General features: G+C 40.6%; 47 protein-coding genes and 4 pseudogenes (1 of these 51 running past the window's edge). 34 read left to right on the plus strand and 17 right to left on the minus strand.

Features of this window, described 5'->3' with window-relative positions; translation table 11 throughout:
• Positions 1-43 precede the first annotated feature (43 nt).
• A complete protein-coding gene (locus F8S12_RS14130) occupies positions 44-1063 on the minus strand; it encodes an ABC transporter ATP-binding protein (protein ID WP_196516892.1) in 1020 nt (339 codons plus the stop codon).
• 549 nt (positions 1064-1612) lie between these two features.
• Here F8S12_RS14130 and F8S12_RS14135 point away from each other — a divergent pair.
• Complete coding sequence (locus F8S12_RS14135) at positions 1613-3457, plus strand: tetratricopeptide repeat protein (protein ID WP_196516893.1); 1845 nt, start codon at positions 1613-1615, stop codon at positions 3455-3457.
• Positions 3458-3510: 53 nt separating this feature from the next.
• Here F8S12_RS14135 and F8S12_RS14140 read toward each other — a convergent pair whose 3' ends face one another.
• Together F8S12_RS14140 and F8S12_RS14145 are read right to left on the minus strand one after the other, a co-directional pair.
• On the minus strand, positions 3511-4065 hold the full coding sequence (locus F8S12_RS14140; protein WP_196516894.1) for a DUF2808 domain-containing protein: 555 nt from the start codon (positions 4063-4065) through the stop codon (positions 3511-3513).
• Positions 4066-4141: 76 nt separating this feature from the next.
• Entirely contained in the window at positions 4142-4564 is a 423-nt protein-coding gene (locus F8S12_RS14145; protein WP_196516895.1) for a DoxX family protein, read from the minus strand.
• 169 nt (positions 4565-4733) lie between these two features.
• Between F8S12_RS14145 and F8S12_RS14150 the strand changes: the two genes are divergently transcribed.
• The gene (locus F8S12_RS14150) at positions 4734-6596 is read left to right on the plus strand and encodes a DNA cytosine methyltransferase (RefSeq protein ID WP_196516896.1); all 1863 of its coding nucleotides are present in this window, start codon (positions 4734-4736) and stop codon (positions 6594-6596) included.
• Positions 6597-6737: 141 nt separating this feature from the next.
• On the opposite strand, the pseudogene F8S12_RS40590 reads toward F8S12_RS14150, so the two are convergent.
• The 3 genes and pseudogenes from F8S12_RS40590 to rplU all read right to left on the minus strand — a co-directional run.
• A pseudogene (locus F8S12_RS40590) lies at positions 6738-7047 on the minus strand (hypothetical protein); the annotation flags it as partial.
• A 62-nt stretch (positions 7048-7109) separates the two neighbouring features.
• Positions 7110-7391 (minus strand): 50S ribosomal protein L27, encoded by a 282-nt coding sequence (gene rpmA / locus F8S12_RS14155; protein ID WP_196516897.1) that lies wholly within the window; start codon positions 7389-7391, stop codon positions 7110-7112.
• Positions 7392-7425: 34 nt separating this feature from the next.
• Positions 7426-7833: a 50S ribosomal protein L21 gene (gene rplU, locus F8S12_RS14160; protein WP_196516898.1), complete on the minus strand. Its 408-nt coding sequence runs from the start codon at positions 7831-7833 to the stop codon at positions 7426-7428.
• A gap of 441 nt (positions 7834-8274) precedes the next feature.
• Between rplU and F8S12_RS14165 the strand changes: the two genes are divergently transcribed.
• Positions 8275-8508 carry a Nif11-like leader peptide family natural product precursor gene (locus F8S12_RS14165; RefSeq protein ID WP_196516899.1) on the plus strand — a complete coding sequence of 78 codons (234 nt, stop codon included), beginning with the start codon at positions 8275-8277 and terminating at the stop codon, positions 8506-8508.
• A gap of 178 nt (positions 8509-8686) precedes the next feature.
• Positions 8687-9775 (plus strand): nucleotidyltransferase domain-containing protein, encoded by a 1089-nt coding sequence (locus tag F8S12_RS14170; protein ID WP_196516900.1) that lies wholly within the window; start codon positions 8687-8689, stop codon positions 9773-9775.
• A gap of 82 nt (positions 9776-9857) precedes the next feature.
• Here F8S12_RS14170 and F8S12_RS14175 read toward each other — a convergent pair whose 3' ends face one another.
• Together F8S12_RS14175 and bchI are read right to left on the minus strand one after the other, a co-directional pair.
• Complete coding sequence (locus F8S12_RS14175; protein WP_196516901.1) at positions 9858-10157, minus strand: hypothetical protein; 300 nt, start codon at positions 10155-10157, stop codon at positions 9858-9860.
• Between the two features lie 92 nt (positions 10158-10249).
• Complete coding sequence (gene bchI, locus F8S12_RS14180) at positions 10250-11374, minus strand: magnesium chelatase ATPase subunit I (RefSeq protein ID WP_196516902.1); 1125 nt, start codon at positions 11372-11374, stop codon at positions 10250-10252.
• Between the two features lie 243 nt (positions 11375-11617).
• Here bchI and F8S12_RS14185 point away from each other — a divergent pair, with 243 nt between their 5' ends.
• The 3 genes from F8S12_RS14185 (at position 11618) to F8S12_RS14195 (ending at position 15818) form a co-directional block, all read left to right on the plus strand.
• Positions 11618-12652 carry a DNA cytosine methyltransferase gene (locus F8S12_RS14185; RefSeq protein ID WP_442946802.1) on the plus strand — a complete coding sequence of 345 codons (1035 nt, stop codon included), beginning with the start codon at positions 11618-11620 and terminating at the stop codon, positions 12650-12652.
• Positions 12653-13134: 482 nt separating this feature from the next.
• Positions 13135-14403 carry a glycoside hydrolase family 10 protein gene (locus tag F8S12_RS14190; RefSeq protein ID WP_196516903.1) on the plus strand — a complete coding sequence of 423 codons (1269 nt, stop codon included), beginning with the start codon at positions 13135-13137 and terminating at the stop codon, positions 14401-14403.
• 92 nt (positions 14404-14495) lie between these two features.
• Positions 14496-15818: a hypothetical protein gene (locus tag F8S12_RS14195; protein WP_196516904.1), complete on the plus strand. Its 1323-nt coding sequence runs from the start codon at positions 14496-14498 to the stop codon at positions 15816-15818.
• Between the two features lie 638 nt (positions 15819-16456).
• Here F8S12_RS14195 and F8S12_RS14200 read toward each other — a convergent pair.
• Positions 16457-16666 carry a DUF433 domain-containing protein gene (locus tag F8S12_RS14200; protein ID WP_196516905.1) on the minus strand — a complete coding sequence of 70 codons (210 nt, stop codon included), beginning with the start codon at positions 16664-16666 and terminating at the stop codon, positions 16457-16459.
• A gap of 57 nt (positions 16667-16723) precedes the next feature.
• Between F8S12_RS14200 and F8S12_RS14205 the strand changes: the two genes are divergently transcribed.
• Positions 16724-18403: an RluA family pseudouridine synthase gene (locus F8S12_RS14205; protein WP_196516906.1), complete on the plus strand. Its 1680-nt coding sequence runs from the start codon at positions 16724-16726 to the stop codon at positions 18401-18403.
• A 162-nt stretch (positions 18404-18565) separates the two neighbouring features.
• Here F8S12_RS14205 and tnpA read toward each other — a convergent pair whose 3' ends face one another.
• On the minus strand, positions 18566-18973 hold the full coding sequence (gene tnpA / locus F8S12_RS14210) for an IS200/IS605 family transposase (RefSeq protein WP_196516907.1): 408 nt from the start codon (positions 18971-18973) through the stop codon (positions 18566-18568).
• 102 nt (positions 18974-19075) lie between these two features.
• Between tnpA and F8S12_RS14215 the strand changes: the two genes are divergently transcribed.
• From F8S12_RS14215 to F8S12_RS14240, 6 genes are all read left to right on the plus strand, one after another.
• Complete coding sequence (locus tag F8S12_RS14215) at positions 19076-20377, plus strand: RNA-guided endonuclease InsQ/TnpB family protein (RefSeq protein ID WP_196516955.1); 1302 nt, start codon at positions 19076-19078, stop codon at positions 20375-20377.
• Positions 20378-20443: 66 nt separating this feature from the next.
• A complete protein-coding gene (aroA, locus tag F8S12_RS14220) occupies positions 20444-21724 on the plus strand; it encodes a 3-phosphoshikimate 1-carboxyvinyltransferase (RefSeq protein WP_196516908.1) in 1281 nt (426 codons plus the stop codon).
• A 13-nt stretch (positions 21725-21737) separates the two neighbouring features.
• Positions 21738-22187, plus strand: a complete 450-nt coding sequence (locus F8S12_RS14225) for a DUF3598 family protein (protein WP_196516909.1) — start codon at positions 21738-21740, stop codon at positions 22185-22187.
• Positions 22188-22268: 81 nt separating this feature from the next.
• Positions 22269-23657: a histidine--tRNA ligase gene (hisS, locus tag F8S12_RS14230; RefSeq protein WP_196516910.1), complete on the plus strand. Its 1389-nt coding sequence runs from the start codon at positions 22269-22271 to the stop codon at positions 23655-23657.
• Positions 23658-23797: 140 nt separating this feature from the next.
• Positions 23798-24451, plus strand: a complete 654-nt coding sequence (locus tag F8S12_RS14235; protein ID WP_196516911.1) for a glutathione S-transferase family protein — start codon at positions 23798-23800, stop codon at positions 24449-24451.
• 18 nt (positions 24452-24469) lie between these two features.
• The gene (locus F8S12_RS14240) at positions 24470-24757 is read left to right on the plus strand and encodes a hypothetical protein (protein ID WP_230968012.1); all 288 of its coding nucleotides are present in this window, start codon (positions 24470-24472) and stop codon (positions 24755-24757) included.
• A gap of 219 nt (positions 24758-24976) precedes the next feature.
• Here the strand turns inward: F8S12_RS14240 and F8S12_RS14245 are convergent, their stop codons facing one another.
• From F8S12_RS14245 to F8S12_RS14265, 5 genes are all read right to left on the minus strand, one after another.
• Positions 24977-25486: a GNAT family N-acetyltransferase gene (locus tag F8S12_RS14245; protein WP_196516912.1), complete on the minus strand. Its 510-nt coding sequence runs from the start codon at positions 25484-25486 to the stop codon at positions 24977-24979.
• A gap of 36 nt (positions 25487-25522) precedes the next feature.
• Complete coding sequence (locus F8S12_RS14250) at positions 25523-26077, minus strand: pyridoxamine 5'-phosphate oxidase family protein (protein WP_196516913.1); 555 nt, start codon at positions 26075-26077, stop codon at positions 25523-25525.
• A 129-nt stretch (positions 26078-26206) separates the two neighbouring features.
• Complete coding sequence (locus tag F8S12_RS14255) at positions 26207-26731, minus strand: DUF937 domain-containing protein (protein ID WP_196516914.1); 525 nt, start codon at positions 26729-26731, stop codon at positions 26207-26209.
• Between the two features lie 153 nt (positions 26732-26884).
• Entirely contained in the window at positions 26885-28585 is a 1701-nt protein-coding gene (locus tag F8S12_RS14260) for a sensor histidine kinase (RefSeq protein WP_196516915.1), read from the minus strand.
• A gap of 190 nt (positions 28586-28775) precedes the next feature.
• Positions 28776-28997, minus strand: a complete 222-nt coding sequence (locus F8S12_RS14265; protein WP_196516916.1) for a hypothetical protein — start codon at positions 28995-28997, stop codon at positions 28776-28778.
• Positions 28998-29122: 125 nt separating this feature from the next.
• On the opposite strand from F8S12_RS14265, the gene F8S12_RS14270 reads away from it, so the two are divergent.
• Positions 29123-30682 carry a YcjF family protein gene (locus tag F8S12_RS14270; protein ID WP_196516917.1) on the plus strand — a complete coding sequence of 520 codons (1560 nt, stop codon included), beginning with the start codon at positions 29123-29125 and terminating at the stop codon, positions 30680-30682.
• Positions 30683-31092: 410 nt separating this feature from the next.
• On the opposite strand, the gene F8S12_RS14275 is transcribed toward F8S12_RS14270, so the two are convergent.
• A complete protein-coding gene (locus tag F8S12_RS14275) occupies positions 31093-31794 on the minus strand; it encodes a PEP-CTERM sorting domain-containing protein (RefSeq protein ID WP_196516918.1) in 702 nt (233 codons plus the stop codon).
• 540 nt (positions 31795-32334) lie between these two features.
• Here F8S12_RS14275 and F8S12_RS14280 point away from each other — a divergent pair.
• From F8S12_RS14280 to F8S12_RS14310, 7 genes and pseudogenes are all read left to right on the plus strand, one after another.
• The gene (locus F8S12_RS14280) at positions 32335-34068 is read left to right on the plus strand and encodes a serine/threonine-protein kinase (protein ID WP_196516919.1); all 1734 of its coding nucleotides are present in this window, start codon (positions 32335-32337) and stop codon (positions 34066-34068) included.
• Between the two features lie 106 nt (positions 34069-34174).
• Positions 34175-35686, plus strand: coding sequence for an acyl-CoA synthetase (locus F8S12_RS14285; RefSeq protein WP_196516920.1), 1512 nt, complete (start codon positions 34175-34177; stop codon positions 35684-35686).
• 116 nt (positions 35687-35802) lie between these two features.
• Positions 35803-35940 (plus strand): hypothetical protein, encoded by a 138-nt coding sequence (locus F8S12_RS14290; RefSeq protein ID WP_196516921.1) that lies wholly within the window; start codon positions 35803-35805, stop codon positions 35938-35940.
• A pseudogene (locus F8S12_RS14295) lies at positions 35888-36106 on the plus strand (amidase family protein); the annotation flags it as partial. The gene F8S12_RS14290 and the pseudogene F8S12_RS14295, both read left to right, overlap by 53 nt.
• 317 nt (positions 36107-36423) lie before the next feature.
• Positions 36424-40224 carry a sacsin N-terminal ATP-binding-like domain-containing protein gene (locus F8S12_RS14300; protein WP_196516923.1) on the plus strand — a complete coding sequence of 1267 codons (3801 nt, stop codon included), beginning with the start codon at positions 36424-36426 and terminating at the stop codon, positions 40222-40224.
• Positions 40225-40336: 112 nt separating this feature from the next.
• Positions 40337-40711, plus strand: a complete 375-nt coding sequence (locus tag F8S12_RS14305) for a DUF433 domain-containing protein (RefSeq protein WP_196516924.1) — start codon at positions 40337-40339, stop codon at positions 40709-40711.
• A complete protein-coding gene (locus F8S12_RS14310) occupies positions 40708-41103 on the plus strand; it encodes a DUF5615 family PIN-like protein (RefSeq protein WP_196516925.1) in 396 nt (131 codons plus the stop codon). Before F8S12_RS14305 ends, F8S12_RS14310 begins: the two co-directional genes overlap by 4 nt.
• Before the next feature lie 84 nt (positions 41104-41187).
• Here the strand turns inward: F8S12_RS14310 and F8S12_RS14315 are convergent, their stop codons facing one another.
• The gene (locus F8S12_RS14315) at positions 41188-43467 is read right to left on the minus strand and encodes a DUF1796 family putative cysteine peptidase (protein WP_196516926.1); all 2280 of its coding nucleotides are present in this window, start codon (positions 43465-43467) and stop codon (positions 41188-41190) included.
• Positions 43468-43583: 116 nt separating this feature from the next.
• Between F8S12_RS14315 and F8S12_RS14320 the strand changes: the two are divergent.
• The 12 genes and pseudogenes from F8S12_RS14320 to F8S12_RS14370 all read left to right on the plus strand — a co-directional run.
• Positions 43584-43802 (plus strand): annotated as a pseudogene (locus F8S12_RS14320) (hypothetical protein); the annotation flags it as partial.
• Between the two features lie 297 nt (positions 43803-44099).
• Positions 44100-44192 (plus strand): annotated as a pseudogene (locus F8S12_RS40595) (IS630 family transposase); the annotation flags it as partial.
• A gap of 353 nt (positions 44193-44545) precedes the next feature.
• The gene (gene ppsA / locus F8S12_RS14325; protein WP_196516927.1) at positions 44546-47047 is read left to right on the plus strand and encodes a phosphoenolpyruvate synthase; all 2502 of its coding nucleotides are present in this window, start codon (positions 44546-44548) and stop codon (positions 47045-47047) included.
• A gap of 12 nt (positions 47048-47059) precedes the next feature.
• Positions 47060-47497, plus strand: a complete 438-nt coding sequence (locus tag F8S12_RS14330; RefSeq protein ID WP_196516928.1) for an element excision factor XisH family protein — start codon at positions 47060-47062, stop codon at positions 47495-47497.
• Positions 47467-47826 (plus strand): XisI protein, encoded by a 360-nt coding sequence (locus tag F8S12_RS14335; protein WP_196516929.1) that lies wholly within the window; start codon positions 47467-47469, stop codon positions 47824-47826. The genes F8S12_RS14330 and F8S12_RS14335 overlap by 31 nt, the downstream gene beginning before the upstream one ends.
• Positions 47827-47973: 147 nt before the next feature.
• On the plus strand, positions 47974-48540 hold the full coding sequence (locus F8S12_RS14340) for a GNAT family N-acetyltransferase (protein WP_196516930.1): 567 nt from the start codon (positions 47974-47976) through the stop codon (positions 48538-48540).
• A gap of 79 nt (positions 48541-48619) precedes the next feature.
• Positions 48620-50107, plus strand: coding sequence for a dolichyl-phosphate-mannose--protein mannosyltransferase (locus F8S12_RS14345; RefSeq protein WP_196516931.1), 1488 nt, complete (start codon positions 48620-48622; stop codon positions 50105-50107).
• A 348-nt stretch (positions 50108-50455) separates the two neighbouring features.
• Positions 50456-52747: a sensor histidine kinase gene (locus F8S12_RS14350; RefSeq protein WP_230968015.1), complete on the plus strand. Its 2292-nt coding sequence runs from the start codon at positions 50456-50458 to the stop codon at positions 52745-52747.
• Positions 52701-53147 (plus strand): response regulator, encoded by a 447-nt coding sequence (locus F8S12_RS14355; protein ID WP_196516932.1) that lies wholly within the window; start codon positions 52701-52703, stop codon positions 53145-53147. Before F8S12_RS14350 ends, F8S12_RS14355 begins: the two co-directional genes overlap by 47 nt.
• A gap of 246 nt (positions 53148-53393) precedes the next feature.
• On the plus strand, positions 53394-54557 hold the full coding sequence (locus F8S12_RS14360) for a hybrid sensor histidine kinase/response regulator (protein ID WP_196516933.1): 1164 nt from the start codon (positions 53394-53396) through the stop codon (positions 54555-54557).
• A gap of 566 nt (positions 54558-55123) precedes the next feature.
• On the plus strand, positions 55124-55849 hold the full coding sequence (locus tag F8S12_RS14365) for a helix-turn-helix domain-containing protein (protein WP_196516934.1): 726 nt from the start codon (positions 55124-55126) through the stop codon (positions 55847-55849).
• On the plus strand, positions 55743-57671 hold the 5' portion of the coding sequence (locus tag F8S12_RS14370; RefSeq protein WP_196516935.1) for a peptidase domain-containing ABC transporter. The gene runs 792 nt beyond the window's last position; 1929 of the gene's 2721 nt are visible here — the first part of the coding sequence; the start codon lies at positions 55743-55745; the stop codon falls past the right edge of the window. The genes F8S12_RS14365 and F8S12_RS14370 overlap by 107 nt, the downstream gene beginning before the upstream one ends.

Here is a 57671-nt window from a genome sequence, read left to right on the forward strand (position 1 = left end):
ATTTTTTACTACTCCCTACTCCCTACTCCCTACTCCCTACTCCCTATCTCATATTCTGCTTTTTCTCAGCTTTGGAATCGCGAGTTGCAACGGCTGCTAGTTCTGCATCCATCAGTGTGCGTCCTGTAGCGGCGAGGTAAACGTCATCGAGACTAGGGCGAGATTGGGCAATGCCAAATATTGGCAAGTCAGCAGCATTTAAAGCTTGCTGTACGTTAATCAGAACATCATTCTGAGGTGTTACCACTAAGTTGAGAGAATTACCTTGAGCGCTGTTGATGATTACTTCTTGCACAAATGGCAAAGGTTGCAACACGTTCTTAGCTTTTTCGGCTTCCTCAATGGGGGAAAACTCGCGGATTCGCAAGGTAATGCGATCGCCCCCTACTTGATCTTTCAATTGTGAAGGTGTACCCTTTGCAATCACGATGCCACGATCTATAATTGCCACGCGATCGGCTAGTGCGTCAATTTCTTCTAAGTAATGGCTGGTAATTACTACCGTCGTTCCAGAGGCGCGTAATTTTCGCAGGAAATCCCAAACTACAAACCGGGTTTCTATGTCAAGTCCTACGGTTGGCTCATCCAATACCAAAACATCCGGTGAATGGAGCAACCCAGCAGCCAAGTCTAGACGCTTGCGTAAACCGCCAGAGTAGGTGCCTGTTTTTTTATTCGCGTATTCTTGCAAACCGAGTAAATCTAATACCGTTTCAATCCGCTGTTTGGCGATCGCGCCTGGGAGGTGATAAAGTGCTGCTTGTAATTGCAGCAGTTCTTTTCCAGTCAGCACCTTATCTATAGCAACTTCCTGAGCTACATAGCCTAGTCGTTGTCTTGCTAGTTTGGGATTATCCAACACAGAAATACCAGATACTTCGATTTTGCCAGCATCCGGTGTGGTCAGTGTACACAAGGCACGCAAAGTGGTAGTTTTACCAGCACCATTGGGGCCTAGTAAACCAAAGATTTCTCCTGATTCTACCTCAAAGGAAACATCCTGGACGGCAACCACCGTGCCGTAGCGTTTTTGCAGATTTTGAATTAAAACGGCGGGAGCCATGACAGCTTATCCCCAACTATATAAATCTCAATAAAGTCTATCTTTATTGTATTAGGTGCAGAGCAAGGAAAGATTAAGCAATTCAAAATTCAAAAGGAACCAAGTCATGCCGGGTGCAAATTTTACTCAAATTTAACTCTTCAGCCCCCTTCCCTACAAAGAAATCTACCGTGTACACACAAATCTTTTAAAGTTACTGCGTAATGTAGTGGCGTGGCAAGGCTAAAATGTTGCAAAAAAATTGTAGTTGCAAAAAAATTGTAGGTTGGGTGGAGGCTTTGATCCAAGTATCACACACAGGTAAATATAAGTTGATTAGGTTGCTGCGTCCGCGTTCGTAGCGACGGCGAATAGTCTCTTCAGGGATGTTGTGACCGCCACTTTCTACACGTCTGCGTACCCGTGCGATCGCTAATTCGGCGGGTTATTCGCTGGCGTCTTGAGGGATCAAGTTTTCAGTGCATAAGTCCTGATTCTCAAATAATCTTTCTTGCTGCCCCCCTGCGAGGACTAGAATTAGAATTGATGTGACGTTCTCTAATAGCCAAAGTGTCAGAATCTCTGCCATTGCGCGATCGCTATCTTGCCTTAATCGATGAAATTGTCGAAACCACCCTCAAGGGCAAAATTAGCTCTGTTGATATGGTGTATCAAATGCTGCTTAAAGGAATCACTTCCGGTACAGGGGAAGTGTTTGAGCTAGTTTTGAGCGATCGCTTGAATGCCCTCCAAAGCCAAGTAGATAGCGAAAAAGACGAATTCAAAACAGCTAAAGCGACTCGAAGTTTGAGAGCCATTAAGACTATCCAAAGTCAATGGCAACGTTGGCAAGAGCAAAACAAAGCCACAGAAGCGATCGCGGGAGCAGTTACAGAAATTACCACAGCCTCGGCAGATGAGCGTCTGGCGGCATTTTTACGGGTTACTGACCCCAATCAGAAGTATCCGCTAAATTCACAACAGCTACAGCAATTGTCAAAAGCATTACAGCAATTTGCTCAGGTAGATTCTGATTTACAACAATTTTCCGAAGGTATTACCCGTGGTTTAGCTTCTTGGCAGCGATTGCAAGACAACTTGCTCAGTTGGATGTACGAGCAAAAAGAATCTTTGGGATTTGGTGGCGTACCGGGAGAACGTGGCCCTTGGGCAAGTTGGGCGAAGCAACTCAATAGTGAGTTACCCAAAGCATTGCTTCGCACCTTGGCTATGGAAGAATCGGCAATTGATTTTGCCCAGCGACAACGGGGTATCACCCTGAGAGACTGGGTAGAAATGGCATTGATTTTACAGTATTTGCAACGGGGGCTAATTAACTGGTTTGACCAACAAGCTTACGATGTTAAGGCGGGGCCAAAGTTGTCCATTTCCACTTTCTTGACCTTTGCAGTGATTTGGAGTCAGTTAGCAAGTGGTTTTCAGAGTATTGGAGTAAGGTACAGTGATGCCTGTTCTCAAATTATGCTTCAGATTTTGCGAACCTTTGCCCAGCGGCCATATTTTCCCTTTTACGGCGGGATTTTTGCCTCTTTTACCGGCACTTATTTACGAGATGCCCTAGATTATCTGGATGAACCACTACAAAGAGGCGAAGGAACCCAGGAAAAGGCCCGAATTTTAACACTTTTGGGCTATTCTCAACGTGCTTTAGGACAATATCAGCGATCGCTTGATTTTCATCAGCAAGCGTTAGAGATAGCTAGGAGGGCAGGCGATCGCCCCTGTGAAATTGCCAATCTCAACCACCTCAGCCGCACCTACGTCCAACAGCAAAATTATGCTGAGGCGATTAACTACAGTCAACGAGCATTAATATTGAGTCGGCAAGCAGGCGATCAGACAGGAGAGGCAAACGCGCTGGTAAATTTAGGTTACAGCGAAGTTATGCAAGCTCAGGAACTAGAACAAATAGAACCAGAAACCTATGAAGCCGCAATTAACTATTTAGAACAAGGTTTAAAATTATCCGAAAAATTAGGCGATATTCAAAGTAAAGCCTTATGTGTCAGCAGCTTAGGAATTGCCTATTTAGTAATTGGACAACACCAAACGGCAATTAAATATCTCGAAGATGGTTTTAAAACAGCACAAGTTTCCGGTGATTTGTATCTCCAAGGGCGAAACTTAGCTTATTTGGCAGAAGCTTATTATCATCTACAAAATTCTGAAAAAACTATTTACACTGGCTGCTTGGGAATGTATCTTTTAGAGCAAATTGCTTCTCGTGAATGGCGACAACCAGCAGGGTTACTGACAATTTTACAGGGACAAATAGGGGCAGAAGCTTTTCATAACTTATTACAGCAACATCGCTCTAAAATGATTGCAGTTATCGGTATGGATGGGTATGATCACATCCCGCAATTGTTAGAAGAATACAAGCAAGATATGTAACAAGCTCTAATCAGATGATTACGAATTACGAATTAGTAATGCTCCTATGGAAATCACCAGCTGCTATTGCTGTAGAACTGCAACCGTCCAAAGCCAAGAAATTGCCCGTGGGATTTCTCACCCACCGGGAACGCTGTGACACCTAGTAAGTAAACACCAGAAATGCTGGGATTACTCAGGGGACGGAGGGCAATTGTAACTGTCTGTCCTGGAGTTAAAGGCGGTTCAAAGTTTACAGTAACCGTCTGTGTTTTGCGATCGCTTGTGACTGCGCCTAGTGTCAGCCGGAATTCTTGGCGATCGCGTGTTCCCACAAAAGCGCGGGTATCATTAAGATCGTAGCGGATGTTTTCTGCTCCCTCTTTCTGAGTAATTGTTACCTTCTGGAGGGATTCTCCAGCATTTTCCGGCACGTTGATAGTGAAATAGTAAATTGCGCCCCAAACATTCACATTTTCGTAAGTAGTCGTCGCGCTGACGAGTTTCGGCGGTTGAACAAAGTAGACTGTGCCATCTCTAAGTTGCACTGCTTGAGTCACCGGAATGGCAACTCCGCCAATGCCTATTGCTAACGAAAGTGTTATCCCAAACAAAGTTGCAACGCGCATAGTTGAATATAGATAAATACAGTTCAGATAAGTTCAAAGCCCTCACTGTAGAGATGCGATAAATCGCGTCTTCTAGTTATCTGGAAATGATTGACTTGGGAATGATAGAAGCTTGTTTTTCCCAATCCGAAGATTTCGTGTACCACCAAGCCCAAGCAATTAAAACAGCTTGAAAGGGAAGTCTGACTACGTGTATCCAAGGAGAGTCTGGTATATTTTCTAGCTTAATATGATTAACCGCCATGTTGATATTGGCAGGGAAAACCGCAATAAAAAGAGCAATAAGTCCCCAAGCAGCAGCTTGACTTACAGGTGGCACTAATAATCCGATACCCCCCAAAATTTCATAAAAGCCACTCAGATAAACTAATTCTAAAGGATAAGGAAGTTGTGGTGGCACAATTTTGACAAATGGTTCTGGAGTCAGAAAGTGTGTCACTCCAACCACAATGATGGATATAGCAAGAACGACACGTAAGATTTCTTTATATTTGTTCATAGGTTTTGCCTCATTATATACTTGCCCCTATTACTTCAGTTTGATTGCTAAATGTTAATTTGCCTTGAGTCAATAGGGAGAAAAATCCTATGCATCTTCTTCATAGTATAATACTTGATTATTTAAAACTATCTCATAAATATAATTAGATTATGAAATACTAACTAAAATGTATCAACCAATAACACTATCTCTTTTTTCAGGAGCAGGCGGACTTGATATTGGCTTTCAAAAAGCTGGGTTTAAAATAGCAGCTTGTGTTGAAAAAGAAGAAATATTTTGTAAAACTCTAGAATTAAATTTAGGTCGATATTCAAAACATAATTGCCAAGTTTTACACCGGGATATTCGATATTTACAACCGAGTGAAATTTCTCTTAATAAAGTTGATTTTATCATTGGTAGCCCACCCTGCCAAAGTTTCTCAGCTATTGGAAGACGTGCAGGAGGTATAGGTGGAATTCAAGATGAAAGAGGAAGTTTATTTGAGCATTATTGTCGCCTACTTAAGTATTACAAACCGAAGGGATTTCTATTTGAAAATGTTAGGGGAATCTTAAGTGCTAATAAAGGAAAAGATTGGCAAGTTATAATCAATGCCTTTGAAAATATTGGATACAAACTTTACTATCGTGTTCTTGATTGTGCAGATTATGGAGTTCCCCAACACAGAGAACGCTTAATTTTGGTTGGTATGCAGGATGGTAAATTCAAGTTTCCTAGACCAATATATGGTTCAGACTCACCTAATAATCATTCTCATATTAGTGCGTTAGAAGCAATAGTTGATCTACAAGATCCCTCCGAAACGGAACACCAATATTCAGGTAAATATGGAAAACTTTTAACGGAAGTGCTTCCTGGCATGAATTATCACTACTTTACTAAAGAAATGGGATATCCAAACCCAATCTTTGCTTGGCGTTCAAGATTCTCTGATTTTCTGTATAAGGCTGATCCAGATAAACCAGTGAGGACAATCGTAGCACAAATTGGTGCATATTCAGGCCCTTTTCACTGGAAAAATCGCAAGTTTACTTTACAGGAATTCAAACGTTTACAAACCTTTCCAGATGATTATGAATTTGCTGGGAGTCTAAACACAATTCTTAAGCAGATAGGTAATTCTGTTCCGCCTAAGTTTGCAGAAAAACTAGCAATGGCTGTTTTACAACAATTATTTGCAAGTGATTTAGATATGGATTTACTTGAGGAAGAAGAGCAATTATCTTTTGATGCTCGCAAGTCGCAGCGAGCTAAATCCACAAGAGTTAAGCGCTTGAATAATACTGAATATCTCCACTTGAACTTGTTAGACTCTCCATCTGAATCTTACTCAGTAAATAAAAAACAAGTTTTGTGCAATTTAGTTAATTATGATGATAGTATTTTGTTCCACTACTTATCTCCAAAATCTAGGATTAAGATAACGCAACTTGCTCTTATCCAAACTGGAAATATCTATAAATTCCACTTTCAACGTGCTGGAGAAATATGCTCAATTTCTGTCTCACATTACCAAAACGAAAGTTTTATAAATCCGCCTTTATTACAATATCAAGTTAAATTTGATCATCCAATTGGTGATGGTCTAAAAAAGATTATCTGTACACTACTATCAGACTCAGATAAAGATATACCGATAGCTTGGGATGCAATTGAAGATTGTTTAAGTCGGAGTTCAGGATATAAAACCATGATGGATGTTTATGGACATTTTACAGAGCCTCATCCAACTTTCACGCTTAATTTGGATGTTTTTAATAAAACATCTTCTTTTCTGATACGGTTTATTAAAGAATTCAGCAAATTTGAATCTACAAAAAAAGTACTGCCAGAAGAATTGTTAAAAAATATCTACGCTTCAGACGAAAGCTTTGATTTAGCTGAAGTTGTTCGTGACTTGAGAGAATTGCGTTTTGATGTTAGAGTTCATGAAACAAATAAAACAATTCCACCAGGATACTTCCGTTGCTGCTATCCATTTACTATCAATATAAATAAACAGGTTTCAGTAAAGTGGAAAAGTTAAGTTAAAGATAGTCGAGCAGCTTTTATAAATATATCCTTGGTGATAAAAGTAATATTTAGAACTCAGCGAGAGAGCGAAGTTCTAATGCACACACGCCAGCTAGTCTTGCTCAAAAAGAGCGCCATTATCTCTCTTATTCACTTAAGGCAGTATGAATAAAACAGCCGCATTCATAGCAGCAAGGATAAAAGGGTTTAAATTGATTGCACTAATTAAATGATTGAATCCAATCAATAAATCGGAATTAGAGAAAATCTTTATCCAGGGATAAATCAACCAAAATAGTAGGAGTGGTTGGAGGATTAGACGAAGATTATTTAAAGTATTCTTTCATCCAACTTTATTGTTTATGATTAGAAAAATCAATAGAACTATTTTCTTTTACCTGTGTTTCAATTTGACGACATTGATTTAAAAATAAAAAAGCTTGGGAATTTAAACTAATCACTGTCAACCGTTATATCCCTCTCGTTACTAACGAATAGGGTGAGTAACAGTACTCACCCTAGTACTCTAACTTGCTACTGCCTCAGCAGCGACTACGGGTAAGTAAACACTAACTTTTTTACGGGTTTTGCCCTTTCTCTCAAACGTTACAACACCGTCGATTAAGGCAAATAGTGTGTCATCGCTACCAATACCGACGTTGTTACCAGGGTGAAATTTGGTGCCGCGCTGACGCACGAGAATGTTTCCTGCACGCACAGCTTGACCGCCATAACGCTTAACACCCAGACGTTGGGCGTTAGAATCACGACCGTTGCGTGTACTACCTGTTCCTTTCTTGTGAGCCATGATTTCCTCTATTTATCTTGTATCTACTTCTTTATTATTCAACAGCGATTTCAAATTCTTCGGCAGGAGTCTCATCTGCAACGGGAACTTCTTGCTCTGTTGCTCCTTGGGCAGCAAACACTGCACCATTAAGGGTGATGGAGTCAATCATAAGTCTGGTAATTTCCTGACGATGCCCCCGCTTTTTACGAGTTTTCTTTTTCGGCTTCATTTTGTATACCAGGACTTTACGACCCCTAAAATGTCGCATTACAGTCCCTTCTACAGTCGCATTTGTCACTAGTGGCTGTCCTATGGTGACTTCGCCGTCGTGCTGCACGAGTAATACGGAATCTATTGTAACTTTTTCATCTGGTTCGGTCGTAAGCAGTTCAATGTCATAAAACCGTCCTGGCTCTACTCGTATTTGTTTGCCGCCAGTTTCAATAATTGCGTAGGTCATGGAATTGTCCTTGAGGTTGCCGTACAGGTAGCTGGTTTTTATCTCCTGTGGAGACGCTTTTGCCAGCTTTTGCAATATGTCTACCTGATCCGAGCAGGAATTAGACAGACAATCTAAAATTGTATTTTATTAACAGGTGTTAAGTCAAGCTTTTATTTTGCCAAGGTCGATCACCCATCCAAAAAATGTAAAGTGCATTTAGAATTCAGAATCAATACTTTTTAATTAAATACTGCTTCTATCTTAGGAATGACTTTTACAAACTAGCAGAAATATTTAGACTAAAACTTATATTTTCTTGTCAAAATCCACACATTTTTATTCTTTGTTTTAAAATTAGATTTACGCGCTTGATGTAAAAGTTTTCACAGAATTTAGTGAATCCACAGCAGTCAAATTACTACATTCAAACCTGATATGTAAAATAGGAGATAGACTGTCATGACACAGCAAAATGCTACTCGACTTTTTCAAGCTGTAAAACAAGACCAAGCATTACAGCAAAGACTCAAAGCAACAGCTGATCCAAATACCTTCATCCAGATTGCTCAAGAGCGTGGCTATTACTTTACTGCCGAAGAACTGGACAGTGAAATCAGCAAATTGTCTGAAGAAGATTTAGCCGCCATTGTCAATCCAGGATGGGGGACTAGACGCCACCTTAATCCTAGATAATTTCTGTTCTAGGAAACCGAAAGTATAGGAACAACTGAATTGACAAGTTTTGCTCTTCAAGGGGATACCGTTGCATTATCTCCTTTAGGGGCATTTCTGTTAAACTAAGCAACTCTGCTTCCCATATCCCTACCTGTTTAACTTATGAGTTAGGATGGCTATATTTTAATTGGGTGATATGCAAAGAATAGAAGTTGAACAAAGAACTATTTTAATTGGTTTGGCAGGTAGCCACGGCTATGGTTTAAATCGCCCTGATTCAGACTTTGATTATCGGGGAGTGTTTATTGCACCCAAAAGGTACTATTTGGGATTTGATCGTATAGAACAAAAAGATGCTGGTTGGGATGAACTAGGAATATTTCCATTCCTGGATAGTAACAAAGACACAGTTATATATGAATTAAGAAAAATCCTCCAGTTATTAGCGGGCGCGAATCCCAATGTTTTAGAATTGCTTTGGTTAAATAACTATCCTTTTTTAAGCGCAGTAGGACAACATTTAATTAATCATAAACAGCTATTTCTGAGTAAGAAGGTAAAACATACTTACACTGGTTATGCCTTTGCCCAAATCAAAAAGATGGAAACTCATCGTAAATGGTTGTTGAAGCCACCGCAAAAAAAACCAATACCATCTGATTTCGCCATAGAAGACGAAGCACCCCTCAGCAAAGATGAACTAAATGCTTTCTTGGAGTATCTTTATAACTTAATCAGAGGACGGATTGAGTTTTTGGAAGAAGCTGAACAATTATACCAATTGCTGACGGCAGATATTGATTTTAAAGGAGTGTTAAAACAATATACTTTACCCGATGAAACTTTGGAATATACCCAAAAGTTAAGCAATAGCCGTAAAGATTTTATCCGCCTACTTCAGAAAAGTCAAAGTTATCAAATAGCTTTAAGAGAATGGAAGGCTTACTTATCTTGGCAGGAGAATAGAAATCCGGCTAGGGCAGAAATGGAAAGAAAGTCGGGTTTTGACCTCAAACATGGGATGCACTGCATTAGATTGTTACGCAGTGGAGTAGAAATATTGCGGCGAGGTGAAGTGATTGTAGATAGACGAATAGCTGGCGATTTTGAGGATTTAAAAGCCATTTTAAAGGGTGAGTATTCTTATGAGCAGGTGATGAAAATGGCAGAAGATTTGGTTGCCGAAATGGAAATTGTTTACGAACAATCTGCCCTACCTCACAAACCTGATTTGGAGCAAATTAATGAGTTGTGTATGGAATTGGTGGAAATGCAGAATTGGTAAATGCAAAAGGAGAGACGCGATTAATCGCGTCTGTACATGAGTTAGGAGTTAATAAATCATAATTCAGCACTCATAACTAATTTTAGAAAGTGTATATTATTAAGTCAGCAAAGCCATAGAGGCTGATGATGAGTAATAGAGATGCTGTTAGTTGGGTAATTCGCGTTTGAGGTGAGGGGGCGATCGCTTCCCGCACTAAGATGGAAATAGATGCCCCAACTACTAAGCTCAAGCCTAAGATGAAGTACGGTCTATCGGGTAAAATACTGGCTATTGCCAGCATAGCGATCGCTAATAAGAGCATCAATAATTCTACAAACCGGGGCGGGTTGTATTGGCTAGATAGAACAAAGCTGTTAAACCAAAAAGACCAAAATCTCATAGTCAGTGTTGAGTAAAGAGTGCTGAGTTATACTCTGCCGATTTTGGATTTTTTCTTCAATTCAAAATCCAAAATCTAAAATCCAAAATTAATTAACCCCTAGCCCCTAATTTTTGACTTGTGCCGTTTTTTTGTGTATTAGCATCTTCTGGTAGTTCGACGCCAAAGACGCGACTAAAAGCTTTGGCAACTTTGTAGCCAGAATCAATCGATTCTAAGGGGTCTTTCCGCAGTCTGTGACGCAAGCATAGCGTAATCACGCGATGGATATCATCAACTGTAACTTCAGTGCGTCCTTCATACGCTGTTAAGGCTTTGGCGGCGCGGTTACTAACAATGTCACCACGCAAACCATCTACATCCAGTTCTGAGCAGACTTCAGAAATTTTCACCCGCAGATCATAGTCAATTTTCACTTCTGGCAAAAGCTGTTGAGCATTGACAATTTGCTCTTGCAATGCTTCTTGCTGGGTTTTGTAATTTTCGAGAAATACTGGCGGATTTTGGTCAAAATTCGCCCGTTGTTCCACAATTTGCACCCGCAAGATCGGTTCTTTTACTGTGTGAATTTCTGCGTGCATCCCAAAGCGATCGAGCAGTTGGGGACGCAATTCTCCTTCTTCTGGGTTTCCAGAACCTACAAGAACAAAACGCGCTGGGTGACGGATAGAAATACCTTCTCGTTCTACAGTGTTCCATCCACTAGCAGCAGAATCGAGTAGCACATCTACAAGGTGGTCATCAAGTAAGTTGACTTCATCCACGTAGAGAATGCCCCGGTTAGCTTTTGCCAGCAGTCCCGGTTCAAAAGCTTTGACACCTTCAGATAAAGCTTTTTCGATGTCGATTGTGCCGCAAACTCGGTCTTCTGTGGCTCCTAGTGGCAGGTCTACCATTTGGACTTTTTTCTGAGCAACAGGAATTTCTGCCCCTTGTTCTAATAGTTGGCGGACTTCATCGCTCATCAAATCGGGGTCGCTAGGATCACTACTGAAAGGGTCATTGGCAACCACGGAGATTTCTGGCAGTAGATCCGCCAGTGCCCGGATAGTTGTGGATTTCCCGGTGCCGCGATCGCCCATGATCATTACACCACCAATTTTGGGATCAATCACGTTCAATAGCAGCGCCAGTTTCATTTCTTCCTGTCCCACAATTGCCGTAAAAGGAAATACCACGCGACGCGTATTTGCCGTGGATTGAGCAGTTGGACTCACTAAATTACCTTAACAATATTTTTTTTATTACAGTTTTCTATTGTTACACAGGTAGGGTGTGAAATAGCTTAGTAATTTTAAAAGTATTATTTAAAACATCCTCTTTAAGTATTAAAATAATAATCATTTAGTTGATGAAAGATAATATATACATAATTTAGTGTCGCTGCAAAATCACTTAAAATTACTTAAGTCCTGAGAAAAGATTTGATCGTATTATTCTAAGTAATCCAGAGATATTTGATGAAAAGTTTAAAAATATATAGAGGTATGAAAAAAAAATCTGAAGATGAAATAAAAAGCTCTTCACTTACAGTTTTAGACCTTTTTGCAGGTTGTGGAGGGTTATCTTTAGGCTTTCAAAATGCTGGATTTAATATTGTAGCAGCATTTGATAATTGGAAACCAGCTATAGATGTTTATCAAAAAAACTTTAGCCATGAAATTTTTGATTACGATCTTAGTAATTTGAGAAGAAATTATCAAATTTTTAGAGAAATGCGTCCTAACATTATTATTGGTGGCCCCCCGTGCCAAGACTTTTCTAGTGCCGGCAAACGTGATGAAGATTTAGGAAGAGGGGATTTAAGTATTGTATTTTCTGAGATAGTTACAAGTGTTCTTCCTCAGTGGTTTGTGATAGAGAACGTAGAACTATTTCGTAAAAGCAATAAATATAAAGAGACTAGACAAATCTTGAAAGCTGCTGGATATGGTTTAAGTGAAATAATTTTGGATGCTAGTCTGTGTGGTGTACCTCAAAAGCGAAAAAGGTTTTTTTGCTTGGGAGAGTTACAAGGAAAAGACGAAAGTCTAGAACCTTACCTGAAAAAAAGGTTAGCAGATAAACCAATGACTGTTAGAGATTATCTGGAAAATAAATTAGAAATTCAATATTACTACAGACATCCAAGAAGTTACCAAAGAAGAGGAATTTTTAGTATTGATGAACCCAGCCCAACAGTAAGAGGAGTTAATCGTCCTATTCCTAAAACTTATAATAAACACCCTAAAGATCCAGTCGGCGTTACAGAAAAATTGCGCCCTTTGACTACAATTGAAAGAAGCTATTTGCAGACTTTTCCTGAAACATTTATTTTTGGGGGGACAAAAACAGACTTGGAACAAATGATCGGAAACGCTGTTCCAGTCAAGCTTGCAGAGTATGTTGCTCAAAGTCTACTTGAGTATATTAAAGATAATTTAAATAAATCTATAATAATTATAGAAAAAACTTATGTTTCAGAATTAAGTTTAAATAAACAAATTGAACATTAGTTATCATAATAAATCACAACTTCGCCGCGCCATAAATTTTTTTCAAATTCTGTGCTTATAATAGTATTGCTAATATAATTAGCTAAAAAAAGTTAGAGATCAGTTATTAAAATAAAATGGGAGATTCAATGTAATAGATTAAATCTCCCAAAGTGTTTTTACTTTAGTCATTAGTTTAACTCATATTTATCAAAGTTGTACATTAAGTTCTTAGCTCAACTTTCTGCATAAATCATTATCATTCCCATATCCTGGTGATTTTATTTTTTGGAAGTCCAAAAGGGAGATGGAGTATAACCAATGCCCAAAGCCTCATTCCCAATACCAAAGTCTATTGGACACTAATGACTAATAACTACGTCAAGCATCTTATAACTCTGCTAAGTCTGTTTTAGTTTTTCTGGTGCAAAAGTTCCATAAGCAGGGAACGAATAACTACCAATTCATCACTCTTGCAATAAGCATAAATACTTGTAGACTATATGGTTAGTAGATTCAATCATAAAAGCGAACAATGGCGTGTGTGGGTAGTTAATGCATCATTTAAATCTATGAAATCACTTTTTCTTGTTTCAAGTTGGCGGCAATTGCTCAAGTCTTTTTTTCCGCTTCTTATTTTAATATCGTTTATTACTGTATTGCTGGTGGACAGCTTTACTCCTAGCGCGATCGCACAGTTACCCCGTCAGGAAATTCGCGGGGTTTGGATGACTAATAATGATTTTGACATCCTCAAGAATCGCGCCAAAGTCCAGGATGCTGTGAGTCAATTACAACGGTTGAACTTCAATACAATTTATCCTGTGGTTTGGAATTCTGGCTATGTAATGTATCCCAGTGCTTTGGCACAACGTGCAGGTATTCAACCTTTTGTCTACAGAGGTTTAGATGGGCATGATATTCTTGCAGACCTCATTACCCAAGCCCATCGCAAAGGACTGCTGGTAATTCCTTGGTTTGAGTTTGGGTTCATGGCTCCCCCAACGTCAGAACTGGCACTAAATTATCCAGATTGGTTTACACAAAAGCGGGATGGTAGTCAAACTTCCATCGGTGCAGGGGGTGAGGTTATGTGGCTCAATCCCTTCCATCCAGAAGTGCAACGGTTCATTACCAATCTCGTGCTGGAAACTGTCACCCAATATGATGCCGACGGTATTCAGTTTGACGATCACATGAGTTTGCCCTATGAATTTGGCTATGATCAATATACAGTTGCCTTGTACACTCAAGAAACTAATAATCCTCCCCCAAAGAATCCCCAAGATGCGGCATGGGTAAAGTGGCGGGCAGATAAACTTACGGCGTTCATGGTACAACTTAACCAAGCGGTGAAGCAGAGAAAGCCCCAGGTGATTTTCTCCGTTGCTCCTAATTATTATGATTTTGCTTACAAGTTTCAGTTACAAGACTGGCTGAGTTGGATGCGACAAAATGTTGTGGACGAGTTAATTGTGCAAATTTATCGTCCGAATTTGCAAAGTTTTGTGGCAAATATTTCCCGCCCAGAAATTCGAGAAGCGCAACAAATAATTCCAACTGGAATTGGCATTATGACAGGGTTACGAAATAATCCAGTTTCCATGCAGCAAATTAAGTCTCAGGTGCGGGCTACCCAAGAACGCGGTCTAGGCGTAACCTTCTTTTATTATGAGAGCCTTTGGAACGATGCCCCAGAACCTTTAAATGAGCGGCAGGCTGGATTTGCAACTTTCTTTCCATCTCCCGCACTCCGCGCCAGAATTGAATAACTTTTCTCTTTTTCAGACAAGTTTTTTAATATACGGAATTACTCAAGTATGGTAGAACTACCGACATAGTAATCACTTAGGAATTCCGTTCGATGTATAAAAATGGTAAAAAATTTACTGCTATTTTTCTGTTAGTGTTTCTGTTGGTTGTTTCTATCAACTTTGCTGCGATCGCTCAAGATACTTCAGATGTCCCTTTTGTGAATTTTGCATCGCCTCGAATTTGTTCAGTGCCTCCTACTCTCAAAACTCAACAAGCCATTGCCGACAATGGTCGTAACCAAGTTAAAATGGGCGATCGCATCAGGGTGAGAGTTGAAGAATTATCAACAGCAGCCACAAGTGCAACGCCTCAAGGTAGTTCATTTGATCCTCGCCAATTAGTGTTGTACCTGAATGGCTATCAGCTACAGGATGTCCACGCAGAACCAATCAGCGTCATGGTTCAGGGTGAAAATCAAAAGCAAATTCTTGATAATAATTGGTTAGCCTTTCGACTTGAACGTACCGACTCGTCTGAAACTGCATGGAATGCGTTGCTTGGTGGAACAATCAAACCCAGTATTAATACGATAGTTGGGGTAGGCTGTCCTGGTAAATTAGCGATTCCGGTAAGCGATCCTCTGTCACCTCCTCAATTAAAAATAGTTCTATTTTCGTGGCGATTTTGGCTGTGCTTTCTTTTAGTTATAGCTATTGTCTTGATATTTATTAGGTATGGTCGAGACAGTCTACGTAGCCCTGGAATAGAAGGGGTTTACTCTAGAAAAGAAGTAATCGGTGGTGAGGAAATGTTGATACCAAAAGAGATTGGTATTAAACGAGAAAAACGCCAATGGCAAATTGCTCGGATTTTTCTTGGTTCAAAAGAATTGAATAGAAATCCATTCAGCCTATCAATATCTCAACTTGCTTTCTGGACATTTCTAATTTTTGCTGCTTACCTAATGATCTACGGTATGACAGGAGATTACACCAATGTTTTGACTGGACAATCACTAATTTTACTAGGAATTAATTCTGTAACGGCATTTGGTACTTCGTTAATTGATGGGCATGGTAATGAGAAAAACAAAAAAGGTAGTAAACGGATTTCTCAAGGTTTCTTGAACGATATATTGTCGGATATTAATGGAGTCAATTTTCAAAGGTTTCAAACATTCATCTGGACATCTGCGATCGGACTCTTCTTTGTTTGGGAGGTGATTAAAAATCTGGCGATGCCGGAATTTGATGATACACTTCTGACACTACAAGGAATCAGTGCCGCCACATATCTTGGACTTAGAGGGCAAGAGCATCATGGTATGCCAACCGAGCCGATTGGCTCTACGTCCCCAGAATCATTTGAAAACCAGATTATACCAGAACAAGACAAGCCACCGGAGAGCGATTTATCGAGTCCTCCTAGCTAAATACTGGAGAGTCATCTGGTGCATAGACTTGCAATTAATCCTCAAGTCAACACCAGAATACTTTCTTGTTCGGTGTCCCCAAACTGATTAATTGTGGTGTAATGGTTTCGCAAAATTTGTACAATTTTAGAGGTTGAAGAGTTACGAAAGATTTTTGTCTAAAATCAGTTTACAGGGATGCTACAATTGACACTCCCCGACCTGAAGGTGCGGGGATTCTTGATTCAACGAGTCCACTTAGATTAGACCCCTTGCGGTATCTAAGCCTCCTTGTGGTTCTCTCCTCAAGCGTTAACTTTCCGAGTGCCCCTCGGTAGTTGGATGATTCCAAAATTTGTTTGATTGAAATTCTGATCGCCTAGTCCCCATGTTCGCAAAGCGTCTCGCAGAGAAGATTTTACCTATTCCTGGGCAGGAACTAGAACTATGGAATAGAACCCCATATCAACAAGAGTCAAGGAACAGAAAAGCCGCTAGGCATTTAGGTTTTTATACAGGTTGATTACCGTTCCTGTTAAAACCAATTTTACCAGAACGCGAAGTAAAGCGTAAACACCTCAAACCGTTTTCATCACGCAGCCTAAAGTACGTAATACGGCGCATAGCGCCTGTTACTCAAGGGTTTTCAACGAGTGTTTTTATAACTTTTTCTCACAATCTGCGGCAAAGGCAATGCAACCTTTGATATCTTCGGAAGTGAGTTCAGAAAAGTCTGACAAAATCTCTGCTTCTGTCATGCCGCTAGCAAGATATTCCAAAATGTCATATACCATGATTCGCATTCCTCGAATGCATGGTTTACCACTGCGTTTGCCAGGTTCGATTGTGATAATTTCGTGGTAGTTCATGAGTCAGCAGCGATTGTTACCTTACGTTAATAATAGCGAAAGAAGAAGTCATATTTTATGGTAATTATGCATTCGCTTTCAGATTTCATAGACTGCAATGCTATCAGAAATTCATCCCCCAGCTATTACTATGAAGGGTGTTGTCCTCAAAGGGGCGTAGGCGCAGCCCGTCGTAGACATCGCCTAAAATTACCCCGCAATGCAATGTCCGAAGCGATCGCCCACGGACTCATGCAACACCTTGCTAACAATGACTGTTATTCTCGTGAAGGTAAGATGTATGGAGTATTATTAGTTGAACTATCCAATGGCGAACAACGGGTACTCAAAGCCTTCTCCGGTCTTTTGAATGGTTGCAGCGTAGTTGAAGGCTGGATACCACCAATTCCGGGAAGAGACGGAGTTGCTTTAGAGGAAGCCAGCACTTTGGCACAGTTGGACGCGATCAAGCAAGAACTCCTTACTTTGAAACAACTGAACGAACGCCAGCAGTATGAAACCTTATGTCATGAGTTTGAGCAGCAATTGCAAGAAATGAGCGATCGCCATCGTCATTGCAAACATCAACGACAGGAAAAACGTCAGCAAATCTGCAATACTTTTACTGGAGAAGCACTAACTCTTTCCCTTGAACAACTCGATGAAGAAAGCCGTCAGCAGGGACTTGAGCGACGACAACTTAAACGCCAGCAAAATGCAGTATTACAGCCCCTCCAGCAGTTAATTACAGCTACAGAGGCGCGAATTAGCGAACTGAAACAACAGCGTAAAATATTATCTCGTCAATTACAAGCTCAGATGCACGCTAGCTACAGCCTGACTAATTTTTCCGGGCGATCGCAATCGTTGCAGCAATTGATGCCAGAAGGCTTGCCCACTGGCACTGGAGATTGTTGTGCCCCAAAACTGCTCCATTATGCGGCAACGCATAACCTCAAACCACTGGCAATGGCAGAATTTTGGTGGGGAGCGTCTTCGATAAATCAGGACAAAATACCGGGAGAATTTTATGGAGCCTGTGCCGAGCGATGTCAGCCGTTGATGGGGTTTTTGCTCTCAGGGTTGAAACCTATTTCAATCATTAATAAAGATTTTTCCAAGGAAGAGATCCCCATTCTTTATCAAGATGAATGGCTGATTGCTGTAAACAAACCTGCTGGGCTGCTTTCGGTGCCTGGCCGTTACCGCGATCGCCAAGATAGTGTTTTGAGTCGCTTACGTCATCTGTTACCCGATGGCATGGCGCTTGCATCTGTGCATCGCCTGGATCAGGAAACTTCTGGTATTTTGTTATTGGCACGCGATCGCCAAACCCATCGACAACTCAGCCAACAGTTTCAGCAACGGCAGATTCACAAGGTTTATGAAGCCATACTTGGCGGGGCTGCGACAGTTGACCAAGGTACAATTGATCTGCCATTGTGGGGAGATCCGCAAAATCGCCCTGAGCAAAAAGTTGATTGGCAGCGCGGTAAACCCAGCTTGACACACTTCCGGGTAATGGCGAGAGAAGGAGGAGACTACACCCGCATAGAATTTATACCGCTAACAGGACGCACTCATCAATTAAGGGTTCATGCAGCTGATGCGCGAGGACTTGGGGTAACTATTTTAGGCGATCGCTTTTATGGATGCTGTGCAGAAGCAAGTCGGTTACATCTGCACGCTAGAGAACTTCGTTTTGAGCATCCACAGACAGGCGAAACTCTTCACATCCACTCAGAAACGCAATTTTGACGATATAACCTTCCCCACTCCCCACTCATAGGAATACGCGGGATGCGGGAAACTCAGCGTCTTCAGACCTGAGAGGGAAGCGGCACGGGCGAACGCCACTTGCTACAACGCTCTTAACCCGCGCAACGCAGTGGCTCCTTTAGTCGCAGTAGTATTTTTTTCTTAATTTGAGGCATGGTGAGGATCTTCAATATACTTTCTAACCGCCTCACTGCTTATGTTACCAGCAGTACTCACAAAATAACTACTTGTCCATAATGAAGGAAGTTTTAAAAGAGCAGGGAATTCTTTTCTCAGCAAATAGCTAGAGCGTCCTTTAAAAGCCTTAACTACTAAATGTGGAGTATCTGTAGGCTTGACGCTAACAAACAAGTGAACGTGGTCAGGAGCTATTTCTAAAGCGAGAATATCCCAATTTTTCTCTATAGCTAATTCAGCAAATATCTGTCTAATTTTAGTTGTCACTTCACCTACTAAAACTTTCTTTCGCCGTTTAGGGATAAACACAAAATGATAGTTAATCAAGTACTTGACATGGTTATGAGTATTATAATCTTGCTGAGTGAGCATCCTAGATTAGTAGATATGTATTAATTTATCTACTATAATCAATTACTATATGCAAAGCAACTAATCTTGTAGGTGCAAATAGTGGCAAAACCTAACAAAAGCATGGGTGTGCAACAAGTTTTGTTGTTCCCAAGGAATGAGACGAAAGCGCTATTAGAATATCTCTGCGAGCAATCAGGCAAGCTTTACAATACAGGGATTTATTTTGCACGACAAACTTTTTTTAAAACAAATAAACTGTTGACAGGCAAATTTGATTTAGCATTTGAGCCATCAATTGCAAAGTCAATGCTTGCTCAATCTCTGCCTTCTACGCCAATGCAACAAACTCTAATGTCAGTTACAGAGGCGTTCAAGTCTTTCAAAGAATTGAGAGATTTGTATTTAAAAGGTGAACTACATTTCAGGCCGAAACCACCTAATTATCTAAAAGGGTTAAAGTTATTCAAAGTCGCCTATCCAAACTCAGGAGGTCAAAAACCAACATTAGTTAATGGACAACTTAGGTTTTCTCTGGGGTTGACAGTTAGGCGTTGGTTTGGTGTGTCTGAGTTCTTTCTGCCAATGCCGTCAAACATTGACTACTCAAAGGTTAAAGAGTTTACGATTCTACCTAAGAATGGTGCTTTTTATCTTGAGATGTCCTACGAAGTCGCCAAACAAAAGCACGATCTAGATACAAATCAGGCGTTGTCTATTGACCTTGGGACTGCTGATAATTTAGCTGCTTGTGTTGATACATTGGGTAATTCCCTGTTGATTGATGCCCGTGCAATGAAGGCGATGAATCAGCTATGGAATAAGAAAGTATCAACACGTAAGGAGGGTAAACCATCTTGCTATTGGGACAATTGGTTAGACCGTGTAACCCGTAAACGTAATCACCAGATGCGGGACGGGATTAACAAAGCAGCAAGATTAATTATTGACCACTGCCTTAAATATGGCGTTGGTACTTTAGTACTTGGGTGGAACGAGGGTTTTAAGTCTAATGCCAATATGGGTAGAGTGAACAATCAGAAGTTTGTTCAAATGCCTTTGGGTAAATTGAAAGACCGATTGAAACAACTGTGTGATTTGCACGGCATTAGATTTATTGAAACCGAGGAAGCCTACACGTCAAAAGCTAGCTTTCTAGATGGAGACTCCCTACCCAAATATGGTCAAAAACCTATTGGGTGGAAAGCATCTGGTAAGCGGATTAAAAGAGGTCTGTATCAGTCAGCAAATGGTTCAATTGTAAATGCAGATTTGAACGGCAGCGCGAATATTTTGCGAAAAGTAGCCAGCAATCTAAGCCTAGACTTAGGCTTACTGGGTAGGCGGGTCTTGACGACCGCAGCGAGAGTTAGACTTTGGATGCTACCTAAGTTTACTCTGTCCGCAGAATCTCAGTGTCTTTAGACCTGAGAGTGTCAAAATATGAGAACATAAGTGAATTGTAGCTAAACACTTATATAGAGGTTTTAAGTGGATACTATTGCAATCCCTCCTTTGAATCGCCCAATAGATGCCACGGTAGAGATTCCTGGTTCTAAAAGTATTACCAATCGGGCGTTACTCGTTGCTGCTTTGGCGCAAGGCAACTCTATTTTAGAAAATGCCTTATTTAGTGACGACAGCGATTATTTTGCTAAATGTTTAGAGCAATTGGGCATTCCCATTACTCTAAATCCTCATCTGGCTCAGATTCAAGTGGCAGGAAGGGGAGGCGAAATTCCAGCGAAGCAAGCAGATTTATTTGTGGGTTTAGCAGGTACAGCAGCAAGGTTTATCTCGGCGCTGGTGGCATTGGGTAACGGTGAATATCGCCTAGACGGTGTTCCTCGGATGCGAGAAAGACCGATGGGTGATTTGCTGACGGTGCTGCAAACAAGCGGAATAACCGTTAACTTCGAGGGAAATCCTGGGTTTATGCCTTACACCATCTACGGTGGGCAGTTTTCTGGGGGAAATTTTCGTTTGCAAGCCAACCAAACAAGTCAGCAACTTTCGGCATTACTGATGATTGCGCCTTATGCTCAACAAGACACAATTATTGAAGTTGAGGGTACGCTGGTTTCTCAGTCTTACATCAAAATGACTTGTCGCCTGATGGCAGATTTTGGCGTAGAGGTGATTGAAATCGGTGAAAATCAATTTCAAATTAAAGCAGGTCAGCGTTACCAGGCTCGTCATTACACAATAGAACCTGATGCGTCAAATGCTTCTTACTTTTTTGCCGCCGCCGCCGTCACTGGTGGACGGGTGCGGGTTAAGCATTTGACCAAACAATCCTGTCAAGGTGATATTCTTTGGCTCGATGTCTTAGAACAGATGGGTTGCCAAATTCATGAATCCGATGATTACACCGAAGTAACAGGGCCAGAGCAATTGCTGGGTATCGATATTGATATGAACGATATGTCAGATTTGGTACAAACTTTAGGAGCGATCGCCCCCTTTGCCAGTTCACCTGTTACCATTCGCAATGTGGAACATATTCGCTATAAAGAAACCGACCGTATTCACGCGGTTGTTACCGAGTTGCGGCGCTTAGGAGTCCAGGTTGAAGAATTTGCCGATAGACTCAAGATTGAGCCTGGCCCCATTACTCCAGCTGCGATCGAAACTTATCATGATCATCGCATGGCAATGGCCTTTTCTGTCACTGGCTTAAAAGTTCCGGGGATTGTAATTAAAGACCCCGGTTGTACAGCGAAAACCTTTCCAGATTACTTTACCCGATTTTTTCAAATGTTAGAACAATAAAAGGTGATTTAACATGGTTTCTAATATTCTAGAAGGAATGCCCGTGCTGGCTCGTCATGAGGGTGATTGGGTAGGAACTTATACATTAATTGACACAGCAGGAAAAATTCTTGACAGCCATGAGTCTTACTTAACTTGTCAATTCCCAGAAAATGGACTTTATCCCTACTACCAAATAAATCGTTACAAGTGGTCTGATGGTAAAAAAGAAGAGTATGAGTTTCCCGGAATCTATAAAGATAATAAGCTATGGTTTGACAGCGATCGCATTCAAGGTAAAGCTTGGGAAGTTGATGATTCTGTCGTGATTTTGTGGTTTGCTTACAAGACAAACCCAGAAATGAGCTTATATGAAATGATCTACATTAGTCCAGACAGTAACAATCGTGCCCGCACTTGGCATTGGTTTAAAAACAATCAAATCTTTCAACGCACCTTAATTCAAGAACAACGGCTAAGATAAAACAATCGGCGTTGCTGAGTCAAAAGATGAATTAGCTTCATTTAGCAACGCCAAACAAGTTCAACTTGGTAAGGTACACGCATGGCCAAAGGTGACAAAATAAACTTTTCTACTCCTAGCGGTTTCCCAGAATTTTTGCCTAGCGAAAAGCGTTTAGAATTATATTTGCTAGATATCATCCGTAGAGTTTTTGAAAGCTATGGATTTACACCTATTGAAACACCTGCGGTAGAACGTTTAGAAGTACTCCAAGCTAAAGGCAACCAAGGCGACAATATCATTTATGGAATTGATCCTATTCTGCCACCAAATCGACAAGCTGAGAGAGATAAGTCAGGTGAAACTGGTTCAGAAGCAAGAGCTTTAAAGTTTGACCAAACAGTTCCTCTAGCGGCGTATATTGCTCGTCATCTCAATGAATTGACCTTTCCCTTTGCTCGTTACCAAATGGATATGGTTTTTCGGGGAGAACGGGCAAAAGATGGGCGTTTTCGTCAATTCCGTCAGTGCGATATCGATGTAGTCGCTCGTCGTGAACTCAGCTTGCTCTATGATGCTCAAATGCCTGCAATTATCACTGAGATATTTGAAGCAATTAATATTGGCGATTTTCTGATTCGCATCAATAATCGCAAAATTCTGACAGGTTTTTTTAAATCTGTGGGAATTACTGAAAATCAAATTAAATCTTGTATTGGCATCGTTGATACCTTAGAAAAAATTGGTGAAGCCAAGGTAAAACAGGATTTAGAAAAAGAGGGTATTCTAGCAGAACAAGCTCAGAAAGTTATTGATTTTATTAAAATTGATGGTTCGGTTGATGAAATATTAGATAAACTCAAGCACCTTACACAAAATCTACCAGAAACCGAGCACTTGAGCCTGGGAATTGCTGAAATAGAAACAGTAATTGCAGGTGTTCGCAATCTGGGAGTTGCCGAAAATCGTTTTTGTATTGATTTATCTATTGCGCGTGGTCTTAATTACTATACTGGCACAGTTTACGAAACAACTCTATTAGGACATGAAGCATTAGGTAGTATTTGTTCTGGTGGCAGATATGAAGAATTAGTTGGGGTGTTTTTGGGCGAAAAAATGCCAGGTGTCGGCATTTCTATAGGCTTAACTCGTTTAATTAGCCGGTTGCTCAAAGCTGGTATTCTTAATACATTAGCTGCTACACCAGCCCAGGTGATGGTAGTAAATATGCAAGATGATTTAATGCCCACTTATTTAAAAGTTTCTCAACATCTGCGTCAGACAGGAATTAATGTTATAACTAGCTTTGATAAGCGTCCCTTGGGTAAACAATTTCAGCTAGCAGACAAACAGGGAATTCAATTCTGTGTAATTATTGGTTCTGAAGAAGCAGCCGCACAAAAATCCTCACTCAAAGATTTAAAAACAGGCGACCAAGTAGAAGTTTTACTAGAAAATTTGGCTGAGGAAGTTAAAAAAAGACTTGCCTAAAAGTTGATTTATCTCTTCCTTCTTTTCCTTTGCGTTCTTCTCTACGAGACGCTACGCGAATGCATCCTTAGCGTTGGATCATTTATTTATTTGTTGAAAGTCCCTTAACTAAATTGAACAACTTTATAGGTACTAGAAATATGACGCAACTCACTTTGGTAATTGGTAATAAGAATTATTCATCTTGGTCACTTCGTCCCTGGCTAGCGATGAAGCAATTTGGTTTGGAATTCAATGAGATTCGGATTCCTCTTTACTGCCCAGACTATTTATTAAAAACTCGGCAATACTCACCATCAGGAAAAGTACCTGTACTATTGCACGATACACAAACTGTATGGGATTCTCTGGCTATTTGTGAATACCTAGCTGAAGCATTTCCGACTAGGCAATGGTGGCCAGAAGATAAGGCAGCAAGGGCATTAGCTCGTTCCATTACTGCGGAAATGCATTCAGGGTTTCAAAATTTGCGTCAGAATATGCCGATGAACTGCCGTAAGAAATATCCTGGTAAAGGTTTAGCATCCGGTGTACAACAAGACATTGACTATATTACCAACATCTGGCGAGAATCTCGTCAAAAATTTGGGGCTGGCGGTAATCTATTATTTGGTAATTTCACAATTGCTGATGCGTTTTTTGCTCCAGTTATCTTGCGCTTTATAACCTATGATGTGCAGTTAGATACTGTTTCTAAAGATTATGTTGAGGCAGTTTTGGCACTTCCAGCAATGCAAGAGTGGATAAAGGCAGCACAGAATGAAACAGAAATTATTCCCAAATACGAATTTTAAGGAAATAGTAAAAAGAAGATGATTAGTACAAATATTTCAGTTCGAGATGCCAACAAGAGAGACATTGCTGCCATTATGGAATTAATCTATTTGAAAGCTGAATTTGATGGTTGTCCTGAATCTGTAGAAGCAACTCCGAAAAAGTTAGAAATGGATTTATTTGGAGAAAAGCCCCTTGCTTTCGTTCTTTTAGCTGAGGTTGATAGAAATCCTATTGGGTTGGCGACCTATCACTTTATCTATTCGACTTTTTTAGCAAAACCTGGAATTTGGCTTGATGATTTAACAGTAGGGTGGGCATTGTAATGCATTGGTGTCAACTTAACGTAAAAACCAGTCTAGACAATGCTTTTAGAGATTGTCTCGTTCCCAGTCTCCGACTGGGAATGCCTAACGGGAGGCTCCGCCTCAAGACTTGCGGCAGAGCCGCGATGAGCAGCATTTCTAGCCAGAGGCTAGAAACGAGATTTAAAAGGGATTTTGGCTTAAGTTGACACCAATGCATTGTAATGCCTACCCTACAAGCTAATAAAAATCAATTTTCATTTTGAAAGAGATTCCGCTAACTCGGTTAATTGTTTCGCTTCCAGCAACCACTTCAAAACCTAATCGTTTATATAAACCTAAAGCTGGATTAGTCTCTCTGATGCTGAGTGATACTGATGGGTAAAATGTTTTGGCTACTGCTAACAAATGCGTTAGTAACTGCGTTCCTATGCCCTGATTTCTATATTGGGGAAGAATAGCTATTGCTAATTCAGGAGTTTGATCATTAAGATAACCATATCCTTTATTTTCACCCATCAGTAAACGCAGCCATGCTGCTCCTACTGGCTGATTATTAGTTTTCAAAATAGCGATGAAACCAATATCATCTTTAAGTCCCCAATTTTTAACATATTTTGCTAAATCAGGATGATTCATCGCATCTTGCATTGTTAAATTACCTTCTTCTGCCATGTGCGCCGCCTCGTACAGCATTTGCCATAGAAAAAGCTCGTCTTGCTGTGTCAGTAAACGAGTAAAATAATCCATAACTTCTGCTCAAAAGTCCGTTTGTGTCAAACAAATTTAGAGTAATTTACTCAGTGGAGTTGCTAAACCATCAAGGCTGACGAGATTTTTCTGTTGTTGATACTCTCGAACTCCCTCTTCACCTCTTTTACTAGCCCAGTTTACTAATATCTGGCGCTGACCTTGATATTCATAAAGTGGTACGCCAAAACCACAGGAGGTCTGTACTTTTTGGATATCAGCGACGATAATTTGACGATTCCCAGGTATTGGCGAAAACAGAGAATACAGAGAGTTCCAGTCTGGAGAATTCGGTAAAATTGTGTTTCCTTGACCGTAGAGACGTAGAATACATGGGGGTTCTGCAAAAGCGCAAAACATGAAGGTTATCCGCCCATTTTCTTGCAAGTGGGCTGAGGTTTCGTTACCACTGCCTGTGAGATCGAGGTAAGCTACTTGGTTAGGGGAGAGGATACGAAAGCAGTCAAAACCTTTAGGAGAGAGGTTAACATGACCCGTAGGACTCAAGGGTGCAGAGCCAACAAAGAAAAGCTGTTGGGCAGCAATAAAGTCTTGCAGTTCCTCAGTAATACAGTCAAAAATTTTAGCCATAGACTGTCTGACTTAATATTTGCAAATATACTATCTTCTCAGCCTATGTCTTAGCTAAATATCTAGCAAGTCCTAATTGCCGATGTCTTAGGACGAGCGGTTTATCATCAGAGAGTGGGAAGAAAATTATTACCGTCTTATATGTTGACTAGCCATGTGGATGGCATCAGCGATATCGACATCACCATCGCCGTCAGCATCTAAGAAGGAATTGAGTACAGAATTACCACCAGTTTGGGGATTTTGGGCATTGGCACCTGATTGCAAAAACTTAAGTACCAAAGGTACTGCTACTGGCAGCAATTGTTGAACTATACCAGCATCTAGCCCAGTGCGTTGGGCAGCAACTTCAGCTACCTGCTGTTGTATGTCAGGAGAAAACAGCGAATCGACAGCTTGGGAGTTGGAAGAAGTACCAGCATATTGATTTACTAGAGTTTGTGCGGCTTCATTACCATCTGTGGCTTGCTTTTGTTGTAAAGCAGAACGCACTTGGCCACCCACAATTGACAAAACTGATTGGATGGTAGAGGGGTTTGCGCCACTTTGATCGCTCATCTGCTGTACAGTGTTAACAATACTTCCTAGTTGACCTAAGCTACCTTGTTGATTAGGATTAGCGACGGCACCGAGAATTTGATCGAAAAGTCCCATAAGTTTGTTTCTCCGTTTGTTCACAAAAAGCTGGCGAAAATTGGCTTGAAGTGTTTGAATAGGCGTTTCGTAAGTCTACCAAAAGATTTAAACACGCCACCTTTTACTTGCTGCTGACTATTATGAAAAAATTAACTTTTAAAAGCTAGGATCTTAAGGGTGAGAAATCGGTAGAGCGATTGCAAATTCTGTACCTCGATTTAACTCAGACTGACAAGTAATCTTACCTTGATGTTTTTCTACCACAATCTGATATGCGATCGCTAGCCCCAAACCTGTACCAACGCCTCGTGGTTTGGTGGTGAAAAAGGTTTCAAATATCTTCTGCTGATGTTCTGGTGATATACCAGAGCCGTTGTCTGCAATTCGCACCACTACCAAATCATTCTGCCAGCATTCTGTGATAATAGTGATTTCAGGGATAAATTCGGGATTCTCAGTCGATTTTTCTTCTAAAGCATCAATGGCATTGCTAAGAAGATTCATAAATACCTGATAAAGTAAACCTGTGTAGCCTGGAATCGGTGGAATATCCCCATATTTGCGAACAAGGTTAATACTATTTTTCAGGCGATCGTTCAGAATCAACAGTGTACTATCTATACAAGCGTGTAGCTCTACTAATTGCATTTCCGCCTCATCTAAACGAGAGAAATCTTTCAAACTTCGGACAATTTCTCGTGTGCGGTCAGCGCCAACTGTCATTGAGTTAAAGAGTTTTGGCAAATCTTTTTCTAGAAACTCCAAATCAATTTCTTCTACTAAAGTTTGCAGAGCAGTGGAAGGCTGAGAAACTTCGGCTTTGTATGTTTCTAGTAGTCTTAATAAGTCGTCAGTATAGGTTTTGGCGTGTATAAGATTACCAGAGATAAAATTTACAGGATTATTAATTTCATGGGCAACACCAGCCAGCATCCGTCCCAAACTAGACATTTTCTCACTTTCAATTAATCGGACTTGAGCCTCGGCTTGTTGTTCTTCTAAAAGGCGCTTTACCTGTTGGATTAGCTGGTTAAGGGAGCTAGCTAATGCACCAACTTCATCTTCTGTAGTTACAGGCGCTTGCAAATCAAAATTGGCTTCTTGGGTAACTCTTTGAGCGATATTCGTCACCGCGTTAATGGGATAAGCGATGATTCTACTTGTGTAGAAAGCAAGCATGGCAGCGATCGCTACTGACAGCAGCATACTACCAATAATAATTTCAGCTTGGATTAACGCAGCCCGTTCTTGGGCTATACCAGCCTCCTCTTGGCGTTCTTGAACTGTTTTGGCAAACTCGGTTAACTCATGGGCAAATTCATAAAACTTCAGAGCATCCTGACTTTGACTAAATTGCAAGATTAATTGCTCCGCTTTTAGTGCTCCCTCTGGCTGTGAACTTAATGGCAAAATTTGCTGAATTAGCGATCTAAGTTGCTGAAAATATACAGTGATCGTGCTGTCATGCTTTGTGAGCAAAGTTTGTAAATCTGCTTGCAAATTGGTTTGACTAAATTCCTCCATCTGAAAAAGCAACGTTTCAGTTTCCGCCAAATCGCTTTTGAAATGAGAAATTCCCCTTTGCAACGCTTGTGGCTGTTGCAAATAAGGCAGTATTTCTTGCTGGTGGGTCTGTATTTTCAACATTTCTCCTTGCAAACTACTTAACAAGCTTCCTTGCTCATCTGCCAGTATCCTCTGTTGTCTAGCTTGTTGGAAATAGCGATCGCCTATTATCAATCCTGCCGTTGTTCCCAAAACTGCAATTCCCAAAGCCAGACTATACCCAAAAAAAATTTTTTGCCGAATACTAAGCCGATGAAATCTTTGTTGAACCCAGTTAAAGTATCTTAATTCAGGTGTTGCAGTCATGGTATAACTCGCTATTGAATTTTTTTAGTCGGCGGTTTTTCATCAAAAACAACGAATCTAGCCGCAAGTGAGTGAAAGCAAATTTGATCCAAAATGCGCTCTCAGTCTATCAAAAGTTGCTTTTTTCTACCCTAGTTAAAAATACTGAAGCTATAAAGATTAGAAGTATTGGGTAGTGAAAAGTTAGAACTTAAAGTTTCACCCTCAAAGGCTCAACCTCCACCCTCAAAGGCTCAACTTCCACCCTCAAAGGCTCAACTTCCATCCTCAAAGGCTCAACTTCCATCCTCAAAGGCTCAACTTCCACCTTCAGAGGCTCAACTTCCACCCTCAGAGGCTCAACTTCCACCCTCAGAGGCTCAACTTCCACCCTCAGAGGCTCAACTTCCACCCTCAGAGGCTCAACTTCCACCCTCAGAGGCTCAAACTTTAGCCTCGTTGATTAAAAGCTGCTTCTTACTACTCTGGTAAAAAATACTGAAACTATTAAGATCAGAAGCATCTGCTTACTTAAATACCCACTAATTTATCCCAGCCATGCCTCTGTCACGCATAATAACGCTGATTGTTGGTCTGATCGTCATTTTGGGGCTAGCCCTATGGCTAATTGATTCCCTATCACGGCTTTACTGGCAATTGTCCTATTCGCCGTTGCTAGGCAATCTGCTGTTGTTGCTGCTGATTGTGCTTATAGGAGCTTTGGTTGCTGCTTTTGTCTATTATGTAGTGGTGATTCGGGCTGGGGAAAAGCGATCGCGCCGCAACCCTAAGCGAGTGACTGCGGCGCAAATTCCGGCTGGCAAATCTGACGCTGCTTCTACAACTCTCCAGGCTGTGCGGCAACAGGTAGGGCAAATTCAAGATGAGGTAGCACGCCAAGCTTTATTAAGTCGCTCGCGGGAGATTGAGGCAAATTTAGCCCGGGGTGAAATTCAAGTAGTGGTATTTGGTACGGGAAGTGCTGGTAAAACTTCCCTAGTTAATGCGATTATGGGGCGGATGGTTGGTCAGGTGGATGCACCGATGGGTACAACCCAAGTTGGGGAAACCTATTGTCTGCGGTTAAAGGGATTAGAACGCAAGATTTTAATTACAGATACGCCGGGGATTTTAGAAGCGGGTGTGGCGGGGACAGAACGGGAACAAATGGCGCGAGAACTGGCAACAGAAGCAGATTTACTGTTGTTTGTGGTCGATAATGATTTACGTCGCTCAGAATATGAGCCGTTGCGGGGGTTGGCAGAAATTGGTAAGCGATCGCTCTTAGTTCTCAATAAAACTGATTTATATACAGATGAAGATAAAGAAGCTATCCTCGCTAGATTGCGTCAACGGGTACGGGGATTTATTGCTACTAATGATGTGGTGGCGATCGCTGCTAATCCCCAATCTGTACAACTAGAAACTGGCGAAACCTTCCAGCCGGAACCAGATATTGTTCCTTTGCTGCGGCGCACAGCTACTGTTTTACGCGCCGAGGGTGAAGACTTGGTGGCGGATAACATTCTTTTGCAATCTCTGCGATTGGGAGACGAGGCGCGAAAACTCATTGATGGCCAACGTCGCCGTCAAGCTGACAAAATCGTGGAGCGGTTTCAGTGGATTGGTGCTGGGGTGGTATCAGTCACGCCTATACCAGTCGTAGATTTATTAGCAACAGCCGCAGTTAATGCTCAAATGGTTGTGGAAATTGGGAGAGTTTACGGCTGTGAATTGAATATGGAACGGGGACGAGAGTTAGCCCTTTCTTTAGCGAAAACCATCGCTAGTTTAGGCATTGTCAAGGGAGCAATTCAATTATTATCTACAGCTTTGCAGCTCAATGTTGCTACTTTTATTATTGGTAGAGCGATTCAAGGCGTGACAGCAGCTTATTTAACACGAATTGCTGGTAAAAGTTTTATCGAATATTTTCGTCATGACCAAGATTGGGGTGATGGTGGAATGACGGAAGTTGTGCAGCGACAGTTTCAAATTAATCGCCGAGATGAATTTATTAAAGCTTTTATTCAGGAAGCGATCGCGCGAGTAGTGAAACCTTTACAAGATAAATCCGAGGCTATAGAGGAACAAGAAAGCAGAGAAAAATCTCAATAACTATAAACTTTTTTTACAAATTAGTTAGGACTTACGTAAAACCACACGCTGTAGGGGCAATTCATAAATTGCCTCTATTAAAAATAAGGGTTTCGGCTATTGTTGGCATCACCGTGCCAAAAAAGGTTTTTTGTACGCTAAGACAAATTCAAGTGCCTGAAACGACGATTTTTCGTTCAAACTCGATCAAAACTAGCAGCATAATCATAGTTTTTTCACCAAAAAGCGCTTCTTGAAAGGCTTACCTCATCTTACTTTCAGCCTTAGAGTACAATTAACCCGGTTTGGCACGGTGATGCCTTGTTTGCGTGAGTCCTGCTAGTGTCAAAAATGCTCTTGCTTTTTTGCAAGAGCATTAACATTTTTTTAGGAAAAAATACTTTTTTGGACAGACATCAAATTAGATTAGTTTATAGAGCTTGGAACGCTTTTCTTTTGCGCTTTAGCCACCAACCCGTAATACCAGCAAGTGTTATACCGCTAAGAGTGGCAGGTTCTGGAACAGGGACTAAATCGGCATCAACCACAAGTATCGCAGACGAATCACCACTAGCTCCAAATAGAACCTGAACCTGGTCTTCAGTTTCAAGAACACCCAGAAGCGCACCTCCAATTGAGAAAAATTTCCCGCTTCTAGCATTAATATCTGCAATAGCGTCCGAGTTGAGAACAAAATTTAGGATTTCGTCTGAATTGCCAAAAGTGTTGGTGACATTAAAGGTTCCATAGTTTTTCCCACTTCCCAAATCGTTATAAATATTGATATCTGGGTTATTAACTTTTTGACTAAGTACATCAGCAGATGTTTCAACATCAAAAAAACCTAGAGTCGTTGTTGGATTTACTGAACCTTCATATCGTTGAACTTGTAAAGTTGCTGTGGAGACTCTAGCTAGAGTACCAAGATCGAATGTAAAAAAGCTACGAAAACCTTCGATGCCGAGATTTCCAGTTATATAGTTTTCGTTCTGATTCTGGTTACTCCTATCCGTACTCCACCAACCTTGATTTGAACTAGTCAAACTAACAGTTGCTGCTTGCGCTACGTTCAGCGTTCCTAATCCGAATCCAACAATAGCAGCCGTAATTGCCAATTTGTAACAGTTTTTCATGGAATATCCCTCTAAATTTGAATCGGTTTAAGTGAAAATCACAAAAATTTTTCCTGTGCAATTACTGATTTTCAAAGGACACAGTTGCTCCACAATCAGAGTAACTAAGCATAGTGAAAAATTCAGTATTGAACTAGGGTTGTATTAGCACTGTAAATTATGTATTAGATTAAACAATGCTGTTAGTAACATGATACTATAGAATACCATCGTAAGTAAAAACATATAAACTTTATACAGTTTTTATGGCTTCTCCATTTTTCCCCTTCAAATTACGTGTAATCTCTTGCAAAAAGACAAAAAATAGCTTTTAAGTTTGAGATTTTTTATTAGTTATATAAAAAAATATCGTGATATTAATATTTAATAATTATAATAACCTTTGATAAATTAAAATACTATTTTTTTAAGTAAAAATACTGAAAGAAATCAAGTTTGTATTTTAGTATTAATGTTCTGGAAATCTATTCTTCAATGATTCCGGAAACACGAAGGAATGTCAGAAAAACTAAATAAAAGGACTTACTGAGTAACCAGGTCATGAGCCAGCACATAATCGGTAAATTACTACAAGGGCGTTACGAAATTGTCCAAAGCCTGAGTGCAGGGGTATTTGGACAAACATACATTGCTATAGATGTAGATTATCCACATAATCCCAAATGCGTTGTTAAGCAGATAAAAGTTAGCAGTTCTGAATCCGGCTACTTGGAGATGCTGAGGTCACTGTTTCTGACTGAAACCCAAACCCTCAAGCTGCTGGGAAGCCATCACCAAATTCCAGAATTCATCGCCTGCTTTGAAGAAAACGAGCGATTTTATTTAGTGCAAGAGTGGATTGAAGGACATACGCTGACTGCGGAATTGCCCATCAATCAAGAGTGGGGGTGTCTGTGGAGTGAAAGCAAAGTTGTAGAATTCTTGATAGATGTCTTAGGTATTCTGGAATTTGTTCACTCTCAAGGCATTATCCATTGCGATATTAAACCAGAAAACTTGATTAGACGTAATGGCGAAGCCCTACGTAAGTTAGTATTGATTGACTTTGGTTCAATCCAGTCTATCGATTTTGGCATAGGTGCGGAATTGCCAATTTATAGAATTCCCGTCACTTCATTGGGGTATATACCGCCAGAACAATTTATTGGTAAAACACAACCCAACAGTGATATTTATGCTTTGGGTATGATTGCCATCCAAGCTTTAACTGGGTTAGAACCACTACAATTAAAGGCTGATCCTTATACTAATGAAATTTTTTGGCGATCGCAAAACACACCAGTTAACGATTATCTAGCTGCTGTTCTCAGCCAAATGATCCGCTATGATTGCGAAGATCGCTTTCAGTCTGCGGGTGAGGTACTGCGAGTACTTAAACAAATAATCTGGGAAACTCAGCCACCAGAAATATTAGAAGTAGATGATTACTTTCCTATAGAAGCGGCGATTGAAGATGATAATTCTGAAAATCCTACATATAGGAAATCATCGACGTTATTAACAGGAATGAAAGTAGGGCTGGCGGCTAACTCTTTATTGATGGGATTTGGTGTATATTCCTTAATTAATACTTCACCCGCGTACTCAGAAACAGACGCTTTATATCAAGCAAAAAAAGAATATCAAGCAGGGGATTTGCAAGAAGCGATCGCACTGGTTAAATCAATTCCCTCTCACAGCAATGTTTATCCAGAAGCTCAAGCCACAATGGGAGAATGGCAACAGCAATGGCAAGTAGCCGCACAGGAATATCAAATAGCTGAAACAGCTTTTAATGAGAGCAGATGGTCGGATGTTCTTCAGGCATCGGCTAAAGTTCCAGATATTTTGTATTGGCAATCTAAAACAAATAAATTAGTTCAGCAAGCATACGTCAACATTGAAGCCCAGACGGAAAATTTATTACTAAAAGCTTACGAAAGAGCTAGGAAAAAAGACTTTTCTGCTGCCTTAAATTATCTGCGTCAAATTCCTCAAGAAAGTTCCGCAGGTGCTTTAATTCAAGACAAGTTGGCCGAATACAGTCGAAAGCGGCAGATCAGAGCAGCATATTTTTTACAGAAAGCGTATAAAAAAGCATCTATTGGTGATTTTAATAGTGCTGTGAAACTTCTCCGAAATATTCCCAAAGATACTCTAGTTTACGCTCAAGCTCAAGTCAAACTGAATGAATATATTCAAAAGCAACGCCTGGTAGCTGAACATCAAAAAGTAGCTTCCATCTCTGTTAAGAGTTCCTTGTTACCACCCCGGAGGGGCTTGATTCTTCACTAAACAATAAAGATTTCAGACTTTTGCATCACTACATGTTTACCACTGCCGGGATTGCTATATGCTTTCAGTAATTAGACTGAAATCAACCCTCAACCGGTAAAGTAACGTGAATCTCCCATTGATTACTCGTGCTGAAAAACACAATGAGAAAATAGCGATTCTCGTTCCGAGAGGCTGCGCCAACGCTACAACAGTCGGAGCATTTACCTATGGGGATTTGCTCTATGCCTCTAGTCAAATAGCGACAAATTTGCTTAAGAATACTGAAGATTTACAGGAGCAGCGAGTTGCTTTTCTGATCCCGCCTGGGTTTGAGTATGTAGCTACTCAGTGGGGGATTTGGCGTGCTGGTGGCATCGCTGTACCTCTGTGTATTTCCCACCCGCGACCAGAACTAGAGTATGTCATTACAAATTCTGGAGCAGCGATTATCGTTGCCCATCCCAATTTTGAGGCTATACTGCGAGCGATCGCAACTGAACAAAATTTGCGATTTATCCTCACCTCAGAAACGCTTCCATCTGATATTGCTCCACTCCCAGATGTAGATATCACTAGACGCGCTTTAATTCTCTACACTAGCGGTACAACAGGTAAACCCAAGGGTGTGGTTACGACTCATCAAAATATTCAAGCGCAAGTAACTAGCTTGACCACCGTTTGGGAATGGACATCTAGCGATCGCATTTTACATGTATTACCATTACATCATATTCATGGGATTGTCAACGTATTGACTTGTGCTTTATGGGCTGGGGCACAGTGCCATCTGTTGAGCAAGTTCGATGCCGAAATTGTTTGGAACCGAATTTGTGATGGTGACTTAACCCTATTTATGGCAGTACCGACAATTTATGTGAAGCTGATTGCAGCTTGGGAAGCTGCTTCAAGCGAACGCCAAAAAAGTATGTCAGCAGGCTGTGCTAAAATGCGCCTGATGGTTTCTGGCTCGGCAGCGTTACCAGTTCAAGTTTTAGAAAAGTGGCAGACTATCAGCGGCCATTTTCTGCTTGAGCGCTATGGGATGACGGAAATAGGCATGGCGCTATCGAACCCTTTACACGGTCAACGGTGGTCAGGATATGTGGGGAAGCCCCTGCCTGAAGTTGAAGTGAGATTAGTAGATGAGAACGGGGAGTTAGTCTCAACACGAACACCAGGAGAGATCCAAGTTAAAAGCCCTGGAGTGTTTCTAGAATATTGGCAAAATCCCCAAGCAACCGCCAAAGCCTTCCAAGATGGCTGGTTCTGCACTGGAGATACTGCCGTAGTCGAGAATGGCAACTACCGCATTTTGGGACGGATGAGCGTGGATATCATCAAAACAGGAGGGTATAAAGTTTCTGCTTTGGAAATTGAAGAAGTGTTGCGATCGCATCCAGATATTCAAGAATGTGCAGTAGTTGGGGTTGCAGATATAGAGTGGGGTGAGCGGGTCTGTGCGGCGTTAGTATTGCAAAGCTCACAAACTTTAACATTAGAATCTTTTAGGAGTTGGGTAAAAGAGCGATTGGCTGTTTATAAAGTGCCAACCCAAATTTTGACGCTTGAAGAATTACCACGCAACGCTATGGGGAAAGTTATTAAGCCGACGGTGGTTGAACTATTTCGATTATAGCGATCGTTAAGCCCTAATTAAACCTAGAGTTTCAAACCTTGTAACCCCTTAAACTTAAGTCAATATAATTAACTTTATCAAGCCTGGGAGTCCGAAAAATGAGGTAAAATCGACCGATGAGTGACTTAGTTTTCCTACCCGCCCATCAACTTGCTCAGATGATTTGCGATCGCCAAGTCTCTGCTGTCGAAGTGTTTGATGGGCAAATCCTATCCTTATGTGGTGGCAAATGGATCTTACACCATGCCATTTAATCTCAGTGGTCATCCGGCGGTGGTGATTCCCATAGGACAAACTTACAATGGCTTACCGATTGGAATGCAAATTGTGGGCAAGCGATGGCGCGAGATGGAGTTGCTAGCGATCGCTCAAGAACTTGACAAAGTGGTTGGTGATTTCCGGCATCCATTGGGCTATTGAGGAATGGCATCAATTAAAATTCACTGTTATTGCCAACTCATAGTTAGGGAAAAGCGATCGCTTTTCCCTAACTGGTTTTTTATCCGTATAGCATAGAATTAGTTTTCAGAGGAGATAGCGGGACTTAAACATTTTTGAGTAAAAAACAAGCCTCAAACCCATGAAGGGTAAAGGAAATACACTAAATGCTCAAAGATGGCTGAAACCCAGATATATCAATAAATTAAGCACAAAGATGTCAAAGTCTCTCTGTATATACATTTGAGGCTATTTTATAGTTTTTTTTTGTTTAAGTCCCAATAACAGAGATATTTGCAATGACAGAAAAACGATTTCTTGAAAATCTAACCCACAATAATTCAGATTACAACAATCCTGAATTGGCTATTACTACTGCAAATCTCTGTAATACAATTTCAAGAGATATAAATACCGATAGTCAGCGTTTTATTTATGAACTTCTTCAAAATGCTGATGATGCAAGCAATCAAAATAATAGGCTTGATGCTCAAATAGATTTCGTAGGTGATTATCTGATAGTTTCACATAAGGGAGAGCCTTTTTCAAAAATTGACATTGAAAGCATATCGAGTGCGGGTGACGGAACAAAAACAGGAGATAACAATAAAACAGGCTTTAAAGGAATTGGCTTTAAGTCTGTTTTCTCTCATTCTAATTTTGTAATTATTAAAAGCAAAAATTTCTGTTTTCGATATGATAGAAACTATTGGCAAGACTATTGGAATAGCAAGTGGAGCAGTAAAAGTGCTTGGCAGAATGAAAGACGAGCCAAGCATAAAGATGAACAGCCAAAAATGCCTTGGCAAGTTATTCCGATTTGGACAGAATTACCTCCAGAATTAAAACAGCTTTCTGTTTTTCGGGATTTTAACGTTTCAACAGTTATCAAATACGATAAGGTTGAAAAACTTAAAAAAGATTTAGCTAATTTACTTTCTAATACACAAATTGTCCTTTTTCTGCGTAGTGAAAAAGTTTTAATAACAGTAAATAGCAGCGAAGAACTAATAATTGAAAAAACAAAAGAAGAAATTACTCTATTAAAAAGAAACGGTAATACACAAAGCGAATGGCTTATTAAAACAGAACATTTTGATATTCCCTTAGATGTACGAAAACAAATAAATGATGATGAAAAATCACCAAAAAAGCTAAAAGATGCATTGCGTACAGAAATTTCGTTTGCCATTCAATTAAAAGAAAATAGATTGAAGGCTATTGATAAAGAAAATCGTTTAATATTTACTTATTTGCCGACTTCTATTAATTACAGTTTTCCATTTTTGGTTAATGCAAGTTTTTTGACTGATGCAGGAAGAGAACATTTGCATCAAGATGTTTTTTGGAATCAGTGGATTTTTAGACAAATTCCTTTAAAGTTCTTTGCGTGGGTTGCCGAACTTGCAAGTAAATCAAGCAAATACAATAAGCAGTTTTTGAGTATTTTACCTCATAAATTGGATGGTTCTAGTGCATTAGAGCAAAGTTTTAACCAAGGCTATAAAGAAGCACTTGAAACGATTGCGTTTATTCCAAATTTAAGCTGTGACTTGTTAAAAGTTAGCCAAGTTATTTTTGATAAAACAAATATTTCCGATTTTATTGATAAGCAAACACTTATCAGTTATGTTAATCAAAAATTATCAACAAGTTTTACTATTGATTCTTTTGTGCCTTATCTAGAACCTATTAGCACTTTGGGTAAAATAGGCGTTAAAATGTTTGATATTGATGATCTAGAAGGATTTCTTGCTTCTGATATTTTTGTAAGTGAACACAAATTGGAAGAAAACTTTAAACTTATTTCATTTCTCTATAAACAAGCCGAACGTTCAAAAAATGACGAAAGAAATACTTGGAATGAAAAGTTAAGATATACGCCTTTTATTTTAGATGAAACTCAAAAACCGAAAACCCCCAAACACATTTATTTTCCTTCAGTTGAATTTTCAGATAGTTTTAGTTCGGATATTAGCATAATTCACAATAGCGTAGTAGAAAAAATCAATCAAAATCAATTTATCAGAAATTGGCTTGAAATTTTGGGTGTAAGTGAGCCTTCAGATTTGAGCTTTATTGAAAAAAATATTATTGCCCAAGTTGATACATATATTACAAAAGATAATGCCTTACAAATTGGTAGATACCTTTTTAATGCTCATAAAAAAGGTACATTGCAAGAGCAACATTATGAAGAATTACAAAAATTTAAAATTATAACCAAAGAAAAAAATTTAATTACTGCTGAAAGTACATATTTATCTGATTTTTACGAGCCTGAGTTACGTATCGAAACCGTTTATAAAAACGATTTTTATGTTTCTGACACCTATTTTGAAAGCAAAGATTTCAAAAGTGAATGGAAAACTTTTTTCCTGAAAATTGGTGTAAATGAAAATATCGAATTGCAATATATAAAAGTCAATCGCAGTAATGATTTAGATAAAATTGAACTTGAATATTTTGAAGAAGTTGGAGCAGAAGCCAATAAAGGTCACAGATATCCTACTTTGGTAAATTCTTATAATTCAGTCTACATAAATAAAATAGCATATTCTGAACTTGCTAGAGAAAGTATAAATTTTGCTCGGTTATTTTGGAAACAAGCCTTTTTAGGTATTAGCATTAATTCAGTTGAGAAGTTAGCTTCGATGCCTTGGGGACATTATGGAAGTAAAGTAGATGTTAAAAATTACTTTTTTTGGAGTTTGGAAAACTCTAAATTCATTCCTACTACTCAAGAAACCTGCTTAAAAGCCTCAGAAGTTTTTAGCAGTGATATACCCAAAATCAAAGAAATGGTAGGGAAATATTTACCTATTTTTGATTATAATGAGCCTATTCCACCCGATTGGTTAAATTATCTGAATTTTAAACGGGATTTGGGAGTAAGCGACTACCTGCAAGTACTTGCAAGCATATCGCAAAATATAACTATAAGCGAGGAAGAACAGAAGGATAATGAAAAACGAATAAGGCTAATCTATGAAAAATTAGCCTCAATAAATTTGCATAGTTCAGACAAAGAAAAAATCAACATTTGGGGTACAGAAAATAAGCTTTTGTCCAAAGACGGAAGTATATTTTTCTATCCCAAAGATTTATCTATTGTTACTGTTGAAGGTTTTAGGGCTTCAAAGTTGGCATACACTGAAAAACTAACTCCTGAAATTATTGAATTGTTGCGTTTGTTTGGGGTAGCAATTATTGATAAAGTAACAGTCTCTATTCCAAACAGCAAAGTAGAAATCAAAGACCTAAAAAACAAACTTGTGCATATTTCTCCATTGGTTGCAGTTATATCTGTTGAAAAATCAAAAAATCCTAAAGAGTGGGAATTAGAATATGAACGAATAAACAAGAAGCTCAAAAACATTTGTTTTTTTGAAACTTCTGAAATTTATCTGTCTTATGGCAATGAAGATGATAAACAAAAACGAAGTTCTTGGGCAGAAGAAAATAATTTTTACTATGTCGGTAATTGGTATAGTCCAAGAGTTTTAGATGGATTGGTTGAGCCTTTAGGTAAATTTTTAGGTATACGATATGCTGAAAGACTTTTGATTGTGTTGCTTTTAGAAACTTTTGCAACCGGAGTAGAGTATTTAAACGAGAAAGGCTATGATATTAACCTTATTCCTGAAAATTTTTTAAATCCAAAAGAGCCTGAAAGTGTTGCAATTAACCAAGGAAACAGACCTTACAACCAATCTGATGAAGATTTGGGTAGAAAAGGTGAGTTGTTTGTGTATGAAGAACTAAAACGTATTTACAGCCAAAAATACAGCAGACGACCTCTTCAAAAAACAAAAACTGGTTTCAAAATAGGAAATTTTGTAGAGGTGTTTTGGCGTAATATTTTAGAAAATACAACTGAGGATCACGATTTTAAAATTGTGGAGAATGGAAAAGAAATATACATTGACAGTAAAGCAACACCACATAGCAAAAATGTAGAGAAAGTCGCTTTCTTTATTTCACCAAATGAGTTTGCTCTAATGGAAATAGCAGATAAATATCTAATCGCAAGAGTTTTTAATGTTACAACAAATCCAACAATGGAACTCATAAAATTAGAAGTAGATAATCTTAACTAACTGAAAATGAATAAATAAGTTCTATTTGCCTATAAACTGGGAGTTCGGGTGGACACCAGAAGAGGTTTTGCAGAGGTGTAGTATAGAATTAGTTTTCAGAGGAGCTAATGATATGACTCTGGCATCAAGTGGACAAACAGCCATTATCCGCACAGAGCGCGGACTGACGATCGCAGGAACCCGTATCACCCTCTATGATGTTATGGATTACGTGACTGCCCAGTACCCTCCTAAATTTATTCGCTCCTTGTTTGACCTGACTGAAGAACAAATCGACGCTGCGCTCTCTTACATAGAGAGACATCGGGCTGAAATTGAAGCCGAGTACCAAGTTGTTCTTAAGGAAGCTGAGGAACTTCGGCAGTACTATGAAGAACAAAATCGTGAGCGCGTTGCCCAGATTGCAACCCTACCACCACCACCTGGACTAGAAGCCGCCTGGGAAAAACTTCAGGCATCGAAGGCACGACATCAGTCCCAGTCATGATTTTTTTAGTTGATCATAACCTCAAGGGACATGCACGAATCCTTCTTGGGAGTATTGCAAGCCTTGGTTGGCTTGATTCTGTCCCAATTCGTTTTGTCACCTTTGAAGAGATGGGATTGTCAATTGATAGCAGCGATAGAGTAGTCTGGAGGCTGGCTCAAAAGAATCAAATGATTTTACTTACAGCAAATCGAAGCATGAAAGATGAAGACTCACTTGAACAAGTCATGCGTGAAGAAAATACCCCGAACTCATTACCTGTGGTAACAATTGGTAATGCTGATCGAGTGTTAACTGACTCCAGTTATCGAGAAGATTGTGTTGATCGTCTGGTTGAAATTGTGCTTTACATTGGGAACTACATAGGTGCAAGGAGAGTTTTCATTCCGTAAGGTCTGGAGTCCTGAGCGTAAGCGTAGGCCGCCGCAGGTCTTACCCTGAGCCTGCGTCGAAGGGCATTGCCCCTATCCAATTTCTCACTCCTTCGGAGGATTCGGCGGGCACCAAAAGAGGTTTTTACTGGACACATCAAGGGATTTCAGAATTTGGCGCATTACCTCTGTGCAGTACATCCAGTGTCCCAAATCGTCATACATCAGATCGGGATTAAACTCAACATTATAATGCAGCACATTGGGAAGGTTTAAAAACTCATCATCGCTTTGGGGAGAAAGGATCAAAAGTTGAAATGGTTTCCCCTGGCATTGTTTTTGCAATTTGTCAACCAGATCAATCACACCAGCCCGATCGCTAATTCCTGTGCGAACGAAAAGTACTTTGTCGCAGTGCCGCAGTGCATACCAAAACCTTTCAGAGCGTGCTGTGTATCGAACGCGCATTCGTTCATGGACGGGAGACATATTATTAAGAGGGTCATCTGTCTCCTCGACTTCATGGGCAAAGGACAGACCCGACCACTTACTATGATAGATTCTGCCTGCATCTTGACTGTAGTGCAGGAAGGCAGGGTTCCACATGTCATCAAAACCGTTTTTGATCGCATCGGCAACATCTCCAATATTGGTGGTGCGCGTCAGATCAAACGGAAAAGCGGGGCCGTCGTACTCCATTTTATACAACATCATGCGGACGGCACAGCGATCGCCAAGGGGGAGAATGGCAACACGGCTGATATCCGTTAATTTACACTTGTATTGAAACAACATAGCAGACTTGGGCGGCGCTTTCACCCGGCTTTCTAGCCCATTGTTGCCAATCATCATGGTACGAAAGGGAGCATTGGGAGCAAGTGGATCTTCATAGACGCCCGATGGCATGGCTTTCAGTGCGTTGCAAACTTCCTGCCACATCGGCTGGATATTATACTCATTCTCTGATTCGTTGATCACCCAGAGGTTGCGTTCGTCCGATTGTAAAATCCCCAGATCCCCGTCATAGAACAAAACTTGTGAGTTGTTCGGCGAAAAGAGATTGAAGGTGGCTCTATATTCTAGGTCAGCATCAGGGGGGATGTTTATTGTGGTTGCGATCGCGCCATCCTCTTGCACGGCAAAGAAGGGGGGTGTCCCTTCCTTGACAGACTTGGCAATGTAAATGCCCGGTATCAATCCTGCCTTACTTTGCAGTGCAGTTTGTAGTTCCTGCCAATAGGGAGCGATCGTGTAACTGTATTGTGATAAATTGGTGATCCGTAAACGCTTTTCTTCGATATGAGCAAAGACATGGAAGCCCCCATTGTCAAGGTAGATGGGGACTTCATTCCTCTGTCGAAAGCGTTGCTCTTCTCTTGCCAATTCATTTTTGTCAATCTGGAACAAATGCAGATTGATCGCTTCATACATGAGGCGATGACCGATTGTGTTGGGGTGAGCCGGGTCGAAGGATATCCCCGCTTTCCAGCGTCCTTGTCCATTATCGACTGCTGCTAACCAATCCAGTACGGGCAAGCCCCAATTCAGCATCCGGTTGTGTGTCTCCTTTAGCAGCAAATAATGTTCTGACTCATAGTTGTTATTGGGATAGACCCCACCCAGAATCGGATATGCTCCTATTTCGCGCGTCATTTTGACAAGCAGCTGCAAGCCACTTTCAAACCGTCGCTGTATTGCCCGGCGTTGGTGAGGGGCACACTGGGCTAACCCTTCGTTGCCCAGAGACAGGGTAATAATGACCACATCCGGTTGTTCTGGGGTGACATCTGAGATAAAACGGGCGATCGTTCTGCTGACATTTGTCCCCGCCTCAGATATATTTACGAGTTGGTGTCCGTATTTTTGCTGCAAAGCCTCTCCCAAAAGCGAGACCCAACCTTTAAATAGCCAGGCTTTATGACCAAATGCAACAGAACTGCCAATGACTGCAATTTTGAGCCTCTCAGACTCTTCGTTCAGGGGCATTTTGACAGTAGGCTCTTCAACGTATCCGAATGGATAAGGCTGCAAATAACCGAATGCGCCATCATCAACAACAATAGTATTGGACTCGTCAGGATTGATCGGCACCCAGCGGTTTGAACCTAAAGCTTCCCATCGCGCGCCGCCATTTGAATCGAGACGTATATATTTATATTCAATTTTCTGGTGTAGATACGGAGTGGCTTGTTGTGAGACATCATCTGACTCCAGAGATGGCTGAATGGCGATTTTTGTCTCTGTCCACCATAAAGGATAGCGAGCGGCATTTGTACGAAGGCGGACACATTTTTTAATGTCCCACAGTCCCAATTCGGGGGTAGAACCGACGATACCGATGGATTCACCTATTTGCGTGGATGCGCTGATCTGGAATCGATACATAGATTTCTTCCTGATTTAGAGCTACGATACCAAACAGCAAAGCTGAATTCTCAAAACTGCTTAGACAATATCACATAAAACTCTTAAGAGCGATTCAAAATCCAAAACATTAGGAGATGTTATCCCGTAACTTTGAGTTTTTATTAGTCCACGGAGATGGACTCAAGAAAAGCGAAGCCAGCGAACTGTTCAACTTCAGCCGCAACACGATCAACCTATGGTTGCAGCGCAAAGCTGAAACCGGAGATATTCTGCCGTTGCCTAACCATCCGCCTGGAAACAACCACAAAATCACAGACTGGGATGAATTTCGGGCTTTTGCTAAATCTCATGGTATTGAAGGAGGCAGAAGGAGTAAATAGTAGGGGATTCGACCCCTACTGATTTAGAGCCACTGAACGAGAGTTCAGTGTTCTTGTCTTAAACCTGACTTTTCACGTTATGTGGATAAGTCCACGAAAACCTAACCCCCTAACCCCCTTCCCGTGTCGGGAAGGGGGAAAATTCAAAGTCTCTCTCCTTTTAGGAGAGAGATTTAGAGAGAGGTTTTTCAGATACCGTGAAAAGTCAGGTCTTAAACCCAAGACCCCATTTTTCCTCCTGCCTCCTGCCCTCTGCCTCCTGCCTTCCTGGATAAAACCCAGGTAGAGATGGCTCAACTGTGGGAGGGCGACATCAGCGATGGCACAATCTCACGAGGGTTGAAGAAAATTGGGTTCACGCAGCATGATTTAGTTACAAAAGTCGTGATGTTAGTCATGAAAGTCGCTATGTTATGACAAAAATTGCGATGTTGTCACGAAAATCGCAATGTTAGTCACAAAAGTTTCTCTAAACCAATATAAATCAAGTGGTACAAACAAAACCTTACGTTTATTTATGATATCGGTTTCCGTGACATAAATACTCTTAAGGAGTTATGTGTTTAGGGTAACCAAATTATTTTTCTTTATCCTGTAAAAAGTCAAAATTTAGCTACTTTACCCTACCCTGCAACACAGTTGCTACAAGCACTAAAATTAAACAGGAGAAAAATATACTAGCAATTACGTATTTACGACTTTAGAAGGTAATATTTATGGCTACAGTATCTAAAAGCACTTTATCTCAATTTTCCCAAGAGCGATCGCTCATTCTGTGGTTTGATGAAGTTGGCATTGCTGATATCCCTATAGTTGGTGGGAAAAATGCCTCACTGGGGGAAATGATTCAACAGCTAACGCCCAAAGGTATTAACGTTCCCACTGGATTTGCTACCACTGCCTACGCTTATCGTAATTTTATTCAATCAGCAGGGTTAGAAGCCAAACTCCGCAAACTCTTTGCCGACTTGGATGTTGAAGATGTCAAAAATTTACGAGAACGGGGAAAAAAAGCGCGATCGCTATTAATCCACACTCCATTTCCGGTAGAATTGCGAGAAGCGATCGCCACAGCTTACCAAAGTCTTTGTGAAAAATACCATGCAGAGACAGATGTTGCAGTCCGTTCCAGCGCCACTGCTGAGGATCTGCCCGATGCTAGTTTTGCCGGACAGCAGGAAACTTATCTTAACGTTGTCGGTGCTGAGGGAGTTTTAGCAGCTTGTCATAAATGCTTTGCTTCCATATTTACCGATCGCGCTATTTCTTATCGCCACACCAAAGGATTTGACCACTTTAGCATTGCTCTAGCTGTGGGTGTGCAAAAAATGGTGCGATCTGACTTAGCAACCTCTGGGGTGATGTTTTCCATTGACACAGAAACCGGTTTTAAAGATGCAGCATTGATTACAGCTGCTTATGGTTTAGGAGAAAATGTTGTACAGGGGTCTGTAAATCCCGATGAATACTATGTTTTTAAACCAACTTTAAAAGCAGGCTTTCGTCCAATTATTGATAAGAAGTTGGGCAGCAAAGAATTAAAAATGGTTTATGATGACGGCTCCAAATTAACGAAAAATGTAACTGTTTCAACCAGTGAAAGAGGCAAATTCGCCCTGAGTGATCAAGAGATTTTACAATTAGCAAATTGGGCGTGTTTAATTGAAGACCATTATTCTCAAGTTCACGGCATTTACACCCCAATGGACATTGAGTGGGCGAAAGATGGCATTACTAACCAACTTTTTATCGTCCAAGCGCGTCCCGAAACCGTCCAGTCGCAGAAAACGGGAAATATATTGCGGAGTTATCGCTTGTTATTGGAGACTGGAAATTGGGGACTAGGAACTGGCGAAAAATCTTCCCACTCCCCACTCCCGACTCCCGACTCCCTACTCCCCCTTGTTACTGGACGTGCTATTGGAGAAGCCATTAGTCAAGGAAAAGCCCGCTTAATTTTAGATGTTCAGAAACTCGGACAGTTCCAAGTTGGGGAAGTTTTGGTGACAGAGAGAACTGATCCCGATTGGGAGCCGATTATGAAACGCGCCAGTGCAATTGTCACAAATTCTGGTGGCAGAACGTGTCATGCAGCGATTATTGCGCGAGAATTGGGTGTACCTGCGATCGTCGGATGCGGCAATGCTACGGAAATCTTGAAACCTGGTCAAGAGGTTACAATTTCTTGCGCTGAAGGCGAAGAAGGAAAAGTTTATGCAGGCTTATTACCTTTTGAAGTTCAAGAAGTCCCATTAGAAAACTTACCCCGTACCCGCACTCAAATTTTAATGAATGTGGGTAATCCTCAAGAAGCATTGAGTTTATCAGCAATTCCCAACGATGGCGTAGGTTTAGCACGAACAGAATTTATCATCGCTAACCAAATCCAAATTCATCCAATGGCGTTGATTCACTATGACTTGTTAAAAGATGAATTTGTGAAAGCTAAAATTGCTCAGATTACTGCACTTTATGACGATAAATCTCAATATTTTGTAGATAAATTAGCCCAAGGTGTAGGCAGAATTGCGGCGGCATTTTATCCCAAGCCTGTGATTGTGCGAATGTCAGATTTTAAAAGTAATGAATATGCCAACTTATTAGGTGGGCGACAGTTTGAACCCCATGAAGAAAACCCCATGCTGGGTTGGCGGGGAGCGGCGCGTTACTATGATGAAGGCTACAGAGAAGCTTTCGCTTTGGAGTGTCATGCCCTAAAGCGGGTACGAGAAGATATGGGTTTGATTAATGTCATCCCGATGATTCCCTTTTGCCGTACTCCTGATGAGGGGCGTTTGGTTTTGGCAGAGATGGCAAAAAATGGCTTACAGCAGGGTGTTAATGGTTTGCAAGTTTACGTAATGTGCGAGTTGCCCAGTAATGTCATCTTGGCTGAAGAGTTTGCTAAAGTATTTGATGGCTTTTCCATTGGTTCCAATGATTTAACTCAGTTGACATTAGGAATAGATCGGGATTCGGCATTAGTGGCGCGGTTATTTGATGAGCGCAGTGAGAGTGTGAAGCAAATGGTCAAAATGGCGATACAAGCGGCGAAAAAATGCGATCGCAAAATCGGCATTTGTGGACAAGCACCCAGTGATTACCCAGAATTTGCCAAATTTTTAGTTGAAGAGGGAATTGACTCGATTAGTCTGAATCCAGATTCGGTTTTAAAGACAATGCTGGAAGTTGCGAAAGTTGAGAGTAGTAATTCGTAATTTGAGTAATGTATGCCAGCTAAAGACCGCTACCACAATAACTTAAAGAATGCGCTGATCAAAGATGGCTGGATTGTTACTGATGACCCCTTTCATCTAAAGTGGGGAAAAAAGGATCTTTACGTGGATTTGGCAGCCGAAAAGTTGCTCATAGCAGAAAAAGGAACGCAGAAAATTGCTGTTGAAATCAAAACTTTCAGTGGTGACTCAGAAGTGGCGAACCTCGAACAGGCAATTGGTCAGTACTTTACTTACCTTGCTGTAATGTCCCGCAATTATCCAGAGAGGGTTTTGTATATTGCTGTTCACGAGGATATTTTTAATGACGTTTTTGAGGAAGAACCCCTTGGTAAACTTATATTGGAAGATTACAAAATTCCTCTCATTGTTTTCAATCCAAAGCGGGAGATTATAGTCCGATGGATACTCTGGAACAATACAGACAGATAATTTGCACCCTTCTTACTGAACACACGAAAATTCCTTACTCTTACGGTAATATTCAGCATGAAACTATTTTTGATAAAGAACAGGATCGATATTTAGTGATGATTCTTGGTCGAGAACCAGTACCTGAACTTTCCGTAACTGCAACCCGCCGCGTTCACGGCTGTCTGATTCACATTGATATTATTGATAACAAAATTTGGATTCAACGTGATGGCACTGAGGAGGGGCTAGCAACAGAATTAGTTAGGGCAGGTGTAGCAAAGGATCGGATTGTATTGGGATTCCGGTCTGAGGAACTGAGAGAAAATTCAGAATTTGCGATTACCTAGCCAACGGTAGTTATATTTCTGGATAATTGCCCATAGCATAGCGATCGCTATATTTTGTTTGTGTAATTGTCTACAAAACTTTTGACTGCTCAACCATAAGTATCTTACTATTTTGCAGAATGGCGATTTAGTTTAGCCAAAAGCAAGATGACAAATCTTTTAGAAACCGAACGCTTGATCATTCGCAGTTGGATACCCGAAAGCGATGCCGAACAAGCGTTTGTAATTTATAATGACCCTGAAGTTACGCACTTTCTCGGCTCTCGCGTCACAAGTGTTGAGTCACAACGTCTGCGCTTAATTAACGAAAATGGTAATGGATCTTGGGCAATTGTCGAAAAAGAAACTACAACAATTGTGGGAACTATCCTTCTCGAACAATTGCCTGACAAAGATGGTTTACTCACTCAAGATTATGAGGTAGGCTGGCACTTACGGCGAGCTTCTTGGGGTAAAGGGTATGCAACAGAAGCAGGACGAGCTATGCTCAACTACGGATTTAGTGTTTTGAGCTTGCCAGTGATTTATGCCGTAGTGAAGCCAGGACATCATGCTTCAATCCGTGTAACTGAACGATTGAGTATGAAACCAATAGGGCGGACAAACAAGTATTACGGCATTGAACTACTTCTGTTTAAACTAGATGCACCTGAAGAGTGGAGGGTAAGTAGGGAGCAGGGAGTAGGGGGAGCAGGGGGAGATGAGGGAGAGTAAGGGACTAAGGGAATAGGGGATAATTCTTGACTCTTAACTCAGCACTCTTATTGGACTTTGGACAAATAACAAATGACTAATGACTAAAAAGTGGTTCCGAATTGGGGTGGTGAGTATATTTATTCTCTCAGTTGCCTTGCGATTTTGGGGATTGGAGCGATTCAATACTCTGGTATTTGATGAAGTTTACTTTGCTAAATTCGGTAATAATTATCTCACGCATACACCATTTTTTAATGCTCATCCGCCGCTAAGTCAATATATTATTGGTATCGGCATTTGGATTGGTAGTCACATTCCTTTTTGGCACGATACGGTAAATGGGCTGACAGGTTCATTGCGATCGCCTTGGACTTATCGGTGGTTAAATGCCCTCACCGGCTCATTTATTCCTTTAATTGTGGCTGCGATCGCTTATCAATTAAGTTATCGTCGTAGCTTTGCAATGCTTGCAGGTTTATTCACAGCTTGTGATGGCATCTTTCTAGTTGAGTCTCGCTATGCTTTAAGTAATATTTATATCGTCATTTTTGGTTTATTAGGACACTGGTTTTTATTATTGGCATTAGATAACCAACATCGGCAACGTTCTTTTTGGTTAGTTCTTGCTGGCATTGCTTTTGGTGCGTCAGTCGGGACTAAGTGGAATGGTTTATGGTTCCTGTCAGGTGCTTATCTCATTTGGATAACAGCATGGATAATTCAGGGAATGTATTCTCTTCCTAACTCCAAACTTCTTTTTATATCCCCCTCATTGAAGGAGGCAGGAGTTAGTAATTATTCTCCTTCATCTCAGACACCACTACAAAACCTGACTCAGCTAAATGTTTTCCAAATGTTGTTTTATCTAGGACTAATTCCAGCTTTTATCTACAGCATCATTTGGATTCCCCACCTTCAACTAGATAAAACTTATGGATTTATTGCAGTACATCAGCAAATTTTAAAGTTTCACTTACAGCTAGGTGGCAATAGTCCTAACGTGCATCCTTATTGTGCCGCCTGGTACAAATGGCCTTTGATGATTCGACCAATGGCATATTATTATCAAATGGCTGAAAGTATCACTGCTCCATTACCTGTGATGGGGCCGCCTTTACCTGCTGGTGCTGGGAAAGTTATTTATGATGTTCATGCAATGGGCAATCCCTTTTTGTGGTGGTTTGGTGTTGCTGCCATGTTGTTTTTAACAGGGATGCTGGTATCAAAAGTTGTGATTAATTTGGTAAAGCAAAAGCGTTTTTCTGTGCCTGAAACTCTTGGTGTCGATAGTTGGATTGCCTTATATTTAATTTTAAATTATGCCGCAAACTTAGTACCTTGGATGAAGGTAACGAGGTGCGTTTTTATCTACCATTATATGTGTGCAGTAGTGTTTGTATTTTTAGCGATCGCTTGGTTTGTCGATCAGTGTCTTCGCAGTTATTATCAACAACTCCGGGCGCTAGGTATCACCATTACTTTTATCATTCTGGCTGCTTTTATTTTCTGGATGCCTGTATATTTGGCTTTACCCCTGTCCCCTGAGGGCTATAAACTGCGAATGTGGTTCAACTCTTGGATCTGATTAAAGAAGGTATGGGAACATTGAGCAGTTTTCTCAACTTAACATAACGTCAGTTTGAACTTTTCTTTAAGTCTGTCCCTTTCCGAGTCGGAGAGAAACGGTTTGACGTGAAAAAGCAGTGACATCACATTTATTATCATTATGTAGCTTTATTTACTGTTAGACTGTTAAAAGCCCAAGCCGATGATATTAAAACTACAAAACACAAGATTAGAGCATATTAAATTATATACTAAGGTAAAAATAATAAATGAGAAATTATAAAATTTTTTACATTGATGATTCTTCGTTATTAATAAATATTCTAGTTTTGATACTCCCCCACAATAAAGGAGGATCGTCATCAAAATGAACTTAGAACTGCCAGTTATTAATTTAATTAGCTTGAAAGAGGCATCAATTCATCTTTCTAGTGAAATTCAGCCTCATGGTATCCTGTTAGTCTTAGAGGAACCTGAGTTAAAAATATTACAAGTTAGCACTAATACATTAAAGATTTTCGGGATCACTCCCGAAAGTATGTTGCAGAAAAAACTAGAAGATTTACTCGACCCATTCCAAATAGAGAGAATTCAAACAGGGCTATGCGGGGTAGATATTGATTTCATCAATTCCACCAAAGTTTGGGTGCGAAAAAAAGGTGATACTTACATAGTATTTGATGCAGTATTTCACCGCAATCAAGAGAAATTTTTGATTTTGGAATTAGAACCTGCTATTACTCAGGAAAAGATTCCATTTTTAAGCTTCTATCATCTAGTTCAATCCTCGATAAATCAACTCCAAAAAACATCAAATCTCCGTGAGTTTGGTCAAGTTATCGTTCAAGAAATTCGGAAAATAACGGAATTTGACAGGGTAATGTTATATAAATTTGATGATGATGGACATGGTTCCGTCGTCGCAGAAGACAAACTAGAAATCCTAGAACCATACTTAGGATTGCATTACCCAGAGTCAGATATTCCCAAACCAGCTAAAAAATTATTTGTTGCCAATTCCATTAGAATCATCCCGGATTCTTCTTCTGAACCAGTAACAATTTTTCCTATTAATAATCCAATTAGCGATCGCCCCATTGATTTAACCAACTCTATTCTCAGAAGTGCTGCTCCCTGTCATATAGAGTACTTGCATAATATGAGTGTTGGTGCAACGCTGACTATCTCTTTAATTAAAGACCAAAAACTCTGGGGGCTTATTGCTTGCCATCATCAATCTCCTAAATATATCTCCTACGAATTGCGTAAAGCTTGCGAATTTTTGGGGCGAGTAATATTTGCCGAAATCTCAGCTAGAGAAGAGACACAAGACTACGATCATCGGATAAATCTGACACATATTCAATTAGTCTTGATTGAATATATGTCTCAAGAAGAAAACTTTATTGATGGTTTAGTTAAAAACCCGCAGCATTTTTTAGATTTGGCTAGCGCTCAAGGCGCAGCCGTGTGTTACAGGGGAAAATGCACGGTAGTTGGTGAAACGCCGAAAGAAGAAGACCTGAATTTTTTAGTGCAATGGCTCAAAAATAACGTTGAAGAAGAAATATTCTATACAGATTCTTTGCCCCAGATTTATCCAGATGCCGAAAATTTTAAAAATGTCGCTAGCGGTTTATTAGCTATTTCCATTGCCAAACGAAATTATGTTTTATGGTTTCGACCGGAAGTAATTCAAACTGTAAACTGGGGTGGCGATCCTAATCAGGCGTTTGAAGTTAGCGAGTCAGAAGGAAATGTCAGTTTATGTCCACGTAAATCATTTGAACTGTGGAAAGAAACTGTTCGCTTAACATCTTTGCCTTGGAAAGATGTAGAAGTTAAAGCAGTATTGGAACTGCGGAAAGCAATTATCAATATTGTGCTGCGTCAAGCCGATGAACTTGCCCAGTTAGCGCAGGATTTAGAACGTTCTAACGCAGACTTGAAAAAGTTTGCCTATGTCGCCTCCCATGACTTACAAGAACCTCTTAATCAAGTTGTGAATTACGTGCAGCTGTTAGAGATGCGCTATGGCAAACAACTCGACAAAGATGCCCAGGAGTTTATCAGCTACGCTGTAGAGGGAGTTACCCTAATGCAGACTTTAATTGATGACGTGCTGGCATACTCGAAAGTGGATATGCAGGCGATCGCATTTCAAATGATCGAGGTAAAAACACCCTTAGATCGGGCGCTGGGCAATTTGCGTCAACGCATTGATGAAAGTGGGGCTACTATCACCCACGACCCCTTACCAACGGTGATGGCTGACAGCACCCAACTGATGCAGCTATTCCAAAACCTGATCGGTAACGCCATTAAATTCCACAGTCACCAGCCGCCACAAATTCATGTGGGAGCAAAAAGGATAGAAGATGCCTGGCTGTTCTCAGTTCGGGATAATGGTATTGGCATTGACCCACAATTTAGCGATCGCATTTTCGTCATCTTTCAGCGCCTACATACACGGGATGAATATATCGGTACAGGTATAGGTTTAGCGATATGTAAGAAGATTGTCGAATGCCACCGAGGGCGGATTTGGGTAGAGTCAGAACAGAGTGAAGGCGTAACCTTCTACTTTACGATTCCAGTTGGAGGACATGAACTTGAACGGAGAAACAGGAGAAAAACACAAAACTATCTTTTTGGTTGAGGACAATAAAGCCGACATTCGCTTAATTCAAGAAGCGTTAAAAAATAGTTCAGTGCCATACGAGGTGGTCACAGTCAGGGATGGCATAGATGCTATGGCTTATTTACGCCAAGAAGGCGAATATGCTAATGTACCGCGCCCTGACCTCATCCTCCTGGATTTGAATTTGCCCAAGAAAGATGGTAGAGAAGTGCTAGCGGAAATTAAAACTGACCCAGCATTAAAATGTATTCCAGTCATTGTGTTAACAACCTCAAAAAATGAGGATGACATTTTTGACAGCTACAACTTGCATGTGAATTGCTATATCACTAAATCCCGCAACCTTAACCAGCTATTCCAAATCGTCAAGAGTATTGTAGATTTTTGGCTCTGTACTGTCACGCTACCATCGGAGTGAGGGATGCTCGCAAATAATAGCCAAAACCCTTATTTTTGGGTAGGGGCAATACCCTGCGGGAAGCCGCTTTGCGTCTACATGAATTGCCCCTACCTCGTGTAGTTTTGCGTAAATCCTAATACAATGTTTAATTAAATTTAGATATGTAAACTAGATGTGGAACAGCTTGATGAATAGGAGACTCACCTTAACAGGGCTAATCCTAACTCACCACTCAAAAATTTCCAGGGGTGAAACCCGAAAATTATGGTTGTAAGCTACTCAGTAAAAATCCTGTTAATTGAAGATAATCTAGCAGAAGCTAGGTTGTTACAAGAGTTTTTGATGCAAGCCCAGTCCCAAGAATTTACTTTGGTTCATGTGAAGCGATTGGGAGAAGCACTTCAGCAACTAACTCAGTGTAATTACGATGTTATTTTGTTAGATTTAACTCTACCTGACAGTGAAGGATTGTCATCTCTGCCTCTTCTGATTGATCTAGCCCCAAGCATAGCGATTGTTGTCCTAACCAATACAAATGATGAAGAACTGGCAATTGAGGCAGTGCGGCGGGGGGCACAAGATTATCTAATCAAGCGCCAGGTAAATTCAGATGTATTGGTTCGCTCCCTGCGTCATGCGATCGAGCGCAAACAGGTTTTAGAATCATTACGCACGGTCAATGAAACGTTACAAATCCGAGTTGAAGAACGAACTGCTGAACTGATGAAAGCCAATGAACTCAACCAGTTCAAATCTGAATTTGTCTCAATGCTCTCTCATGACATTCGTAGTCCCCTAAATACTATTCTCTTGGCTGCTGGATTGCTACAAAACTACGACGAAAAATTGACCAAAGAGAAAAAACAGAATCATTTGCAAATGATTGGCTCGGCGATTAAAAACATGGCGCAGCTATTAGATGAAGTTTCATTCATCAGTAAAGCTGATTCTGGTAAACTGCCATTTGAACTCATCTGCTTAGATTTAGAAGCTTTTTGCCACCAACTAATCGAAGAAGTTCAATTAATGGCAGATGAGAAACATCTGACTTTGGTATTCGCCACTTTTGGGCAATTAGGCGAAGCATTATGGGATAAAAGTTTACTGCGGCACATTCTGGGCAATTTACTTAGCAATGCTATTAAGTATTCACTACCGGGTGGCATAGTGCGCTTTGAACTAATTAGTCAGGAAAAAACAGTTATTTTCCGAATTCAAGATTGGGGAATTGGCATTCCGAAAGAAGACCAAAAGCGACTGTTTCAGCCTTTCCAACGTGCGGACAATGTGGGAAGCATTCCTGGTACCGGTTTGGGGCTAGCGATCGCTAAAAAGTCTGTCGAAGCATACGGAGGCGAAATTACAGTCAATAGTCAAGTTGGAGTGGGCACAACATTTACTGTTAGTCTCCCTTTGCTTGAAGTTTAACCTGTCAGGCAAATAGTAACTAAAGTAAAATTCGATATAGTTGAGAAGATAGATCAAGAGACTGTCTGGATAAAACTTAACTATATATCCTGAAAATATTTATACTTGTAAATCAAATATCTTAGGACTTACGCATTGACAGGGGAAACTAAATATGAGGTATGGATTTCAGGCATTAAACCTTGATTTTTCGGCACTTTTTAGGCGATGCCTACGGCGGGCTGCGCCTACACTATTTATTGAAGGATAATTGATAAAAGCCTGAAACGACATATTTTCGTTGATGCACAAGATAATAAATTTTTACAGCGCGTAAGTCCTAATATAGTAATTATACGCAATTAGCGTATTTAGCCAATATTTCATCAAAATTTATATAGCCCTTAATCTTCGGAATTTACAACAGATGACTTGTAGCTTGATATATACATAATAAAATACATAAAATAATGTGCGCTATTAGTGTAATAATTTGTACGTGTAAACACTCATTTGGAAGTGCTTGACAAATCATGCATCAAGTACAGGGCATTTGTGGATCTATAAAACTAGCAAATTCTACGTATATGTCCGACTGCCAAGCAAAACCTGAAACTAAGTACTTAAGTGCATCTGGTGGTAAGTGTTTAACACCGTTTCAACGGAAACTGCTACTACAAAGTTTGCACAATAGTTTACCTGAATCCTACCGCCAACGAATTGAAATCATGTTATTGGCAGATGAAGGGGAAACTCAAACAGATATCTGTCAAACCTTGGGATGTTGTGCAGCAACAGCACGACATTGGACACACATAGCCCGGACTGGGATGGCGCACCAATGGCAAGATTGCCCCATTGGTCGCCCGAAGGCTGTGAATGATCAGTATTTAGAGCGTTTGAAGGAATTAGTTAACAGTAGTCCTCGCGATCATGGCTATGCTTTTCGACGCTGGACAGCAAACTGGCTTGCGAAACATCTAGCAAAGGAATTTGGCATTGAGGTAAGCGATCGCCATATCAAGCGGCTACTCAAACAGATGGGATTATCCACACTACCAAAACCCAATAATGTTGAACAAAACAGTAATGAACAGGCTCAGGGTTCCAAAATTTTGATTTGTGACCTCAAATCGGCAGCTATTCCAGATGATTCCGAATTTTTACCTATTAACTTTGCAAAATTAGGAAAACATTTAGACATTCATGGCGCAAAATATATCTGCTCAGTTGCTTACTCTGCAACAGTTCAACAATACTCTGGGTTATTCTCTTTCAACAGAGGAATTTCAACACTGTCTTCAACAAGTTAAATTTATCAATCCAAAAGTCGGCAAATTCTGGCAAGGAACTGATGCTAAAGCGGGTATATATATTGCGATCGCTGGCAAAGCAAGGTTACTAGATAGCGCCGATGAGTTAATCGCTACTTTGGAGGCGGGAGACTCATTTGGGGAATTTACCTTGTTTAAGGAGAATGACTTCAGACCTTATGCAGCAAGGGCTTCAGTCAACTTGCAACTGTGCTTTATTCCGGGTGAAGTGTTATGGCCATTGATGGCTAAATATCCCCAAATTCAGGAGCATTTGTGGGCTAAGGCACTATCCCGTAACCCCCAACACCTGGACTCAGATCAGCCTCTATCGGATTCAAAACTGCTGCATGAAACGAAGATTTTGTCAACACCAGCAGTAGAGCCACGCGAGAAAAAGATTAGCAAAGCCTATTTTCCCAACTCCACGCAGCGAGTCGGGCATTTATTACAACGTGCGATTCGGCGCTATCCGTTTTTTGCCCAACAGAGTGGATCAGATTGCGGTGCAGCTTGTTTAGTGATGGTGTCTCGCTATTGGGGGAAAAACTTTAGTGTAAATCGCCTGCGGGATATCGCCAATGTTGACCGTAATGGCTCATCGCTGCGGGGGTTATCGACGGCGGCGGAAAGTATTGGGTTTGCTACACGACCGGTGAAAGCGAGTATTGACCAATTGGCAAAGCAAAAATTGCCTGCGATCGCCCACTGGGAGGGTAAGCATTACATCGTTGTCTATGAAATCACCCCAAAACAGGTAATTGTGGCAGATCCTGGTATTGGTCAGCGCACCCTCAGCCACCAGGAATTTAAAGCCAACTGGACTGGCTATACACTGCTGCTGCAACCCACAGCCTGGTTGAAGGATGCCAAAGAGACTACAACTCCCTTTTGGCAGTTCTTTGAGTTAATGAAGCCTCACTCTTTAGTAATGCTGGAAGTGTTTGTCGCTTCCTTATTTATCCAGATTTTTGGACTCGTTACCCCCCTATTCACGCAGTTAATTTTAGACCGAGTGGTGGTGCAGCGATCTGAACTAACCTTAACGGCGGTAGGGTTAGGGTTACTGATTTTTAGTTTATTTCGTGTGGCGATGACGGGATTACGGCAATATCTGTTAGACCACACGGCGAATAAGCTCGATTTAGCACTGATTGTGGGATTTATTCGCCATACCCTGCGGCTACCCTTGAGTTACTTTGAGTCCCGTTATGTGGGGGATATTATCTCTCGTGTACAGGAAAACCGCAAAATTCAACGCTTCCTCTCCGGTGAGGCGTTGTCCATCCTGTTGGATTTAGTCACTGTCTTTATCTATTTAGGATTGATGTTTTGGTACAGTTGGAAAATGGCGTTGCTAGTGTTGGTGATTGTACCGCCTTTTTTCCTGCTGGCAGTGATTGCCACACCTTTTTTACAAAAGATTTCTAGGGAAATCTTTAATGCTGTTGCTAATGAAAGTAGCTATCTAATTGAAGCCCTTTCTGGTGTGCGAACAGTTAAATCCACAGCAGTGGAGCAGACAGTGCGTTGGCATTGGGAAGAGTTATTAAGTAAGGAAATAAAAACTAACTTTTCCGGGCAAATTATCAGCAATCGTCTGCAAATATTCAGCAACACAATTGAAGCAGTGGTAACTACTATGTTGCTGTGGTTCGGGGCGTACCAAGTAATTCACAACCAGCTAACCATTGGTCAATTGGTAGCATTTAATATGTTGCTGGGAAATATTATTAGACCCTTCCAACGATTAACAATTTTGTGGAATCAATTGCAAGAAGTGGTGATTGCCGTGGAACGCATTAATGATGTGTTGGATGCG

This window comes from Nostoc sp. WHI, from assembly GCF_015714725.1.
GTDB lineage: Bacteria > Cyanobacteriota > Cyanobacteriia > Cyanobacteriales > Nostocaceae > Nostoc.

Bases quoted from the DNA above. Each gene is read 5' to 3' on its own strand.
- F8S12_RS14165 (WP_196516899.1), top strand. From the start codon at position 8,275: ATGACACAGCAAAATGCTACTCGACTTTTTCAAGCTGTAAAACAAGAC.
- F8S12_RS14315 (WP_196516926.1), bottom strand. From the start codon at position 43,467: ATGTATCGATTCCAGATCAGCGCATCCACGCAAATAGGTGAATCCATC.
- F8S12_RS14175 (WP_196516901.1), bottom strand. From the start codon at position 10,157: ATGAGATTTTGGTCTTTTTGGTTTAACAGCTTTGTTCTATCTAGCCAA.
- F8S12_RS14255 (WP_196516914.1), bottom strand. From the start codon at position 26,731: ATGGGACTTTTCGATCAAATTCTCGGTGCCGTCGCTAATCCTAATCAA.
- F8S12_RS14275 (WP_196516918.1), bottom strand. From the start codon at position 31,794: ATGAAAAACTGTTACAAATTGGCAATTACGGCTGCTATTGTTGGATTC.
- ppsA (WP_196516927.1), top strand. From the start codon at position 44,546: ATGGCTACAGTATCTAAAAGCACTTTATCTCAATTTTCCCAAGAGCGA.
- F8S12_RS14340 (WP_196516930.1), top strand. From the start codon at position 47,974: ATGACAAATCTTTTAGAAACCGAACGCTTGATCATTCGCAGTTGGATA.
- hisS (WP_196516910.1), top strand. From the start codon at position 22,269: ATGGCCAAAGGTGACAAAATAAACTTTTCTACTCCTAGCGGTTTCCCA.
- F8S12_RS14235 (WP_196516911.1), top strand. From the start codon at position 23,798: ATGACGCAACTCACTTTGGTAATTGGTAATAAGAATTATTCATCTTGG.
- rpmA (WP_196516897.1), bottom strand. From the start codon at position 7,391: ATGGCTCACAAGAAAGGAACAGGTAGTACACGCAACGGTCGTGATTCT.
- F8S12_RS14200 (WP_196516905.1), bottom strand. From the start codon at position 16,666: ATGAACTACCACGAAATTATCACAATCGAACCTGGCAAACGCAGTGGT.
- F8S12_RS14305 (WP_196516924.1), top strand. From the start codon at position 40,337: ATGACTCTGGCATCAAGTGGACAAACAGCCATTATCCGCACAGAGCGC.
- F8S12_RS14335 (WP_196516929.1), top strand. From the start codon at position 47,467: ATGGATACTCTGGAACAATACAGACAGATAATTTGCACCCTTCTTACT.
- F8S12_RS14250 (WP_196516913.1), bottom strand. From the start codon at position 26,077: ATGGCTAAAATTTTTGACTGTATTACTGAGGAACTGCAAGACTTTATT.
- F8S12_RS14260 (WP_196516915.1), bottom strand. From the start codon at position 28,585: ATGACTGCAACACCTGAATTAAGATACTTTAACTGGGTTCAACAAAGA.
- F8S12_RS14360 (WP_196516933.1), top strand. From the start codon at position 53,394: ATGGTTGTAAGCTACTCAGTAAAAATCCTGTTAATTGAAGATAATCTA.
- F8S12_RS14140 (WP_196516894.1), bottom strand. From the start codon at position 4,065: ATGCGCGTTGCAACTTTGTTTGGGATAACACTTTCGTTAGCAATAGGC.
- F8S12_RS14185 (WP_442946802.1), top strand. From the start codon at position 11,618: ATGAAAAGTTTAAAAATATATAGAGGTATGAAAAAAAAATCTGAAGAT.
- F8S12_RS14225 (WP_196516909.1), top strand. From the start codon at position 21,738: ATGGTTTCTAATATTCTAGAAGGAATGCCCGTGCTGGCTCGTCATGAG.
- F8S12_RS14215 (WP_196516955.1), top strand. From the start codon at position 19,076: ATGGGTGTGCAACAAGTTTTGTTGTTCCCAAGGAATGAGACGAAAGCG.
- F8S12_RS14280 (WP_196516919.1), top strand. From the start codon at position 32,335: ATGAGCCAGCACATAATCGGTAAATTACTACAAGGGCGTTACGAAATT.
- F8S12_RS14245 (WP_196516912.1), bottom strand. From the start codon at position 25,486: ATGGATTATTTTACTCGTTTACTGACACAGCAAGACGAGCTTTTTCTA.
- F8S12_RS14270 (WP_196516917.1), top strand. From the start codon at position 29,123: ATGCCTCTGTCACGCATAATAACGCTGATTGTTGGTCTGATCGTCATT.
- F8S12_RS14300 (WP_196516923.1), top strand. From the start codon at position 36,424: ATGACAGAAAAACGATTTCTTGAAAATCTAACCCACAATAATTCAGAT.
- F8S12_RS14290 (WP_196516921.1), top strand. From the start codon at position 35,803: ATGAGTGACTTAGTTTTCCTACCCGCCCATCAACTTGCTCAGATGATT.
- rplU (WP_196516898.1), bottom strand. From the start codon at position 7,833: ATGACCTACGCAATTATTGAAACTGGCGGCAAACAAATACGAGTAGAG.
- tnpA (WP_196516907.1), bottom strand. From the start codon at position 18,973: ATGCTCACTCAGCAAGATTATAATACTCATAACCATGTCAAGTACTTG.
- F8S12_RS14350 (WP_230968015.1), top strand. From the start codon at position 50,456: ATGAACTTAGAACTGCCAGTTATTAATTTAATTAGCTTGAAAGAGGCA.
- F8S12_RS14240 (WP_230968012.1), top strand. From the start codon at position 24,470: ATGATTAGTACAAATATTTCAGTTCGAGATGCCAACAAGAGAGACATT.
- F8S12_RS14205 (WP_196516906.1), top strand. From the start codon at position 16,724: ATGGTAATTATGCATTCGCTTTCAGATTTCATAGACTGCAATGCTATC.
- F8S12_RS14195 (WP_196516904.1), top strand. From the start codon at position 14,496: ATGTATAAAAATGGTAAAAAATTTACTGCTATTTTTCTGTTAGTGTTT.
- F8S12_RS14330 (WP_196516928.1), top strand. From the start codon at position 47,060: ATGCCAGCTAAAGACCGCTACCACAATAACTTAAAGAATGCGCTGATC.
- F8S12_RS14190 (WP_196516903.1), top strand. From the start codon at position 13,135: ATGGTTAGTAGATTCAATCATAAAAGCGAACAATGGCGTGTGTGGGTA.
- F8S12_RS14310 (WP_196516925.1), top strand. From the start codon at position 40,708: ATGATTTTTTTAGTTGATCATAACCTCAAGGGACATGCACGAATCCTT.
- F8S12_RS14130 (WP_196516892.1), bottom strand. From the start codon at position 1,063: ATGGCTCCCGCCGTTTTAATTCAAAATCTGCAAAAACGCTACGGCACG.
- F8S12_RS14345 (WP_196516931.1), top strand. From the start codon at position 48,620: ATGACTAAAAAGTGGTTCCGAATTGGGGTGGTGAGTATATTTATTCTC.
- F8S12_RS14150 (WP_196516896.1), top strand. From the start codon at position 4,734: ATGTATCAACCAATAACACTATCTCTTTTTTCAGGAGCAGGCGGACTT.
- F8S12_RS14170 (WP_196516900.1), top strand. From the start codon at position 8,687: ATGCAAAGAATAGAAGTTGAACAAAGAACTATTTTAATTGGTTTGGCA.
- F8S12_RS14145 (WP_196516895.1), bottom strand. From the start codon at position 4,564: ATGAACAAATATAAAGAAATCTTACGTGTCGTTCTTGCTATATCCATC.
- F8S12_RS14365 (WP_196516934.1), top strand. From the start codon at position 55,124: ATGTCCGACTGCCAAGCAAAACCTGAAACTAAGTACTTAAGTGCATCT.